Annotated in this window: 46 protein-coding genes and 2 pseudogenes (2 of these 48 cut by a window edge); 21 read left to right on the forward strand and 27 right to left on the reverse strand. The window is 71.5% G+C overall.

Annotated features, from left to right (window positions below):
• Both B7C62_13895 and B7C62_13900 read right to left on the reverse strand, forming a co-directional pair.
• Nucleotides 1–4,119 (reverse strand): annotated as a pseudogene (locus tag B7C62_13895) (non-ribosomal peptide synthetase) (it extends 1,584 nt beyond the left edge of the window).
• Between the two features lie 176 nt (nt 4,120–4,295).
• A complete protein-coding gene (locus B7C62_13900; protein ID ARF73238.1) occupies nt 4,296–7,589 on the reverse strand; it encodes a non-ribosomal peptide synthetase in 3,294 nt (1,097 codons plus the stop codon).
• A 1,150-nt stretch (nt 7,590–8,739) separates the two neighbouring features.
• Here B7C62_13900 and B7C62_13905 point away from each other — a divergent pair.
• Nucleotides 8,740–9,966 carry an alpha/beta hydrolase gene (locus B7C62_13905; protein ARF77155.1) on the forward strand — a complete coding sequence of 409 codons (1,227 nt, stop codon included), beginning with the start codon at nt 8,740–8,742 and terminating at the stop codon, nt 9,964–9,966.
• Between the two features lie 85 nt (nt 9,967–10,051).
• Here B7C62_13905 and B7C62_13910 read toward each other — a convergent pair whose 3' ends face one another.
• The 6 genes from B7C62_13910 to B7C62_13935 form a co-directional block, all read right to left on the reverse strand.
• Nucleotides 10,052–11,443 carry a sodium:proton antiporter gene (locus B7C62_13910; protein ARF73239.1) on the reverse strand — a complete coding sequence of 464 codons (1,392 nt, stop codon included), beginning with the start codon at nt 11,441–11,443 and terminating at the stop codon, nt 10,052–10,054.
• A gap of 414 nt (nt 11,444–11,857) precedes the next feature.
• A complete protein-coding gene (locus tag B7C62_13915; protein ID ARF73240.1) occupies nt 11,858–12,127 on the reverse strand; it encodes a hypothetical protein in 270 nt (89 codons plus the stop codon).
• Between the two features lie 115 nt (nt 12,128–12,242).
• Nucleotides 12,243–12,806, reverse strand: coding sequence for a GNAT family N-acetyltransferase (locus B7C62_13920; protein ID ARF73241.1), 564 nt, complete (start codon nt 12,804–12,806; stop codon nt 12,243–12,245).
• 133 nt (nt 12,807–12,939) lie between these two features.
• Nucleotides 12,940–14,103 (reverse strand): aminofutalosine synthase MqnE, encoded by a 1,164-nt coding sequence (locus tag B7C62_13925; protein ARF77156.1) that lies wholly within the window; start codon nt 14,101–14,103, stop codon nt 12,940–12,942.
• 49 nt (nt 14,104–14,152) lie between these two features.
• Nucleotides 14,153–14,608 carry an AsnC family transcriptional regulator gene (locus B7C62_13930; GenBank protein ID ARF73242.1) on the reverse strand — a complete coding sequence of 152 codons (456 nt, stop codon included), beginning with the start codon at nt 14,606–14,608 and terminating at the stop codon, nt 14,153–14,155.
• Nucleotides 14,609–14,886: 278 nt separating this feature from the next.
• Nucleotides 14,887–15,570 (reverse strand): aromatic acid decarboxylase, encoded by a 684-nt coding sequence (locus tag B7C62_13935; protein ID ARF73243.1) that lies wholly within the window; start codon nt 15,568–15,570, stop codon nt 14,887–14,889.
• Nucleotides 15,571–15,692: 122 nt separating this feature from the next.
• On the opposite strand from B7C62_13935, the gene B7C62_13940 reads away from it, so the two are divergent.
• The gene (locus B7C62_13940; GenBank protein ID ARF73244.1) at nt 15,693–16,328 is read left to right on the forward strand and encodes a rhomboid family intramembrane serine protease; all 636 of its coding nucleotides are present in this window, start codon (nt 15,693–15,695) and stop codon (nt 16,326–16,328) included.
• Between the two features lie 16 nt (nt 16,329–16,344).
• On the opposite strand, the gene ubiA is transcribed toward B7C62_13940, so the two are convergent.
• On the reverse strand, nt 16,345–17,280 hold the full coding sequence (gene ubiA / locus B7C62_13945) for a 4-hydroxybenzoate polyprenyltransferase (protein ARF73245.1): 936 nt from the start codon (nt 17,278–17,280) through the stop codon (nt 16,345–16,347).
• Nucleotides 17,277–18,734 (reverse strand): menaquinone biosynthesis decarboxylase, encoded by a 1,458-nt coding sequence (locus B7C62_13950; protein ID ARF73246.1) that lies wholly within the window; start codon nt 18,732–18,734, stop codon nt 17,277–17,279. Before B7C62_13950 ends, ubiA begins: the two co-directional genes overlap by 4 nt.
• A 201-nt stretch (nt 18,735–18,935) precedes the next feature.
• On the opposite strand from B7C62_13950, the gene B7C62_13955 reads away from it, so the two are divergent.
• Nucleotides 18,936–19,274: a hypothetical protein gene (locus B7C62_13955; protein ARF73247.1), complete on the forward strand. Its 339-nt coding sequence runs from the start codon at nt 18,936–18,938 to the stop codon at nt 19,272–19,274.
• Between the two features lie 105 nt (nt 19,275–19,379).
• Here the strand turns inward: B7C62_13955 and B7C62_13960 are convergent, their stop codons facing one another.
• The 8 genes from B7C62_13960 to B7C62_13995 form a co-directional block, all read right to left on the reverse strand.
• Nucleotides 19,380–20,459, reverse strand: a complete 1,080-nt coding sequence (locus tag B7C62_13960; GenBank protein ARF73248.1) for a c-type cytochrome biogenesis protein CcsB — start codon at nt 20,457–20,459, stop codon at nt 19,380–19,382.
• Entirely contained in the window at nt 20,456–22,255 is a 1,800-nt protein-coding gene (locus tag B7C62_13965; GenBank protein ID ARF73249.1) for a cytochrome C biogenesis protein, read from the reverse strand. Before B7C62_13965 ends, B7C62_13960 begins: the two co-directional genes overlap by 4 nt.
• Nucleotides 22,256–22,259: 4 nt before the next feature.
• Entirely contained in the window at nt 22,260–23,054 is a 795-nt protein-coding gene (locus tag B7C62_13970; GenBank protein ARF73250.1) for a cytochrome C biogenesis protein ResC, read from the reverse strand.
• A 4-nt stretch (nt 23,055–23,058) separates the two neighbouring features.
• Nucleotides 23,059–23,661, reverse strand: coding sequence for a redoxin domain-containing protein (locus tag B7C62_13975; GenBank protein ARF73251.1), 603 nt, complete (start codon nt 23,659–23,661; stop codon nt 23,059–23,061).
• A 67-nt stretch (nt 23,662–23,728) separates the two neighbouring features.
• Entirely contained in the window at nt 23,729–25,012 is a 1,284-nt protein-coding gene (locus tag B7C62_13980; protein ID ARF73252.1) for a hypothetical protein, read from the reverse strand.
• Nucleotides 25,013–25,195: 183 nt separating this feature from the next.
• Nucleotides 25,196–26,689 (reverse strand): enterochelin esterase, encoded by a 1,494-nt coding sequence (locus B7C62_13985; protein ID ARF73253.1) that lies wholly within the window; start codon nt 26,687–26,689, stop codon nt 25,196–25,198.
• Nucleotides 26,690–26,944: 255 nt separating this feature from the next.
• Entirely contained in the window at nt 26,945–27,652 is a 708-nt protein-coding gene (locus B7C62_13990; GenBank protein ID ARF73254.1) for a hypothetical protein, read from the reverse strand.
• On the reverse strand, nt 27,649–28,920 hold the full coding sequence (locus B7C62_13995) for a glutamate-1-semialdehyde-2,1-aminomutase (GenBank protein ARF77157.1): 1,272 nt from the start codon (nt 28,918–28,920) through the stop codon (nt 27,649–27,651). Before B7C62_13995 ends, B7C62_13990 begins: the two co-directional genes overlap by 4 nt.
• A 331-nt stretch (nt 28,921–29,251) precedes the next feature.
• Here B7C62_13995 and B7C62_14000 point away from each other — a divergent pair, with 331 nt between their 5' ends.
• Nucleotides 29,252–29,836: a hypothetical protein gene (locus B7C62_14000; protein ID ARF73255.1), complete on the forward strand. Its 585-nt coding sequence runs from the start codon at nt 29,252–29,254 to the stop codon at nt 29,834–29,836.
• 405 nt (nt 29,837–30,241) lie between these two features.
• Nucleotides 30,242–30,568 carry a hypothetical protein gene (locus B7C62_14005; protein ARF73256.1) on the forward strand — a complete coding sequence of 109 codons (327 nt, stop codon included), beginning with the start codon at nt 30,242–30,244 and terminating at the stop codon, nt 30,566–30,568.
• Here the strand turns inward: B7C62_14005 and B7C62_14010 are convergent.
• Complete coding sequence (locus B7C62_14010; protein ARF73257.1) at nt 30,501–31,079, reverse strand: TIGR03086 family protein; 579 nt, start codon at nt 31,077–31,079, stop codon at nt 30,501–30,503. The genes B7C62_14005 and B7C62_14010 overlap by 68 nt on opposite strands.
• A gap of 85 nt (nt 31,080–31,164) precedes the next feature.
• On the opposite strand from B7C62_14010, the gene B7C62_14015 reads away from it, so the two are divergent.
• Complete coding sequence (locus tag B7C62_14015) at nt 31,165–32,025, forward strand: AraC family transcriptional regulator (GenBank protein ARF73258.1); 861 nt, start codon at nt 31,165–31,167, stop codon at nt 32,023–32,025.
• 50 nt (nt 32,026–32,075) lie between these two features.
• The gene (locus B7C62_14020; GenBank protein ID ARF73259.1) at nt 32,076–32,810 is read left to right on the forward strand and encodes a hypothetical protein; all 735 of its coding nucleotides are present in this window, start codon (nt 32,076–32,078) and stop codon (nt 32,808–32,810) included.
• Between the two features lie 43 nt (nt 32,811–32,853).
• Here B7C62_14020 and B7C62_14025 read toward each other — a convergent pair whose 3' ends face one another.
• Both B7C62_14025 and B7C62_14030 read right to left on the reverse strand, forming a co-directional pair.
• On the reverse strand, nt 32,854–33,561 hold the full coding sequence (locus B7C62_14025) for an ABC transporter (GenBank protein ARF73260.1): 708 nt from the start codon (nt 33,559–33,561) through the stop codon (nt 32,854–32,856).
• Between the two features lie 33 nt (nt 33,562–33,594).
• Complete coding sequence (locus B7C62_14030; protein ID ARF73261.1) at nt 33,595–34,140, reverse strand: hypothetical protein; 546 nt, start codon at nt 34,138–34,140, stop codon at nt 33,595–33,597.
• Between the two features lie 212 nt (nt 34,141–34,352).
• Between B7C62_14030 and B7C62_14035 the strand changes: the two genes are divergently transcribed.
• The gene (locus tag B7C62_14035) at nt 34,353–35,111 is read left to right on the forward strand and encodes an oxidoreductase (protein ID ARF73262.1); all 759 of its coding nucleotides are present in this window, start codon (nt 34,353–34,355) and stop codon (nt 35,109–35,111) included.
• A gap of 81 nt (nt 35,112–35,192) precedes the next feature.
• Nucleotides 35,193–35,807 (forward strand): deaminase, encoded by a 615-nt coding sequence (locus B7C62_14040; protein ARF73263.1) that lies wholly within the window; start codon nt 35,193–35,195, stop codon nt 35,805–35,807.
• Between the two features lie 33 nt (nt 35,808–35,840).
• On the opposite strand, the gene B7C62_14045 is transcribed toward B7C62_14040, so the two are convergent.
• Entirely contained in the window at nt 35,841–37,034 is a 1,194-nt protein-coding gene (locus tag B7C62_14045) for an RNA-splicing ligase RtcB (GenBank protein ID ARF73264.1), read from the reverse strand.
• 182 nt (nt 37,035–37,216) lie between these two features.
• Between B7C62_14045 and B7C62_14050 the strand changes: the two genes are divergently transcribed.
• The 6 genes and pseudogenes from B7C62_14050 to B7C62_14075 all read left to right on the forward strand — a co-directional run bounded on the left by B7C62_14050 (nt 37,217) and on the right by B7C62_14075 (nt 43,693).
• Nucleotides 37,217–38,059 carry a hypothetical protein gene (locus tag B7C62_14050; GenBank protein ARF73265.1) on the forward strand — a complete coding sequence of 281 codons (843 nt, stop codon included), beginning with the start codon at nt 37,217–37,219 and terminating at the stop codon, nt 38,057–38,059.
• A 127-nt stretch (nt 38,060–38,186) separates the two neighbouring features.
• Nucleotides 38,187–39,020 (forward strand): DUF3558 domain-containing protein, encoded by an 834-nt coding sequence (locus tag B7C62_14055; GenBank protein ARF73266.1) that lies wholly within the window; start codon nt 38,187–38,189, stop codon nt 39,018–39,020.
• A gap of 181 nt (nt 39,021–39,201) precedes the next feature.
• Nucleotides 39,202–40,638 (forward strand): hypothetical protein, encoded by a 1,437-nt coding sequence (locus B7C62_14060; protein ARF73267.1) that lies wholly within the window; start codon nt 39,202–39,204, stop codon nt 40,636–40,638.
• 534 nt (nt 40,639–41,172) lie between these two features.
• Nucleotides 41,173–41,460: pseudogene (locus B7C62_14065) on the forward strand (hypothetical protein).
• 323 nt (nt 41,461–41,783) lie between these two features.
• Nucleotides 41,784–42,458, forward strand: a complete 675-nt coding sequence (locus tag B7C62_14070; GenBank protein ARF73268.1) for a hypothetical protein — start codon at nt 41,784–41,786, stop codon at nt 42,456–42,458.
• A gap of 662 nt (nt 42,459–43,120) precedes the next feature.
• Nucleotides 43,121–43,693: a hypothetical protein gene (locus B7C62_14075; protein ID ARF73269.1), complete on the forward strand. Its 573-nt coding sequence runs from the start codon at nt 43,121–43,123 to the stop codon at nt 43,691–43,693.
• 165 nt (nt 43,694–43,858) lie between these two features.
• On the opposite strand, the gene B7C62_14080 is transcribed toward B7C62_14075, so the two are convergent.
• Nucleotides 43,859–45,622, reverse strand: coding sequence for a lysine--tRNA ligase (locus B7C62_14080; GenBank protein ARF73270.1), 1,764 nt, complete (start codon nt 45,620–45,622; stop codon nt 43,859–43,861).
• A 137-nt stretch (nt 45,623–45,759) separates the two neighbouring features.
• On the opposite strand from B7C62_14080, the gene B7C62_14085 reads away from it, so the two are divergent.
• Complete coding sequence (locus B7C62_14085; protein ARF73271.1) at nt 45,760–47,541, forward strand: arginine--tRNA ligase; 1,782 nt, start codon at nt 45,760–45,762, stop codon at nt 47,539–47,541.
• Nucleotides 47,542–47,644: 103 nt separating this feature from the next.
• Here the strand turns inward: B7C62_14085 and B7C62_14090 are convergent, their stop codons facing one another.
• The gene (locus tag B7C62_14090; GenBank protein ARF73272.1) at nt 47,645–48,097 is read right to left on the reverse strand and encodes a hypothetical protein; all 453 of its coding nucleotides are present in this window, start codon (nt 48,095–48,097) and stop codon (nt 47,645–47,647) included.
• Nucleotides 48,098–48,174: 77 nt separating this feature from the next.
• Complete coding sequence (locus B7C62_14095; GenBank protein ID ARF73273.1) at nt 48,175–49,437, reverse strand: cardiolipin synthase B; 1,263 nt, start codon at nt 49,435–49,437, stop codon at nt 48,175–48,177.
• Between the two features lie 329 nt (nt 49,438–49,766).
• Between B7C62_14095 and B7C62_14100 the strand changes: the two genes are divergently transcribed.
• Nucleotides 49,767–51,743, forward strand: coding sequence for a CoA transferase (locus tag B7C62_14100; GenBank protein ID ARF73274.1), 1,977 nt, complete (start codon nt 49,767–49,769; stop codon nt 51,741–51,743).
• A 17-nt stretch (nt 51,744–51,760) separates the two neighbouring features.
• On the forward strand, nt 51,761–52,924 hold the full coding sequence (locus tag B7C62_14105) for an acyl-CoA dehydrogenase (protein ARF77158.1): 1,164 nt from the start codon (nt 51,761–51,763) through the stop codon (nt 52,922–52,924).
• Between the two features lie 62 nt (nt 52,925–52,986).
• Here B7C62_14105 and B7C62_14110 read toward each other — a convergent pair whose 3' ends face one another.
• Nucleotides 52,987–54,402, reverse strand: coding sequence for a transcriptional regulator (locus B7C62_14110; GenBank protein ARF77159.1), 1,416 nt, complete (start codon nt 54,400–54,402; stop codon nt 52,987–52,989).
• Nucleotides 54,403–54,594: 192 nt separating this feature from the next.
• Here B7C62_14110 and B7C62_14115 point away from each other — a divergent pair, with 192 nt between their 5' ends.
• The 3 genes from B7C62_14115 to B7C62_14125 all read left to right on the forward strand — a co-directional run bounded on the left by B7C62_14115 (nt 54,595) and on the right by B7C62_14125 (nt 56,564).
• Nucleotides 54,595–55,317 (forward strand): hypothetical protein, encoded by a 723-nt coding sequence (locus B7C62_14115; GenBank protein ARF73275.1) that lies wholly within the window; start codon nt 54,595–54,597, stop codon nt 55,315–55,317.
• 159 nt (nt 55,318–55,476) lie between these two features.
• Nucleotides 55,477–56,262, forward strand: a complete 786-nt coding sequence (locus tag B7C62_14120; protein ID ARF73276.1) for a transcriptional regulator — start codon at nt 55,477–55,479, stop codon at nt 56,260–56,262.
• A complete protein-coding gene (locus B7C62_14125) occupies nt 56,259–56,564 on the forward strand; it encodes a DUF397 domain-containing protein (protein ARF73277.1) in 306 nt (101 codons plus the stop codon). Before B7C62_14120 ends, B7C62_14125 begins: the two co-directional genes overlap by 4 nt.
• On the opposite strand, the gene B7C62_14130 is transcribed toward B7C62_14125, so the two are convergent.
• Nucleotides 56,561–57,671, reverse strand: partial view of a hypothetical protein gene (locus B7C62_14130; GenBank protein ARF73278.1) — the 3' portion only. It continues 506 nt past the right edge of the window; 1,111 of the gene's 1,617 nt are visible here — the last part of the coding sequence; the start codon falls outside the window, past its right edge; the stop codon is at nt 56,561–56,563. The two genes, B7C62_14125 and B7C62_14130, sit on opposite strands and share 4 nt — an antisense overlap.

Here is a 57,671-nt window from a genome sequence, read left to right on the forward strand (position 1 = left end):
ACGGGTGAGGATCTCGACGAGCTCCCGGGCCCGGTACTTGAGGAAGAAGTGCCCGCCCTCGTCCAGAACGGCCAACGCCGAGCGTTCCGCCAGGAGTTGCCACTCCTGGTACCGCTCCTCGTGGAAGTCGGTGGCCGGGTCGCGGTTGCCGATCACGCTGATCACCGGGGCGCGCAGCAGGGCCCCGCCCTCCTCCACCTCGGCCAGGACCTCGGTGAAGTACTCCTCCGCGCCGCGCGAGTCGGCCCGCATGTTGCCGATCATGAACTTCATCTGGGCCTCGTCGAGATCACCGACCTCGGCGCCCATGGAGCGCAGCCAGTTGAAGTAGACGCGGTCGCTGAGCAGCGGGTCCAGCGCGGAGATGCGGCTGAGCAGTCCGAGTACGCGTCCACGCGGCCGGGCGAAGGGGAACTGCGCCCCGATGTACAGGGCTTCGACCTCCCGGCCGGCCGCTTCGAGCAGGCGGCCGACGGCGACGGTCAGCGCGCTGCCGACCGCGCAGTGGCCGTAGAGGGCGATGGGGCCCTCGACCCGTTCGCGTATCTCCGTCGCGATCTTCTCGGCGAGCTCGTCGAAGGGCAGGTGCTCCTCGGTGACGCCCATGTCGTGGCCGGGGATGGCGACGGACCACAGGTCGTAGCCGGGCGGCAGTTCGTCGGCCACCGGCTGGTAGACGACCGCGCTGCCGCCGCCGTACGGGACACAGACGTAGGACAGCACCCGGGAGTCGGCGGGGGTGGCGCGGGTCAGCCGGTGCAGCAGGTGGCGGGGGCCGCGCTCGGACTCGTCCAGGTCGGCGAGGGCGGCGAGTTCGCGGACCGTACGGGAGGTGAACAGGTCCATCACGCTGACCGGCCGGGCCCCCACCTCGGGCAGCAGCTTGCGGGCGCGGGCGATGACCTGGGTGGCGAGCAGCGAGTGGCCGCCGAGGTCGAAGAAGTCGTCGTCCACGCCGACTTCGGGCAGGGTCAGGATCTCCGCCCAGATCTCGGCCAGCACGCGCTGGGTCCCGGTCTCCGGCGCGGCGAGCGCGCCCCCGGTCCGGCGGGCCTGCGGTGCGGGCAGGGCGCGGCGGTCGAGCTTGCCGTTCGGGGAGAGCGGCAGCGCGTCCAGGGCGACGAAGGCGGCGGGGACCATGTAGTCGGGCAGGGTGCGGCGGAGCGCGGTGCGCAGTTCGGCGGGGTCGGGCTCCCAGGGGGCGGGGGCGCCTTCGGGGGCGGTCGCCCCGGCCTCGGGTGCGGCGGCCTCCCCGGCGTGCGCGGGGGCGTCCGTGGAGTCCGGGGCACCCGTGGGGTCCGGGGCGCCCTCGGCCACCAGGTACGCCACCAGCCGCTTGTCGCCCGGGTTGTCCTCGCGGACGATCACGGCGGCAGCGGCGATCCCGGGCTCGGCGCGCAGCGCGGCCTCGATCTCGCCGGGCTCGATGCGCTGGCCCCGGATCTTGACCTGCTGGTCGATCCGGCCGAGGTGCTCCAGCTGCCCGTCCGCGCGCCAGCGGGCCAGGTCGCCGGTGCGGTAGAGGCGGGAGCCGGGCGGGCCGTACGGGTCGGGGACGTACCGCGCCGCCGTCAGACCGGGTCTGCGGTGGTAGCCGACGGAGACCTGGACCCCGCCGATGTGCAGCTCGCCCGGGGTGCCCGGGGGCAGCGGACGCAGCTCGGGGTCGAGGACGTACAGCCGGGTGTTGTCGACGGGGGCGCCGATGGGTACGGTCGCGAGTTCCCCCGCGCACTCCCAGCTCGTCACGTCGACGGCCGCCTCGGTCGGCCCGTACAGGTTGGCGAGCGCGCACGCGGGCAGCCGGACGGTGAACGCGCGGGCGGTGTGCGGGGCCAGCTCCTCGCCGCTGCACACCACGCGCCGCAGCGAGACGCAGCGCTCGACGCCGTCCTCCGCGAGGAACACGTCGAGCATGGCGGGGACGAAGTGCGCGACGGTGACGCCGTGTTGGACGATGGTGTCGCGCAGGTGGGCCGCGTCCTTGTGGCCGCCGGGCGCCGTCACGACCAGCCGGGCGCCGGTGATCAGCGGCAGGAACAGCTCCCAGACCGAGACGTCGAAGCCGGTCGGGGTCTTGTGGAGTACGCCGTCGGCGGGCCCGACCTCGTACGTACGGGCCATCCAGAGAAGGCGGTTGACGATGGAGCGGTGGGTGTTGGGCACCCCCTTGGGGCGGCCGGTGGAGCCCGAGGTGTAGATCATGTACGCGATGTCGTCGGCGCCCGGGCCCGTCAACTCACCCTCGTACGGCTCCCCTTCATCCTCCTCCAGCAGCAGGACACGGGCCGCGCACCCCTCGGGCACCGGCAGCCCGCGCTGGGTGAGCAGAATCCCGGCACCGCTGTCGGCGAGCATGAAGGCGAGGCGCTCGGCCGGGTACTCCGGGTCCAGCGGGGTGTATCCGGCGCCGGTCCTGAGGACGCCGAGGAGCCCGGCGACCAGGTCGAGCGAGCGCTCGGCGCTGACCGCCACCAGGCTCCCGGGTCCCGCGCCCGCCCCGGCCAGCCGCCGGGCGATCCGGTCGGCGGCCCGGTCCAGCTCCGCGAAGGTCAGCGTGCCGGTGGAGAACTCGACCGCCACCGCGTCCGGCGTACGGGCGATCTGCGCGGCGATGAGCCCGGTCAGGGTCTGGGACCCGGGCGCCTCGGGGGCTTCGACGGCCGTGGCGTTCCACTCGGTGAGCATCCGGCGGAGCTCGGCCGGGTCGAGGCCGTCATGGGCGGAGAGGGGGGCGTCGGGCCGGTCGGCGACGGCGCGCAGCAGCCGGTCCAGGTGGGCGGCGACGCGGGCGACGGAGGACTCGTCGAAGAGGTCGGTGTTGTAGTTGAAGGCACCGCGCAGCCCCCCTTCCCCCTCCATGAGGAAGAGTTCGAGGTCGAACCGGGTCCCGGCGGCGTGCAGCCCGAACGGCTCTACCTCCAGCGGGAGTTCATCCGATCCGGTGGCGTCGGCGGCGGAGGCGTAGTTCTGGATCGCCAGGACCGCCTGGAAGACCGGGGAGCGCGAGACGTCCCGTTCGACGTTCAGCTCGGAGACCAGCTGGGCGAAGGGCAGCTCCTGGTGGGCGTACGCCTCCAGGCAGGTCTCGCGGGTCCGGGCCAGCAGTTCGGTGAAGGACGGGTCGCCGTCCAGCCGGGCGCGCAGGGCCAGGACGTTGACGAACATCCCGACGAGCCCTTCGAGTTCGGGCTCCGGGCGGCCCGCGACGGGCGAGCCGACGGCGAAGTCGCGCTGCCCGGCGAACCGGGACAGCACCACCTGGAACGCGGCGAGCAGCACCATGTGCACGGTCGCCCCGTGCGCCTTGCCGAGGGCGATGAGCCGCTCCAGCAGCTCCCGGTCGATGTCGAAGCCGTAACCGGCGCCCTCGAAGGTCTGCTGTTCGGGGCGGGGGCGGTCGGTGGGCAGCTCCAGGGGGCGTACGTCGGCCAGCTCCCGGGCCCAGTACGCCACTTCCTGCTCCAGCCGGTCCCCGGCCAGCCGCTCCCGCTGCCAGAGGGCGAAGTCGCCGTACTGGACGGGCAGTTCGGGGAGAGGGTCGGCGCCTCCGGTCGCGTACGCGGTGTAGCCGCGCAGCACTTCGGAGACCAGCACCTCGCTGGACCAGCCGTCGCCGACGCTGTGGTGCACCACGAGGAGGAGCACATGGTCGTCGTCGGCGAGGCGGACCAGCAGGCCGTTGATCAGGGGGCCGGTGACCAGGTCGAAGGGGAGGGCGCCGAGCTCGTCCACCAGCCGGGCCGCGTGCGCCTCGTCGTCCGCTTCGGCGGTACGCAGGGCGAAGGGGGCGGGGTCGGCGATCTCCAGGACCGGGCGGCCGTCGTCGGTGGCCGGGTAACGGGTGCGCAGGGTCTCGTGGCGGGCGACGACGGCGTCCAGGGCCCGCTGGAGGGCGGGCCGGTCCAGCGGTCCGCGCAGCCGACGCGCCACGGGGATGTTGTACGCGGCGGTGCCGGGGGCGAACTGCTCCATGAACCACAGGCGTTCCTGCGCGAAGGAGAGCGGCGGGGCGGTGCCCTCGGGACGCCGGGACACCGCCCGCGCCGCCACCCGCGCCCGGCCGCGCAGCCGCTGCGCGAGGAGGGCCCGCTTGGCGTCGGAGAGCGACGCGGAGGCAGCCCGGCCGGTGGCGGGGGGCGGGGAGCTGGCGGGGGCCGGGGTGCTGCCGGAGGCAGGCGTGCCGACGGGCGCCGGGGTGGCGCCGGACTGCGGGGTGCCGCCGGGGGCCGGTCGCTCCTCGGGGCCGTCGTTCGCGGTCGGATCGCCGGGGAAGTGGTCCGTACTGCTGCTGCTCATGCCGTCGTCGTTCCGTTTCTCTGCGGTGCGCGCTCGGTGGCGAGCAGGCGCCCGGCGTCCTCGTCGGTCAGGGCTTCGATCTCGGCCAGCAGCAGGTCCTCGACCGCGAGCGCGAACGCCTCGGCGGTGCGGTGGACGAACAGCGTGCGCAGGGGGACGGTCAGCTCGGCCGCCGCCCTGATCCGGGCGACGACCCGGGTGGCGAGGAGCGAGTGGCCGCCGAGGTCGAAGAAGTCGTCCAGCGCGCCGACCCGGTCCAGCCCCAGCACCTCGGCCCACACCTCCGCCACCAGCTCCTCGGCGTCGGTGCGCGGGGCCACGTACTCCGCGCGGAGGTCGGGCCGCTGGTCGGGGGCGGGCAGGGCGCGGCGGTCGAGCTTGCCGTTCGGGGTGAGGGGGAAGGTGTCCAGGACCACCACGGAGTTGGGGACCAGGTGGGCCGGGAGCCGCGCCGCGAGAGCCGCCCGCAGACCGGCCGGTGACAGCTCGCGCCCCGTCTCCCCGGCGGCGGCCGAAGCCGCCACCACGTACGCGACCAGCGCCTCGTCCCGTACGGTCACCACCGCCCGGCCGACCCCCTCCAGGGCCAGCAGGGCCGCCTCCACCTCACCGGGTTCGACCCGGAAGCCGCGTACCTTCACCTGGTCGTCGATGCGGCCGAGGAACTCCAGCCGCCCGTCCGGCCGCCAGCGCACCAGGTCCCCGGTGCGGTAGCGGCGGGCGCCCGGCGGGCCGAACGGGTCGGGGACGAAGGCCCGCGCGGTGGTGCCGGGGCGGCCCCCGTAGCCGAGGGTCACGCCCGCCCCGCCGACGAGGAGTTCGCCGGGTGCCCCGTACGGCATGAGCCGCCCCGCCGGGTCGCAGACGGTGAGCGTGGTGGAGCCGACCGGGCTGCCGATGGGCGGGCGGCGCACGGCGTCGGCGCGGCCCAGCTCGGCGGTGGTGGCGATGATGGTGGTCTCGGTGGGGCCGTAGGAGTTGACCAGCCGTACGGTGTCCCCGAAGCGGGCCCGCCAGGCGGCGACGGCGGTGGGCTGGACCTGGTCGGCGCCGAGGATCAGCAGCCGCAGACCGGGCGGCCAGGCGACGGCGGAGAGATCGTCGGCGAGCTGGTGCCAGTACGGGGTGGGCAGGTCCAGGACGGTCAGCCCGTCGCCGCGTCCGGCCGCGAGGTGGTCGGGCAGGGTGGCGCCGGGCCCGGCGACGGTGAGCGTGGCCCCCGCCGTGAGCGCGGGGAAGACCTCCTCGGCGTGGGTATCGAAGCTCAGCGAGGCGAACTGGAGCACCTCGTCCGCCGCCGTGATCCCGTAGTCCGCGCGCATCCAGGTGATCCGGGCGGCCAGGGCCCGGTGCGGGACGACGACGCCCTTGGGCGTGCCGGTCGAGCCGGAGGTGTGGATGACGTACGCGGGGTCGCCGGGTTCGGCCTGCCAGGCGGGGTCACAGAGGGAAGCACGGTTCGCGGGGCCGTACGGGGACACCACCGCGACGCTCTCCGCGAGCCACGCGGTCCCCCCGGCGGCGGGATCGGCGACCACCACGCGTACGGCCGTGTCCGCGATCATGAACTCCAGGCGCGGGCGCGGGTGGTCGAGGTCGAGCGGCAGATAGGCGGCCCCGGCCCGCCAGGCGGCCAGCAGGGCCGTGATCGCCGCCGTACCGCGCGGCAGGCAGACCCCGACGGTGTCACCGCCGCGCACCCCGGCCGCCCGCAGCCGTACGGCGAGCGCCCCGGCCGCTTCCCACAGCTCCCGGTAGGTCAGCTCCCCCTCGGGGCCGCGCACCGCCGTACGCTCCGCGTACCGCTCCGCCGCACGGCCCAGGGCGACCGGCAACGTCGCGTCCTGACCCGGCAGTTGCGGGGCGCCGGTGCCCAGGGCCAGCAGCTCGTCGCGCTCGGCCGGGGCCAGCAGCTCCAGCTCGGTGACGGGGGTGTCCGGGGCATCGAGCGCGGCGCGCAGCAGCGTCTCGAAGTGGCGGGCGAGCCGGGCGGCCCAGGCGGCGTCGAAGAGGTCGGTGCGGTAGCCGAACACGGCGACCAGGTCGTCGCCCTCGCGGCGCAGGTCGAGCATCAGCTCGAACTTGCTGGCCGCGTGGCCGCCGTCCGCTTCGGCGCACCGCAGATCGGCGAACTGCTGCTCCCCGCCGCCCGGTTCGTCCTGGGTGTGCACGGTCAGCAGGGTCTGGAACAGCGGGCTGGAACCGAGCCTGCGCTCGATGCCGAGGGCGTCGATGAGCCGCTCGAAGGGCACCCGGTCGTGGGCGAAGCCGGACAGGACCGACCGGCGTACCCGGCGCAGGAGTTCACCGAAGGCGGGTTCTCCGGCCAGTTCGGCGCGGAGCACGAGCGTGGTGGAGAAGTAGCCGATCACCTCCTCCAGTTCGGGTTCGCCCCGGCCCGCCGCCGGTACGCCGACACAGAAGTCCTCCTGGCGGGTCCAGCGGTGCAGCAGCACCTGGTAGGCGGCGAGCAGCACCATGAAGGGCGTGCACCGCCGCTCCTTGGCCAGCACGTCCACGGCGGCCCCGGCGCCCGCGATCCGCCGGGTGTGGAACGCCCCGCTGCCGGCCGTCTCCGTCGCACCGCCCTCCCCCGGCTCCGTCACGATGGGCCGGAGATCGAGCACGGGTACGTCCGCGAGCCGCTCCCGCCAGTGGGCGAGGGCCGCTTCGGCCTCCGGGCCCCGCTCGGCCGCCCGCTCCCGTTCCGCGTACGCCGTGTACGGCAGGACCTCGGGCAGCTCGACGGGGCGGCCGGCCTGGTGGGCGGCGTACCGGGTGGCGAGTTCGGTGCGGAGCAGGTTCAGCGACCAGCCGTCGGCGACGATGTGGTGGAGGACCAGGCAGAGCAGGTGCTCGTCGGCGGCGGTCCGCAGCAGCGTGATCCGCAGGAGCGGGCCGTCGGCGAGGTCGAAGGCGCCGTTGGTCCGCTCGGCCAGCAACCGTTCGGCGCTCCCCGCCCGGCCCCGGAGGTCGAGGCTCTCCACCGCCACCGGGCCGGGCGGGTCCACGACGGCGACCGGCCGCCCGTCCACGTCCGGGAACCGGGTGCGCAGGGCCTCGTGCCGGGCGACGACCCCGTCGAACGCGGCGTACAGCGCGGCCTCGGAGAGCTCCCCGGTCAGCCGGAGCACCAGCGGAATGTTGTACGAGGCGTCCTCGGGATCGAGCCGGTGCAGGAACCAGAGGCGCTCCTGCCCGTGGCTCAGCCGGAGGCCCCCGAGCCCCGCCCGGCCTTCGGCAGTGGTCCCGCCCGTCCGCGTTCCGGTCCCGCCGGCTGTGTCGAACATGTGCCGCGCTCCCCTGCTGCCGACGCCGGTGACGACACCACCGGGAATGGCGGGCAGCACCGGACGCAATTGCCGACGGGGCGTCAGAAAGCGGCCTGAGGGGTGGCGATGAAGCCTTCCGGCACCCCTTGCGGCCTCGGCCCCGGGCAACGGCAACGGTAGGAGGAAGGAGCAGGTCAAGTCAATGGTCTGGACCACGCGGAGGTGGCCGGTAGTGGCCGGGCGGGCGCCGACATAAAGCAACGGAAACGGATTAAATGCCCCCACCCCCTGGCTGGAATCACCGCACCTGCCCGGCGGGCACCACCCCGGAGCCCACAGCCCGAGACCGGAGAAACCCTGGGCCGACGACCGAGCCCGCAGCCCCACGCCCCACAGCCGAGACACCTTGAGCCCGCCGCCCGACGCACCCCGAGGCCCCGAGCCCCGTAAGCGCCACGAGCCCGCCCCGCAGCCCGAGGCGCCTATCCCGGCCTGCCAGCCCCGCCAGCCTCACCGGCCCGGCCCGCGGGCTCCGGGGTGGTGCCCGCCGGGCCCGCCAGCCCGGTCCGCTCCCCGCCCAACCCACCAGCCCGGCCCGCAGCCCGAAGCACCCCGCCCGACCCGCCAGCCCCGCCACCCCAGCCGGCCCGGCCCGCAGCCCGAGGCACCCGCCCGGCCCGCCAGCCCGGCCCGCACCCCGCCCGGCCCGCACCCCGCCCGGCGGGCACCGCGCCGTCCAGCACCCCGGCACCCCGGCGCCCCGGCACCCCGGCACCCCGGCACCCGCCGGAGGGGCGGGGGCCACGTCGTCCCGTGGTGCGACACGGCCCCGATCGGCTCCATCTGCCGTACGACATCGGCTCCGCCCGCCGCCCGACGCGGCCCGCGAGGGCTCGCGCCTAGCGTTGCGGGCATGACGATCTTCCTTCGCGACAGGCCGACGGCGTCCATCGCTCCCGCCCTTGCGACACTGGCGGCGCTGACGGCACTGACCGCTCTGGTGGGAGCGGCCTCACCCGCATCCGCCTCCGCGCCCGGCCCTCCGCCCGCCCCGGGCCCGATATCCGCACCCCTGACCGGGCCCGCCGCCTCTCCGGCCGCCTCCCTGCCGACCCCCGCCACCTTCCTGGCAGCCCCCGCCGCCTCCCTGCCGACCCCCGCCACCTTCCTGGCAGGGCTCACCACCTCCCCAGCAGAACCCGCGGCCTACCCCTCCCCGGCAGGGCTCGCCGCCCCCTCCCCGGCAGCCCCCACCCACCCCGCATCCGCCCACCCCGCATCCACATCCACCCCCGCCTCGGCCACCCTCGCGCTCCCCCGCCCCACCGGCCCGCACGCCGTCGGGCGCGACACCCTGTTCCTGACCGACCGCGGGCGGCCCGATCCGTGGGTGCCCTCGGCGGGGGCGCGGCAGTTGCTGGTGTCGTTGCACTACCCGGCCCGCCCCGGCAGCGGCGGCGCCCCGGCCCCGTACCTGACGACCGAGGAGGCGCGGCTGATGCTCGCGCAGCGCGGGCTGGAGGGCGTCGTGCCGCCCGCCGCCGTCGCCGCCACCCGGGCCCATGCCCGTACGGACGCCCGGCCGGTCCGGGGGCGGTTCCCGCTGGTGGTGCTCTCCCCCGGGTTCGGCACGCCCCGGGCCACCCTCACCGGGCTCGCGGAGGACCTGGCGAGCCGGGGTTACGTGGTGGCGAGCCTGGACCATCCGTACGAGTCGACCGGTACGCAGCTGCCCGACGGGCGGCTCCTCACCTGCGCCGCCTGCGAACGCGTGGACGCCCAGCCCGACATGGCGGCCCGGAACAGGGTCCTGGCGGCCGTCTCCACCGGGCGGGCCGCCGACGTCTCCTTCCTGCTGGACCGGCTGACCGGGCCGCGCCCCTCCTGGCGGTACGCCGGGACGATCGACCCGCTCCGGGTGGGCATGGCGGGCCACTCCATCGGCGGCAACGCGGCCGCGTCCACGATGGCCGCCGACCGCCGGGTGGACGCCGGGATCAATATGGACGGCACGTTCTTCGCCCCGGTCCCCGCCCGGGGGCTCGGCGGGCGGCCGTTCCTGATGCTGGGGACCGACGCCGGGCACCGCCCCGGCGGTGAGGACGGGTCCTGGGACACGGGCTGGGCCCGGCTGGACGGCTGGAAGCGCTGGCTGACCGTGCGGGACTCCGGGCACTTCACGTTCACCGACACCCCGGTAATCGGCGAGCAGCTGGGCCTGGAGGACCCGGACGTCCCGCTCTCCGGCGAGCGCTCGGCCGCGATCACCCGTGCCTACGCGGCGGCCTTCTTCGACCGGCACCTGCGCGGCCGTACGGCCCCGCCCCGGCTGCTGGACGGCCCCTCCCCGCTCCACCCGGAGGTGGTCTTCCACCAGCCCCGCCCCCGGCCCTGACCACCCCCGCACGCACGGAAGCGCCCCCGGTCCGCCTCGCGACGAGGTGGACCGGGGGCGCTCAGGACCGTACGGACGGAAGCCGCTAGGCGGTGGCGGGGACCGCCGCCTTGGGTTCCGCGTCGTGGACTCCGTCCCGGTCGGCGTCGTCGGACGGGCCGAACGTGTCGATCGAGGAGGACGAGGCCGAGTTGTACTTGTCGTGGTCGAGGATCTTCTCGCGGGCCGCGACGAGGACCGGGACCAGCGCCTGGCCGGTCACGTTGGCGGCGGTGCGGATCATGTCCAGGATCGGGTCGATGGCCATCAGCAGGCCGACGCCCTCCAGCGGGAGGCCCAGCGTGGAGAGGGTCAGGGTCAGCATGACCGTCGCGCCGGTGAGACCGGCGGTGGCCGCCGAGCCGATCACCGAGACGAAGGCGATGAGGATGTAGTCACCGATGCCCAGCTGGACGTCGAAGATCTGCGCGATGAAGATCGCCGCCAGTGCCGGGTAGATCGCGGCGCAGCCGTCCATCTTCGTGGTCGCCCCGAACGGGACGGCGAAGGAGGTGTACTCCTTCGGAACGCCGAGGCGCTCGGTGACCCGCTGGGTGACCGGCATGGTGCCGACCGAGGAGCGGGAGACGAAGGCGAGCTGGATCGCGGGCCAGGCGCCCTTGAAGAACTGGAGCGGGCTGACCTTGGCGACGGTGGCCAGGAGCAGCGGGTAGACGCCGAACATCACCAGGAGGCAGCCGATGTAGACGTCGGCGGTGAACGTCGCGTACTTGCTGATCAGGTCCCAGCCGTAGGTGGCGATGGCGTAGCCGATGAGGCCGACGGTGCCGAGCGGGGCGAGGCGGATGACCCACCACAGGGCCTTCTGGAGCAGCTCCAGGATCGACTGGCTGAGCGTGAGGATCGGCTGGGCCTTGTCGCCGAGCTTGAGGGCCGCGATACCGGCGACGGCCGCCATGAAGACGATCTGGAGCACGTTGAGCTCGGTGAACGGCGTGATCACGTTGCTCGGGATGATGCCGGTGAGGAAGTCGATCCAGCTGCCGGTGCGCTGCGGGAGCTCGCCGTCCTTGGGGGTCAGGCCGGTGCCCGCGCCGGGGTTGGTCACCAGGCCGATGAGGAGGCCGATGGCGACGGCGATCAGCGAGGTGATCATGAACCAGAGCAGGGTGCGGGTCGCCAGCCGGGCGGCGTTGTTGACCTTGCGGAGGTTGGTGATCGACACCAGGATCGCGAAGAAGACCAGCGGGGCGACGGCCAGCTTCAGCAGCTGGACGAAGATCGAGCCGATCTTGTCGAGCGTGGTGATCAGCCAGGAGACGTCGTGGCTGCGGGCGATCCAGCCGAGCAGGGCACCGAGGACCAGACCGGCGACGATCTGGGCCCAGAACGGGACCTTGGGTATACGTGAAGCGGGGCCGGAGCCGGTGGACGGCTGCTCGGCCTCGGGGGCTGCGGACGCGGAGTTCGCGGACACGGACACACTCCAGTGGGGACGCATCGGAACGTACGAGGGCATACGTACGGTCGTGCGGTGGAACGGGGACGGGGTTCGCGGCGCCCGCGCCGGGGCGGCGCCGCTGCATGATGCCGTATCAGACGTTGCGGCAACAGACCGCGGACATACAGCGGCAGAGATCGACGTGCAGGCGCGCCACGAGCGGGATGCCCGGGGCATGGCGGAGGCGCACTGCTGTCTTCATGTCGAACACGTTAACACTTGAACTTTGAGAACCTCAAAGCCTTTCTTTGACCATGAGACATGGGGCAAACCGTCCCCCCGGCCGGAGAAAGACCGGCGAAAGACCCGACAACCGCCGCAGGAACGCCGAAGCCCCGGTACGGGAGCGGTGCGGCTCCGGTCCGGGGCTTTCGGCGGGTGTGAGGAACCTTACTGAACCGCGTCCTCACGGGTGCGGTTGGCGTCGAGACGGGCCTTGGTGCGGTCGACCGTGGAGACGATCTGCGCGGACATCTCGTCGCGCTGCTTGCGCAGCAGTACGTAGCTGAGCGGGGCGGAGAGGACGAGGCCGAGGAGGATCACCCAGGCGACGTTGGAGCCGCCGAGGCCGGAGGGGATCAGCCCGAAGTGGACGGCGACACCGGCGACGAGGAAGCAGCCGACGAAGATCAGCAGACGCAACGCCGTGTACCGGATCATCGCGCTCGGCTTGGCAACGGACACGGCAGTCCCTCTCTTCCCGTGAACTCTCGAACTCTCGGTCTCTGCGCACACTCCTGCCCGTCCAGTGAAGCATGGCCCGAATTCTCTCGGTTCAGGGGGTTGCCGGGCCGGACGACGGGGCGGGGGCCGCCGGGCCGAGCGGGAGCAGCATGACGACCTCGTCGCGGTCGTCGCCCGGGGCGGCCCGGATGGCGTCCGGGACCCGGCCGACCTCCTTGTATCCGCAGGCGGCATAGAAGCGGTCGGCGCCGATGCCGCCCCGGCAGGTGAGCCGGATCGCCTCGATGCCGTCGAGGGAGCGGGCCGCGTCGGCGGCGGCGGCCATGAGGTCGCGGCCGTACCCCCGGCCCTGGAGGCGGGGGTGGACCATGACGGTGTAGAGCCAGAGCCAGTGCTTCATCAGCCGGTGGTCGTTGAGGACGAGAAAGGCGGTGGCGACGACCGCACCCTCCTCGTCGCGGCCGACGAGCAGCCGGGCGCGGCCCTGCTCGATGGCGACGAGGTGCTTGAGCAGCTCGGGCCGGATCTCCTCGGCCGTGACGGGCGGGACGAATCCGACGGCACCGCCCGCGTTGGTGACGTCGGCCCACAGGGCGGTGATGCCGTCGCGCAGGGCGGGCGAGAACGCGGGAGCCAGCTCGAAGGTAAGTGCCATTACGTGAGAGTAACCATTACTCCGCCACCGGCTCAACCCGCCCCGGAACGCACGGAAGCCCCGGCCGGGGACGGCGGCCGGAGCTTCCTCCTGCGTACCGGGGCGGGCGTCGGACCTGCCCGGCGTACGGGGATCAGACCCGCATCGGCTGCGGCGACTCGCGCAGGCCGGCATCCGGGCCCGGGTACTCGCGCAGGATCTCGTACCGCGTGTTCCGCTCCACCGGCCGGAAACCGGCGTCGCGGATCAGGTCGAGCAGGTCCTCCCGGCCGAGCTTGTTCGGTGTACCGAAATCGTCGGCGTCGTGCGTGATCTTGTACTCGACCACCGAGCCGTCCATGTCGTCCGCGCCGTGCTGGAGCGCGAGCTGCGCGGTCTGCACGCCGTGCATCACCCAGAAGACCTTGACGTGCGGCACGTTGTCGAACAGCAGCCGGGAGACGGCGAAGGTCTTCAGCGCCTCGGCGCCGGTCGCCATCGTCGTGCGCGCCTGGAGCTTGTTGCGGACCTTGCCGTCCTTCATGTCCACGAAGTCGTGCTGGTAGCGCAGCGGGATGAAGACCTGGAAGCCGCCGGTCTCGTCCTGCATCTCCCGCAGCCGCAGCACGTGGTCGACGCGGTGGCGGGGCTCCTCGATGTGCCCGTACAGCATCGTCGCCGGGGTCTTGAGCCCCTTCTCGTGCGCGAGGCGGTGGATGCGCGACCAGTCCTCCCAGTGGGTGTTGTGGTCGACGATGTGCTGGCGGACCTCCCAGTCGAAGATCTCCGCGCCGCCGCCGGTCAGCGATTCGAGACCGGCCTCGATCAGCTCGTCGAGGATCTCGGAGGCGCTCAGCCCCGAGATCGTCTCGAAGTGGTGGATCTCCGTCGCCGTGAACGCCTTCAGCGCCACGTCCGGCAGGGCTTCCTTCAGCGCGCTGAGCGAGCGCGGGTAGTAGCGCCAGGGGAGGTTGGGGTGGAGGCCGTTGACGATGTGCAGCTCGGTGAGGTTCTCGCCCTCCATCGCCTTGGCGAGGCCGACCGCCTCCTCGATCCGCATCGTGTACGCGTCCTTCTCGCCCGGCTTGCGCTGGAACGAGCAGTACGCGCACGAGGCGGTGCACACGTTGGTCATGTTGAGGTGGCGGTTGACGTTGAAGTGCACGACGTCACCGTTCTTACGGGTGCGCACCTCGTGGGCCAGGCCGCCGAGCCAAGCCAGGTCGTCGGACGCGTACAGCGCGATCCCGTCCTCGCGGGTCAGCCGCTCGCCGGCCCGGACCTTCTGCTCCAGCTCGCGCTTGAGTCCCGCGTCCACCTGGCCGCCTCCCATTCCTCCGTACCAACAGACCCGATCCACCGTACGCCTACGACTCCTCGGGCAACTCCCCGACCCGGTTCTCCCACTTCGTGGAGAGCACGATCGTCGTACGGGTCCGGGAGACGCCCTTCGTGCCGCTCAGGCGCCGGATCGTCTTCTCCAGGCCGTCCACGTCACCGACGCGGACCTTGAGCATGTACGAGTCGTCGCCCGCGATGAACCAGCAGTCCTCGATCTCCGCGAGGTCCTTCAGGCGGCGCGCCACGTCCTCGTGGTCGGCGGCGTCCGAGAGCGAGATCCCGATCAGCGCGGTGACGCCGAGGCCGAGCGAGGCCGAGTCGACGGTGGCGCGGTAGCCGGTGATGACACCGGCGGTTTCCAGCCGGTTGATGCGGTCGGTGACGCTGGGCCCGGAGAGCCCCACGAGCCGTCCCAGCTCGGCGTACGAGGCCCTGCCGTTCTCTCTGAGGGCCTGGATGAGCTGCCTGTCCACCGCGTCCATATGACTGAAACCTTCCATTGTTCAGCAGTACCGCGAGTTTACGTGTAGAATCTAAGGCACGCAGGGTCCACACCCTGCAAATCTTCTAGAACATCCAAGAAACGCTTTCGAATCTTCAGGAGTGAACTTCACCGTGTACACGATCGAGATGGCCTACGCCCGGATGCGCGAGCTGCAGGACCTGGCCAACCGCTCGCGTGCCCACCAGCCCGCCGCCGCCCACCGCGTCGACCGGACCCGCGCCCCGCGCCCCGCCAAGAAGCGCTGACCAGAACCTTTCAGTCCCCCGGGCTGCGGGAGCCGCCACCGAGCTCTCCCTCCCAGCGGCGGTACAGCCGGTGTTCCACCCCGGCCGCGTCCAGCACCCGCCCCGCGACGAAGTCCACCAGGTCCTGGATGTGCGTCGCGCCCGCGTAGAACGCCGGAGAGGCGGGCAGCACGATCGCGCCCGCCTCGTCCAGGGCCACCATCTGCTTCAGCGTCTGGCCGCTCAGCGGGGTCTCGCGCACCGCGACGACGAGCGGCCGGCGCTCCTTGAGCGTCACGCTCGCGGCCCGCTGGAGCAGATCCTTCGACAGGCCGAGCGCCACTCCGGCCACGCAGGCCGTCGAGGCGGGCACGATGAGCATCCCCTTCGCCGGGTACGACCCGGAGGACGGCCCGGCCGCCAGATCACCGGCCGGCCAGTGGCGTACGCGCTCCAGCTCCGCGTCGCCCACCGCGAAGGTGCCGGACTTCCCGTCGGCGCCGCGTTCCAGCCAACAGCGCAGGTCCTCGCGCCAGTGGCCGTCCCGGAAGGCGATGCCCGTCTCGTCCAGCAGGGTGAGGCGCGAGGCCCGGCTCACCACCAGATCCACGCTCTCGCCGCCCGCCAGCAGCCCCCGCAGGACGGCTGCCGCGAACGGGGTCCCCGAAGCACCGGACACCCCGACAATCCAAGGCCGCCGCTGCTGATGAGTCACTGAAGTCCCGGATTCCACATCCTCGAGCCTATCCGGCACACCTCCGGGGCCCGCACCCGGAACCGGGCGGCGCTCCGGGACGTTCCACAGATGACGGGCCAACCCGGGGGCAGGGGCAGACCATGGGCGATTACTGGACCACCGACGGCAACAACACCGGCTCCACCACGAGCGGCAGCGCGCGGGCACTGACGGCCGGAATCCTGATGGTGAGCTGGGTCGCCCTGCTGTGGCTCCTCGAAGGCATCGACGTGATGACCGGGCACGCCCTGGACACCTACGGCATCAGCCCGCGCGAGCTGTCCGAGCTGCGCGATGTGGTCCCGGCCGCGTTCCTGCACAGCGGCTGGGAGCACGTCGCCTCCAACAGCGTCCCGCTGCTGGTCCTGGGCTTCATAGCCGCCCTCGGCGGGCTGCGCCGGTTCGCCGCCGTCGTCGCCACCATCATCGTGATCAGCGGGGTGGGCGTCTGGCTGACCGCCCCGGCGTTCACGGTGACGCTCGGCGCCTCCGGCGTGGTCTTCGGGCTGCTGGGCTATCTGCTGGTCCGCGGCTTCGTGGACCGCCGCCCCTGGGACGTCCTCATAGGCATCGGCGTCGCCGTGGTCTACGGCTCGCTGCTCTGGGGCGTCCTGCCCACCGACTCGGGCATCAGCTGGCAGGGCCACCTCTTCGGCCTCATCGGCGGTGTGGCGGCGGCCTTCTTCTTCCGCCGCCCGCCCGCGCGCCGCGGCCCGGACAACCTGGTCACGGTCTGAGCCGCGCCCGGCAGCGCTACGGGGTGAGGCCGCGCGCCACCAGGTCGAGCAGCGCGCAGACGAAGAGCGCCATCCCGATGAAGCCGTTGACGGTGAAGAAGGCCCGGTTCAGCCGGGACAGGTCGTGCGGCCGCACCACGCGGTGCTCGTAGACGAACGCCACGGCGACGACCGCCATACCGATCCAGTAGAAGACCTCGGCGTCCGTGGCCAGCCCGAACCAGACCAGCAGCCCCGTCGTGACCACGTGGCAGACCCGCGCGCCCCACAGCGCCGCCGGGATGCCGAAGCGGGCCGGGAAGGACAGCACCCCGTGGGCCCGGTCCGCCTGGACGTCCTGGCAGGCGAAGATCAGGTCGAAGCCGCCGATCCAGATCCCGACGGCGAGCCCCAGGATCACCGCGTCCCACGACCAGGAGCCGGTCACCGCGAGCCACGCGCCGATCGGCCCCATGGCCTGGGCCAGGCCCAGGATGGCGTGCGGGTAGTTCGTGAACCGCTTGCCGTACGGGTAGACCACCATCGGCACGACGGCCAGCGGCGCGAGCGCCAGGCAGAGCGGGTTGAGCAGGGCGGCGGCCCCCAGGAAGACGGCCAGCGCGACGAGCGCTCCCGTCCAGGCCGACCGTACGGACACCGCGCCGGTCACCAGCTCACGCCCGGCCGTACGCGGGTTCCGGGCGTCGATCTCCCGGTCGATGATCCGGTTCGCGGCCATCGCGAAGGTCCGCAGCCCCACCATCGCGAGCGTCACGAGCAGCAGGACGCCCCAGTGGATCGTGCCGTCCAGCTGGAACATCGCGGTCAGCGCGGCGATATAGGCGAAGGGCAGCGCGAAGACCGAGTGCTCGATCATCACCAGCCGCAGGAAGGACTTCACCCTGCCGCCCGACGACGCGGAACCGGGCGCGGAGCCGGGGACGGACGCCGCCGCCTCTGCCGCGCTGCTCACAGCCCGTACTCCTTCCAGCGGCGGTCGACCTTCGCCGCCGTCTCCGGGTCGGACTCGACCATCTCGGGCCAGCCGCCGTCCCGGGTGTACCCCTCGGTGGGCAGCTTCCGGGTGGCGTCGATGCCCGCCTTGCCGCCCCAGAACTGCTGGTAGGAGGCGTGGTCCAGATGGTCGACCGGGCCCTCGGTGACCGTGAGGTCGCGGGCGTAGTCGGTGTTGCCGAGCGCCCGCCAGGCGACCTCGTGCAGATCGTGGACGTCGCAGTCGGCGTCGACGACCACGATGAGCTTGGTCAGCGACATCATGTGCGCGCCCCAGATCGCGCTCATCACCTTCTGCGCGTGCTTCGGGTACTTCTTGTCGATCGAGACGATCGCGCAGTTGTGGAAGCCGCCCGCCTCGGGGAGGTGGTAGTCCACGATGTCCGGCACGATGATCTTCAGCAGCGGCAGGAAGAACCGCTCGGTGGCCCGGCCCAGCGGCCCGTCCTCGGTCGGCGGGCGGCCGACCACGATGGACTGGAGCAGCGGGCGCTTGCGCATGGTGACGCAGTCGATGGTCAGTGCGGGGAACGGTTCCTGCGGGGTGTAGAAGCCGGTGTGGTCCCCGAACGGGCCCTCCGGCAGCATCTCCCCCGGCTCCAGCCACCCTTCGATGACGACCTCGGCCTGGGCGGGGACCTGGAGCGGCACGGTCTTGCAGTCGACCATCTCGATCCGCTTGCCCTGGACGAACCCGGCGAACAGGTACTCGTCGATGTCCCCGGGCAGCGGGGCGGTGGAGGCGTACGTCACGGCGGGCGGCGCGCCGAAGGCGATGGCGACGGGCAGCCGCTCACCGCGCCGGGCGGCGACCTGGTAGTGGTTGGCGGAGTCCTTGTGGATCTGCCAGTGCATCCCGATGGTGCGCTTGTCGTGGCGCTGGAGCCGGTAGAGCCCCAGGTTCCGTACGCCGGTCTCGGGGTGCTTGGTGTGGGTGAGGCCCAGGTTGAAGAAGGAGCCGCCGTCCCCGGGCCAGGTGAAGAGCGCGGGCAGCGCGTCCAGGTCGACCTCGTCGCCCTTCAGCACGACTTCCTGGACCGGCGCGTCGTCCGACTTCACCTTCTTCGGCGGTACGTGGACCATCGAGCCGAGCTTGCCGAAGGCTTCCCGTACGCCGACGAAGCCCTGCGGCAGCTCCGGCTTGAGCAGCCCGGCGATCTTGTCGCTGATGTCGCTGTAGGACTTCAGCCCGAGCGCCTTGAGCAGGCGCCGGTCGGTGCCGAACACGTTCATGGCCAGGGGCATCGAGGAGCCCTTGACGTTCTCGAAGAGCAGGGCGGGGCCGCCCGCCTTGTTCACCCGGTCGACGATCTCGCCGACCTCCAGGTGGGGGTCGACCTCGGCCTTGACGCGCTTGAGATCACCATCGCGTTCAAGAGCCCGGAGCAGGGAGCGGAGATCGTCGTAAGCCATGCGGTCCAGTTTGTCATCCCCGCCCGCGCGGCCCCGCCGGGGCTCCCCCGCCGCCGCACCCCGAAAGTCCGGGCGGTTGCCCGGAAAGTGCTGCTCCGGGCCGGGGATCGAAGGTGACGAGCCGGTACCCTGGCCGCGACACCGGGGAAACACCGAGCCCCACCACCACTCACTGGGGGACGCACCATGTTGAGAGCCCTGATGTTCATCGTTCCGCTGGCTCTGACGATCTACGCGTTCATCGACTGCCTGAACACCTCGGAGGAGGACACCAAGCATCTGCCGAAGATCGCCTGGGTCTTCATCATCCTGCTGTTCTGGATCGTCGGCCCGGTCGTCTGGCTCGTCGCGGGCAAGACCCGCCAGAACGCGGCCGGTGGCACGGGCCCGGCCGGATGGCAGCGGAACCGGCGGCAGCAGTGGGTGGCCCCGGACGACAACCCGGACTTCCTGAACTCGCTGAAGGAGCAGGAGCGCGAGGAGCAGGAGCGCCGCGAGGGCGGCAAGGGGCCGGACGACAAGACCCCGCCCGCGTCCTGAGGCGCGAGGCCACCGCCGTACGCGAGACGTACAGCGCCCCCGGACGGAGACCCGTCCGGGGGCGCTGTACGTGTGCGGCCGATGTTCCGAAGGCCCCTGAAGGGCTCAGACCCCGGCGTAGGAGTGCAGGCCGGAGACGAAGATGTTCACGCCGTAGTAGTTGAACAGCCAGCAGCCGAAGGCGACGAGCGCCAGATAGGCGGCCTTGCGGCCCTTCCACCCGGCGGTGGCGCGGGCGTGCAGATAGGCGGCGTAGGCGACCCAGGTGATGAAGGACCAGACCTCCTTGGGGTCCCAGCCCCAGTACCGGCCCCAGGCGTCGCCCGCCCAGATCGCGCCCGCGATGATCGTGAACGTCCAGAGCGGGAAGACCGCCGCGTTGACGCGGTACGAGAACTTGTCCAGCGACGACGCCGAGGGCAGCCGCTCCATGACCGAGGTGGCGAACTTCCCGGGCGCGCCGCCGGAGGCGAGCTTGTTCTCGTAGCTGTCGCGGAAGAGGTAGAGGACCGTGCCGACCGCGCCGAGGTAGAAGACCGCGCCGCAGAGGATCGCGGTCGAGACGTGGATCCACAGCCAGTACGAGTGCAGCGCGGGCACCAGCTGGTCGCTCTCGGTGTAGAGGACCGTCGTCGCGAGACCGAGGTCCAGCAGGACCGTGGTGACCAGGGGGAGGCCGATCCAGCGGACGTTCTTCTTCAGCGCGAGCAGCACCAGGTAGGAGCCGACCGCCACGGTGGAGAAGGTGATCGAGAACTCGTACATGTTGGCCCAGGGGGCCCGCTGCACGGAGAGGGCGCGGGTGATGACCCCGCCCGCCTCCACGGCGAAGGCCACCACGGTCAGCGAGACCGCGATCCGGCCCCACAGGTCGCCCTTGAACGTGCCGCCCGCCGCGCCCGGCCCGTCGGGCACGTCACGGGTTCCGGCGGCGGCGCGGGTGACGACCTTCGGCCGCTCCAGTACGGCGGTGCCACCGGCCTGGGTGACCACCTGGGGGGCGGCGGCGCCACCGGCCCGGGAGCCGGACAGCCCGGCGGCCGTACGGCCCACCTTGCTGCGGCTGCCGAGGACCCACTCCGCGATGTGCGCGAAGAAGGCCAGGGTGTAGACGGCCATCGACGAATAGATCAGTACGTTGCTGATCTCCGCCAGGTTCTCGTTGGTTGCGGCGGCGAGATTCACTTCTCAGCCCCTTCGGCAGGTGCTTCGGCAGGGTGTACGGGCCGGCTCCCGGCCTCGTTGGTGGCGTCCGCGTCGGTGGACCCGGGCGTGTCCGGTTTCTCCTCGGCGGCCGGCGCGACCGGCGCCGTCGTGATCAGGGCGGCCGCGAGGTCGCCCAGCTCCTCGGGGAGCTTCGCGGACTCGCTGCGGCCCAGGCCCGCCATCTCCACGACGGTCACCCCGTCCGCGCCCCGGACCGCCCGCACCCAGACCCGGCGGCGCTGGATGAACAGCGAGGCGGCGAGTCCGGCGATGGCGGCGATGGCGCCGCCGAGCGCCCAGCCGTTGCCCGGCTGCTGCGAGATCTGGAAGCTGGCCCACTCCTCGATGCCGTCGAATGTGATCGAGCCCTCCCCGTCGGACAGGTCCAGCTTCTCGCCGGGGCGCAGCATCTTCTTCAGCAGCTCGCCGTCCTCGTTCTTGAACTCCTTCATCTTGGACGTGTCGAGCTGGTAGACGTTCTGCGGCAGCCCGGAGTCGACCCCGAGGGAGCCCCGGTAGGCGCTCAGGGCGAGCACCGGGAACTCCGCGCCGGGGAACTGCGAGAACATCTGGCCCTTGCCGTGGCCCGCGAAGGTCGGCACGAAGAACGCCTTGAAGCCGAGCTGGGTCTTGACGCCGTTCTTGTCGCGGTAGCCGTCCATCACCTTGATCGCGCCGGTGGAGGTGATGTTGTTGTCGATCGGCAGCAGCGGTACGGAGCTCCGCGAGACAACCTTGCCCTTGCTGTCCCGGACGGTGACGACGGGGGCGTACCCGTGGGCGATCAGATAGACCTTGGTGCCGTTCACGACGAGCGGTTCGTTGACGCGGATGACGGCCTTGCGGTCGGGGCCGTCGGCGCCCTCGTTGTAGGTCACCCGGGCCTCGAAGGTGCGGGGCGTGCCGCGCTGCGGGCCCTTCTCCTCGTACGTACCGACGAACTTGTCCAGGGTGAAGCTGAAGGGGGCCAGCGTGTCGGAGTCGTAGAGCGAGCCGGACTTGAAGTCGTCGTACTGGGTGAGCGTGTTGGCGAAGCCGCCGCCCTCGACGATCAGCTTGCCGCCCTCGGACTTGAAGAGCTGCCCGGCGGCGAAGGCCACCAGCATCACGATCAGCGCGATGTGGAAGACCAGGTTCCCGGCCTCGCGCAGATACCCCTTCTCGGCGGCGACCGCGTCGCCCACCGGGTGGGCCCGGAAGCGCCGCTTGCCCAGCACGCCGAGGGCCGCCTCGCGGACCGCCTCCGGTTCCGCCTCCGTACGCCAGGTGGTGTACGCGGGCAGCCGGGTCAGCCGCTTGGGGGCGCCCGGCGGGCGGGAGCGGAGCTGGCCGACGAACTGGCCGGTGCGCGGCACGATGCAGCCGATGAGCGAGACGAACAGCAGGATGTAGATCGCGGAGAACCACACCGAGCTGTAGACGTCGAAGAGCTGGAGCTTCTCGTAGATCGGCGTGAGGGTGGTGTGCTGCTCCTTGAACTCCTGGACCTTGAAGTCGTCGACGCTGGTCTGCGGGATCAGCGAGCCGGGGACCGCGCCGAGGGAGAGCAGGAAGAGCAGGATCAGCGCGACCCGCATCGAGGTGAGCTGGCGCCAGAACCAGCGGACCCAGCCGATCACCCCCATCGCGGGGACGCCGCTCCCGGCCCCGGATTCCGGCTCCGGGCGCTCCTCGCGGGGCGCGGTGGAGAGCCGCTCCCCGGCCGCGCGGTCGGCGGGCTCGTCCGCCGGGACGTCCGTACGGGCGTCGGTGTCCGTGCTGTTCGTCTTGCTCATGAACTCAGATCCCCACAACGAAGCCGCTGGACCAGCTCTGCATCTGCTGCATGAGCGTCGCCCACACACCCGTCAGCAACAGGATTCCGGTCACGATCATCATGCCGCCGCCGATCCGCATGACCCAGGCGTAATGGCGCTTGACCCAGCCGAACGCGCCGAGCGCCTTGCGGAAGGCGACGGCGGCCAGGATGAACGGGACGCCGAGTCCGAGACAGTACGCGACGGTCAGTATCGCGCCACGTCCGGCGGTGGCGCTCTGGGTCGAGAGCGCCAGCACGGAGGAGAGCGTCGGGCCGATGCACGGGGTCCAGCCGATCCCGAACAGGGCGCCGAGCAGCGGTGCTCCGGCCAGACCGGTCACCGGCCGCTTGTGGAGGCGGAACTCGCGCTGCGTCACCCCCGGCAGGAGCCCCATGAAGAAGATCCCCATGAGGATCATCAGCCCGCCGAGCACCTTGTTGAGCACCTCGGCGTGCGTCTGGAGCTCGTTGCCGAAATAGCCGAAGAGGGCCCCGGTGGAGGCGAACACGGCGGTGAAGCCGAGGACGAAGAGCGAGGCGCCCGCCACGACCCGGCCACGCCGGGCGTCGGCCAGGTCGGTGCCGCTGACCCCGGTGACGTAACTCAGGTAGCCGGGGACGAGCGGCAGGACGCAGGGCGAGAAGAACGAGATGAGCCCGGCCAGCAGGGCGATGGGCAGGGCCAGCAGCAGGGCACCGGACATGACGGTCTCGTTGGTGGCGGCCAGCGTGACGGTGCTCACGACGGTGTCGTTGTACGGGGCGAGCGGGATCACCGGATCACTTCTCCGCGATGATCGGGTCGATCATCTCGCGCAGCTGCTCGGCGTCCAGCGGCTGGAGCGTGCGGGCCGCGATCTTCCCCTCCCGGTCGACCACCACGGTGGACGGGATGGCCTGCGGGTTCAGGGTGCCCTTGGGGAAGCGGAGGATGAGCTTGCCGATCGGGTCGAAGTAGCTCGGGTAGGTGATCCCGTAGTCCTTCTCGAAGTTCACCGCGGGGTCCCGCTCCGCGTCCCGGGTGTTGATCCCGAGGAACTGGACGCCCTGGTCGGCGGTCTCCTCGGAGACCTGCGCGAAGTACTTCGCCTCCAGGCGGCAGGGGCCGCACCAGGAGCCCCAGACGTTGAGCACGACGACCTTGCCCTTGTAGTCGGCGAGGTCGAGCGGCTTGCCCTCCAGGCTCTCGCCCTGGAGCTTCGGAGCCTCGGGCCGCTCGCCCTTCGCGACGGTGGAGATGCCCCCGCTGCCGGTGATGAAGTTGGTGTTGCCACCGCCCTGGGCCTTGTTGCCGTCCCCGCACGCGGACAGCGTCAGGGCACCGGCCACGGCGGTGGCGGCGAGCAGGGTGAAGCGGCGTCGGGACGCACGGCCAAAGCTCATGTGAAAAGTTTCGCATGGCAGTTCCGGCGATCTCCCGCACCCCCCTCGGTGCCCGTAAAGCCCCTTGTCAAGCCTGTTTAAAGAAGGAGTTCCAACCGCCCGCGGGCGACTGTCCGACCTCCAGGGTGCGGAGCTTGGCGAGGACGGCGGGGTCCTGTACGTCGAGCCAGTCGACGAACTGCCGGAAGGAGACGAGCCGTACGTCCTTCTTACCGGCGGTCTTCTTGATCACTTCTTCCACGGCGTCCATATAGATGCCGCCGTTCCACTGCTCGAAGTGGTTGCCTATGAAGAAGGGCGCGCGATTCGTCGTATAGGCGCGCTCGAAACCGGCGAGATAGGCACCGGTGGCCTGCTTGCGCCAGCCCGGATAACGCGAGGGCATGCCCTTGGTCGAATTCTTCGACTGGTTGGCGAGGATGTTGTAGTCCATCGAGAGCACCTCGAAGGAGTGCCCGGGGAACGGCATCGCCTGGAGCGGGAGGTCCCAGACGCCGCCGCGCTTCACGGGCCAGGTCTGACGGCCGCCGGGCGAGCTGGCGTCGTAACGCCAGCCCAGCTTGCTCGCGGTCGGCAGGAGATTGTCCTGGCCGAGCAGACAGGGGGTACGGCCGCCGATCAATTCCTTGCGGTAGTCGAACGGCAGCGGGTCCTCGTCCTCCCAGCCGGTATTGGTCCGCCATTCCGTGACGAAGGACACAGCCTGATCGATCTCGCTCTGCCATTGCGCGGGGGTCCAGCGCTCGACGGAACCGGAACCGCCGCAGAAATGCCCGTTGAAGTGGGTGCCTATCTCATGGCCGTCCAGCCATGCCTGGCGTACGTACGTCAGCGTGTCCTTGACGTGATCGTCCGTGAGATAGCCGATGTCGGAGGCGCCGCGCGGGTTGTTCGGGGGACGGTAGAGGGATTTCTTCGACTCGGGCAGCAGATAGAGCCCGGAGAGGAAGAAGGTCATCGCGGCGTCGTGGTCCTTGGCCAGCTTCAGAAAGCGCGGGAAGAGCCCGTTGCCGACCTCGCCCGCCCCGTCCCAGGAAAAGATCACGAACTGCGGCGGCGTCTGGCCGGGTTCGAGCGGGACGGGGGCGGCGGGCTGGTGGGGCTGCTTGCCGGTGTCGGCGGTGGAGCCGTCGCCGATCAGCCGGGCCTTCTTCTTCGGCGAACCGTTTCCGCCGCCCGTGCCGTCCTTGCCGGTGTCCCCCTTGCCACCACTGCCACTTTCGCCGCCGTCCCCGGACCGGCCGCCCTCCGCCGAGCCGGAGGAACTGGAGAAGCCGCAGCCCGCGAGTCCGATCGCGGCGGCGGTGCCGAGCCCAGCGCCGAGCAGTCCCCTTCGATTGATGTCGCGCATGCCGTCCCCATCTGCGGTCGTTTTATCTCAAGGCCATACAAACTGCTGAAGAGTGAGAGGCCCGAGACAACGCGGCGGTTCCGTGCAATTGGGGACTTTTTCTACGCTTTACCTTGCGGCGGGGCGGCCGCCCCGTCCGCAGGCGCGGCGCGGCGGCCGGTCACTTGGGGGCGGACCCGCCGGTCAGCTTCCGGCAAGGTGGCCGGCCGGACCCGCGGGCAGACCCCGGGGACGTACGACCGGGCCGTGCGCGACCGGGCCCCGGGCCACCGCACCGTCGGCGGCCGGACCCGTCCCACCCTGGAACCCCGCCGCGTCCACGTCAAGACCGGCGCCCAGCAGATCCACCAGGGCGTCGGCCAGGAACCCGCGCCAGCAGGCGTAGTCGTGGCCGCCGTTGTGGACGGTACGGGTGACCCGGTGGCCCCGGGCGCGGAGCACCGCCCGGAGGGCCTCGCTGTGTTCCGCCAGGGCCCCCTCGTGCAGGCCGACATCGAAGTGGACGACGGCCCCGGGCGCCCCCTGCCCCCCGTCTTCGGGGAGGCCGTCGCGGAGCCCGGCGGCGAGGGTGGCCAGCCAGGGCGTCCCGACCGCGTCCGGCGCCCGGACCCCGGGGTCGAGCGCGGGCCGCCACCACAGGGACGGGGACTGCGCGACGACCCTGCCGAACCGTTCGGGCCGGGTGAGACCGGCGTACAGGGCGGTCATCCCGCCGAGCCCCTGACCGGCCACCGCGGTCAGCTCCGCCCGCGCGGTCAGCGGCCACCGGGCGCCCGCCCAGGGCACCACCTCGTCGGCGAGGAAGGAGGCGTAGCTCTCCCGGCCGCCCAGCTCCAGCCTGCGGGTGACGGGGTCGGCCGCGTCCGGGGCGAGGACCACGAGCGGCGGGAGGGCCCCGTCGGCGATCAGCGCGTCCAGGGTGTCCTGGAACCCGAGCCGCCCGAACCACATGTCGCCGTCGCAGAGCACCAGCAGCGGCAGACGGTCCCGCTCCCCGGCCCCGGACGCGGACCGGAACGGAACGGCGTCCGGCGGCAGGTACACCCACACATCCCGCTCCACGCCCAGGACTCCGGCCGGAACGGTGTGCCGCTCGACGGTGCCGCGCGGGATGTCGGCACGCCGGGCGGTCCAGGGCTGGGGCGGGGCGTCGGGCAGGGCGAGGACCGAGCCCTGTGCCGTACGCCAACGGGCCGGTATCCGGTCCTGGTTCAGCGGATCGGGCCCCGCGTGCGCCCGCAGCGCCAGCAGCCGCCGCTGGAGCAGGGCCGGGTCGGTGGGGGCGGGCCCGGCGGAGATGTCGGCCACCATCCGGTAGGAGGCGCGGTGGTCGGCGCGCAGCCGGTAGCCGAGGTACCAGACGTCGGTGCCCGGCAGCTGGTGGAGGAGCGAACCGGCGAGCCGGTCGGGGTCGCCGATGCCGGGGGCCAGCAGCAGGACCCGGCGGGTGGCGCGGTGGCCGCGCCACAGGAAGGTGACGGCCCGGTGGCCGGGGGCGTCGTCGAGTTCCTCGACGAGGGGGGCGCCGGTACGGGCGGCCTCGGCCCAGAACGCCTCGGTCAGCGCGGACCGGGCGGCGGCGTCCCGGGCGCCTTCGACCTGCCGGGCGAGCCGGGCGATACGGGGGCCGGTGACGGGCCAGGGGGCGGTGTCCGCCGCGTCCGTACAGTCACTCATCGGCGGGCCGCCTCACCGGGCCGGACCGCGGCACCGGTCTGGGGTCGGGGGCGTTCATCGGGGCAGTACGCGTCATCGCTCCACCGCTCTCGTCACAGCGAACTTAGCTTAGCCTAACCTAATTTAACGCACCGCCATGTCCTGTCCGTACGGCGTCGGCAACGAGAACGGGACCGACCGCGACGGCGGTCGGTCCCGTATGTTCACGTGCTCACGTGTACGGAGCTGTTCACGTACGCACGGCGTACGGAGCGATTACGCGCCGAACGCCTTCGACTTCCCCTTCACCGGCTTCGCCCCGGCCAGCAGATGTACGGGCACCAGGTCGCGGGCCGGCTCCGAGTAGCCGACCGAGACGATCGTGTCGCCCTGATAGGTGAAGCTGGTCAGCGAGGCCAGCGTGCACTGGCGCCTGCGCGGGTCGTGCCAGAGCCTGCGGCGCTCCACGAAGGAGCGGACGATCCAGATCGGCAGCTGGTGGCTGACGCAGACCGCCTCGTGCCCGCGCGCCGCGTCCTTGGCGGCGTCCAGCGCCCCCATCATGCGGACGACCTGCTCGATGTACGGCTCGCCCCAGGACGGCCGGAACGGGTTGGTGAGGTGCTTCCAGTTGTCCGGCTTGCGCAGCGCCCCGTCACCGACGCCGAAGGTCTTGCCCTCGAAGACATTGGCGGCCTCGATGAGGCGGGGGTCGGTGGCCAGGTCCAGGCCGTGCGCCTTGGCGACGGGCGCGGCCGTCTCCTGGGCGCGCTCCAGCGGGGAGGCGACGACATGGGTGATGTCGCGCTTCTCCAGGTGGTCGGCGACCCGGTCGGCCATCTGCCGCCCCAGCTCGGAGAGGTGGTAGCCGGGGCGGCGCCCGTACAGGACACCGTCCGGGTTGTGCACCTCGCCGTGGCGCATCAGGTGCACCACGGTCAGCTGCTCGTCGCGGTTCACGTTCCCGTTGCTTCCGCTGCTCATGCGGTGGCCTCCGATGCGGCACGGGCGGCGGCGGGCAGGGCGGCGGCGACACGCTCGATCGCCCGCTCGTCGTGGGCGGTGGAGACGAACCAGGACTCGAAGGCCGAGGGCGGCAGGTAGACGCCCTGCTCCAGCATCGAGTGGAAGAAGGCGGTGAAGCGGAAGGCTTCCTGCTTCTTGGCGTCGTCGTAGTTCCGGACCGGCTGGTCCGTGAAGAAGACCGAGAACATGTTGCTCGCGGACGACACGGTGTGCGCGACGCCTTCCTTGGTGAACGCGTCGCCCACCAGGGTGCGCAGTTCGGCGGAGACCGCGTCGATCCTCGCGTACGCCGCGTCGTCGAGCAGCCGCAGCTGGGCGAGCCCGGCGGCGGTGGCGACCGGGTTCCCGGAGAGGGTGCCCGCCTGGTAGACCGGGCCGGCCGGGGCGAGGTGCGCCATCACGTCGGCGCGACCGCCGAAGGCCGCGGCGGGGAAGCCGCCGCCCATGACCTTGCCGAAGGTCATCAGGTCGGGGCGGACGCCGTCGACGCCGTACCAGCCGGCCTTCGACGTACGGAACCCCGTCATGACCTCGTCGGAGATGTACAGGGCGCCGTTGGCCGCGCAGAGCTCCTTGAGCCCGGCGTTGAAGCCGTCGGCGGGCGGGACGACGCCCATGTTGCCGGGCGACGCCTCGGTGATCACGCAGGCGATCTCGCCGGGGTGCGCGGCGAAGGCGGCCCGTACCGCGTCCAGGTCGTTGTACGGCAGCACGACGGTGTCCCCCGCCGTGGCGCCGGTGACGCCCGGGGTGTCGGGCAGGCCGAAGGTGGCGAGCCCGGACCCGGCGGCGGCGAGGAGGGCGTCCACGTGGCCGTGGTAGCAGCCGGCGAACTTCACGACCTTGGCCCGGCCGGTGAAACCGCGCGCCAGCCGGATCGCGGACATGGTCGCCTCGGTGCCGGAGGAGACCAGACGGACCTGCTCGACCGGTTCGATCCGCGCCACGATCTCCTCGGCCAGCGCGACCTCGCCCTCACCCGGCGTACCGAAGGACGTGCCCCGGGAGACCGCTTCCTGGACGGCGGCGATGACCTCCGGGTGGGAGTGGCCGAGAATCATCGGCCCCCACGAACAGACGAGGTCGACGTACTCGCGGCCGTCGGCGTCGGTGAGGTACGGACCGGTGCCGGACACCATGAACCGGGGCGTACCGCCCACGGCCCGGAAGGCACGCACGGGTGAGTTCACGCCGCCGGGCGTCACGACGGACGCCCGGTCGAACAGCGACTGCGAAACTGGGGCTTCGTATGAATACGCCACTTTGGTCCTGATCTGCGGTTCGGGTATCGGGAGGCCGGGCCGGAAAATCCAAGGTAATCCCGGCCACCGGTGAGCAGGGAGCGCGCTCCCCTCGTATCACGAAAGAGCGTCGGCACCCTCACGTCTGCGAAACTGGGGCGACATAGGGAAAGCTCACCCATGCCATGGTGTCAGAGCCACGGACGGTCTTGCGGACAGGTGTTTCACCGCACGCCCGCGGGGGAGGTCACTGACACGATGATCGGGTTGCGCGGCGGGGGCTGTGTCTCCTAAGAAGTAGTCGGGTGGATGAGATATGCATCGCGGTGGCGGAGTGGGCGAAGGGACCGACGACCTGGGGCCCGAGCCTGCCCGGCGAGGGCGGCACCGGCGCAGGGCCGAGCGCGCACAGGGCAGGGGCGCGGAGAGCACTCCGCCCCCCGGGAGCAGGAGCGGTGGCGGAATGGGGGTGACCTACAAGTACTTCGGTGCCCCGGACGGGGCGACCGCGGCACGCGTGCCCATTTCGATGCGCCCGGAGGAGCTGGGCGGTGACGAGCTGGGCATGGGCGGCATGTTCACCAAGATCAAGCCGGAGACGGTGGCCGCCATGGTCCTGACCGGCATCCAGGGCATACCCCTGCACAAGGTCCCTCCGCTGGAGCTGGTCGTCCTCCACCCCGACTACGCGGTGGTCAAGCTCCCCATGACCGTCGTCGACCCGCTGCGCGGCGTCGGCGAGGAATCGGTCGGCGCGGCGGCCTTCATCTGGTCCACGGTCCCCGACCGCGGCGGCCCGCGCGACGCCTTCAACGTCTACCAGCTGCTCCACGAGTGGCAGGACTTCTCGCACCGGCTGCATGACGCGGGGCACCAGGCGTACTGCCTGGTCTGGCCCTGACGGCGCCTGGTCCAGCTCTGACGGCAGGGGCGGATTCCGCTTCCGCTTCCCCTCTGATTCCCCGCCGGTCCCTCGCCGATCCCCCGCCGATCCCCCGCTGACGGGAGCCGCGCCGACGCATCGGGGCACCGCCCTGCCCGAGCTCGGCGAGCTCTCACGGGGCCGAGCGTGCCGCCCCCACCCGCCCTCCCCCGCTCCCCCGGCCCCCGCTCCCCCGGCCCCCGGCCTGACATCACCGCCCGGAACCCGGGCATCAGTGACGTACACCCGCTCGAACCGCTCACACACCCGCACCCACGCGCACCCATTCGGTCGAAACGGGCCAATAAATGGCTGAAGTCTGATCTTCAGCCCACCCGCCCGATCCGCCGATGCAGAGGACAACGACCCTCAAGGAGGTCCGCCGTGGGCGACGTACTGCTGGCTCTGTCCATCCCCGTCCTCGTCTTCGGCGGCGGGATCTACGCGGCCTGCGACTGCTGGTGGCGCCGCAGGCACCCGGCGCCACCGTCCCCGTACACCCACCGGGCGGCCCGCCTCGCCGAACAGGACATGCTGCTCCTGGCCGAGGAGATCGTCGACGACGCGTACGCCGCGCTCGCCCCGCTCTACGACCCCCCGGCCGCCCCGCCTTCCACGCGCGCCGCCGCCCGGCCCACCGTCCTCAGCCCCCGGCCGGACGCCACCCCGGATCGCGCCCCGTCACCCCCAGCAGCCGCTCGAAAGCCGTAGCACCGGGCCCCACCGGGACCGGCTCGCCGAACACCTTCATTTCCCGGCCCTGCGGTGCCATGGCCGTCAGCACCGGCTCCACCTCCTCGACCGCCACCGGGTCCGGGACGAACTCCGCGCCCGTCGCCCGCGCCAGGTCCCACGCGTGCAGGGTCAGATCGCCCAGCACCATCAGCCCCACGGTCCGGGCGGGCAGCCCCATCTGACCGGCCGTCCCCTCCTCGGCCCCCGGCGCGTCCCACGCGGCCACCAGGCGGGCGGTCTCCTCCCCGAACCGGTCCCGCCAGTCGCCGTCCGCCACGAAATCCGGCTCCTGGGTGAAGTCCGCCTCCTCCCGGGCCGCGAGGGCCTGGAAGTTCACGACCACCAGGAACAGGTGGTTCAGCAGGGCCCGTACGTCGTACTCGGCGCAGGGCGTACGGTCGCCCAGCCGCTCGTCGTCGATCCCCCGCACGACGGGCAGGGCCCGGCCGGCGGCGGCTTCCAGCAGTTCACTGATCTTCTGCGTCATGGGTCCCACGCTCCCCCTCCGGACCGCCCGCGTCTTGAAGAAACGCGACAGGCCGGCCGTGGCACCGCACTTTAGGATCAGCGCCATGGCCACCGGACCGGGCCCCGGCCCCGAGCACGGCCCCGGACCGCGCCGGGACACCCGGGGCATCGTGGACGCCCCGGACCTGTTCGCGCACGTACGCTTCCGCCGCCGCGAACCCGCGCCCGCGCTGCGCCCGTACCTGGAGCACTACTGGCTCATCGACTGGCAGCTCGACCGGCCGTACACCGCCCATGTCGTCCCGCACCCGTCGGTCAACCTCGTCGCGCAGCGGTACGGGGCCGGGGAGACCGGCCGGGAACGGGCCGGGTACGCCGAGGTGGCGGGCATCGCCCGCGGGCTGTTCACCCGGAAGCTGACCGGGCGCGGCCGGGTCTGCGGGGTGCAGTTCCGGCCCGGCGGCTTCCGCCCGTTCGCGCCGGAGCACGCCCTGAGCGACCTGACGGGGCGCCGGGTCGACGCCGCCGAGGTGCTCCGTACCCCGCCGGACCTCCACGCGGTCCTGGACCCGGACGACGAGGACGCCCGGGTCGCCGCGCTGGACGCCTGCCTGCTCGCCCTGGAGCCGCGCCCGGACCCGCAGGCCACACTGGCGATGGAGCTGGTCGACCGGGTGCGTACGGACCGCTCGGTGCGCCGGACCGGGCAGCTCGCCCGGGACGCGGGCCTCTCCCCCCGTACGCTGCAACGGCTCTTCGCCGCGTACGTCGGGGTGGGCCCGAAGTGGGTCATCCTCCGCTACCGCATCCACGAGGCGCTGGAGCGAGCGGAGTCCGACCCGGGGGTGGAGTGGGCGCGGCTGGCGGCCGACCTCGGCTACAGCGACCAGGCCCATCTGGTACGGGACTTCACCGCCACGGTGGGCGTCCCCCCGACGGCGTTCGCCCCGCCACCGCCTCCGTAGGCGCCCCAATTCCCTGGCAGCCCGCCCCGCCCCGGTGGCATCCTGGCCGGGTGAACGGACCCGAGATCACCCTCGAAGTAGCCCCTGAGCTGCGGCTCTTCGTCCCGCACGACCGACGCCGGGGCGCCACGCCGCTCACCACCGACGGCGCCTCCACCCTCGGCCATGTCATCGAGTCCCTCGGCATCCCGCTCACCGAGGCCGGCCCGCTCCTGGTGAACGGCGCCCCGGCGCCCCGCTCCCACATCCCCGGACCGGGCGAACACATCGCCGTACGGGCGGTCGAGCGCCCCCAGCAGGTCCCCGGCGCCCCCCTGCGCTTCCTCCTCGACGTCCATCTCGGCACGCTGGCACGGCGGTTGCGGCTCCTGGGCGTGGACGCGGCGTACGAGAGCGAGGACATCGGCGACCCGGCGCTCGCCGCCCTCTCCGCGCGGGAGCGGCGCGTCCTGCTCTCCCGGGACCGGGGGCTGCTGCGCCGCCGGGAGATCTGGGCGGGGGCGTACGTCTACAGCGACCGCCCCCAGGAGCAGCTCCGCGACATCCTCGGCCGCTTCGCCCCGGCCCTCGCCCCGTGGACCCGCTGCACGGCCTGCAACGGCACGCTCGCGCAGGCCGACAAGGACGCGGTGAGCGACCAGCTGGAGCACGGCACGCAGCAGGCGTACGACGTGTTCGCGCAGTGCACGGAGTGCGCCCGGGTGTACTGGAGGGGCGCGCACCACGGCCATCTGGAGACGATCGTCTCCGACGCGGTACGGGAGTTCGGCGACGCGGCGGCGTGAGCGGACGGCACGGGCCTCACTCCGGGGCATGACGGCATGGACCTCACTCCAGGACATGGCGGAGGTACGCCTGCGGATCGGCCAGATAGCGCCGCCAGTGGTCGACCAGCTCCAGGTCCGCCCACCGCACCCGCTCCATGCCGCCCGCCCCCACCTGCACGATGTCGGCGCCCGGCAGCGCGGTGAGCAGCGGTGAGTGCGTGGCGCACACCACCTGCCCGCCCGACGCCACCAACCGGTCGATGTGCCCGAGGAGTTCGAGGCAGGAGCCGAAGGAGAGCGCGGCCTCCGGCTCGTCCATGACGTACAGCCCCGGCACCACAAACTTCTCCCGGAAGGCCGCGAGGAACCCCTCCCCGTGGCTGCGGGCGTCCGGATCGAGGCTCTCCCGCTCCAGGGCGTCGAGGGCGGTCTCCGCGCGCAGGAAGAACCCCTTGCGCGCGGACCGGCTGTAGGCCATGCGCCGCCCCCGGGGCGCGGTGTCGAAGCGGACGCGCTCACCGAGGACGGACTTGCCCCGCGAGGTGGCGTACTTCCAGTCGAGCGAGCCACCGTACGAGTCCAGCCCGAACCCCTCCGCGAGGGCCTCCACCAGCGTGGACTTCCCCGAGCCGTTCTCGCCCACGAGGAAGGTCACCGGCGCCCGGAACGGCAGCCCCTCGGCGAGGAACTGCCGTACGCACGGCACCGACCAGGGCCACTCGTCCTGATCGGGGGAGTCCACATGGGCATAGGCGCGTTCGACGATCACGTCACCATCATCGCCTGCCCACCGGCCACCGGTTCAGAAGGCGTAGGCGTCCCCCGTGGAGGGCGCGAGCACCTCGTGCGCGTCGTTCTTGGGGTTCGTGTCCCGCACCCCGCCGTTCCATACGGTGTCGAGCCGTACGACGACCTCGTCGGGGCTGCTCGCCAGCTTCAGGTCCAGCGCGGTCTGCCGGGCCCCGCCACCGGAGCGCAGCCCGCCCGTCTCGCAGAGCACGGCGGCCCCGCCGCTCCGGAGGCACCCGTACGGCAGCTCCTGCCGCGGGGCGAGCGGCTCGGAGAAGCGCAGCCGTACGGTCGAGGCGGGCACATCGGAGGGGCCGCGGTTCTCGCTCCGGATGCGGATGGCGATGCGGTCGCCCCAGAGGGAGACATGCCCATGATGGGAGAGGTCGGCTTCAGGCAGAGGAACGGCCTCAAGCAGAGGAACGGCTTCCGGCACGGGAGCGGCGGCAGCGGCCCCACCCCCCTCCCCGGCCGTCACAGGCACTCCGACGGCCGGCATCACGGCCCCCGCCAGTACGGTCATCGCCGCCGCCATCGCCGCGACGGCGGACAGCGGCATCAGCAGTCCTTTACGCGTCAGTCCCATGACCGGAAGATACCGATATCACCGGATAACCCTATGAAAGGACAGACTCGACGCGCTCTTACCCACCCGCACAGCCCACGAGGACTACAAGGACGACGGGTACGGGGACACGGGGACCGCGGACCGTCCGGTCACCAGCTGCCTATCCTTTCCCCGTCACCGGTCAACTGCCCGAGGAGATCGCCATGCCCGCCACCCCCATCGCCGTCGTCACCGGCGCGAGCAGCGGCATCGGCGCCGCGACCGCCCGTACGCTGGCCGCCGAAGGCTTCCGGGTCGTGCTCACCGCGCGCCGCAAGGACCGGATCGAGGCGCTCGCCGCCGAGATCACCGAGGCGGGCCACCAGGCGACGGCCTACGCCCTGGACGTCACCGACCGCGCCGCCGTCGACGAGTTCGCCACCGCGTTCCGCTCCCTGGCCCTCCTCGTCAACAACGCGGGCGGCGCACTGGGCGCCGACCCGGTGGCGACCGGCGACCCCGCCGACTGGCGCCAGATGTACGAGACGAACGTCATCGGCACCCTCAACGTCACCCAGGCCCTGCTGCCCGCCCTCACCGCGAGTGGCGACGGCACGATCGTGATCCTCTCCTCCACGGCCGCGCTCTCCTCCTACGAGGGCGGCGGCGGCTACGTGGCAGCCAAGCACGGCGAGCACGTCCTGGCCGAGACCCTGCGCCTGGAGATCGTCGGCACCCCGGTCCGCGTCATCGAGGTGGCCCCCGGCATGGTCAGGACCGACGAGTTCGCCACCACCCGCTTCCGCGGCGACACCGAGAAGGCCGCGAAGGTCTACGCGGGCGTGGACGCCCCCCTCACCGCCGAGGACGTGGCCGACACGATCGGCTGGGCCGTCACCCGCCCCAGCCACGTCAACATCGACCTCCTGGTGGTCCGCCCCCGCGCCCAGGCATCCAACACGAAGGTCCACCGGGTGCTCTGAGCGGGGCAAAGCCTGCGCCGTCTGCTAGGAAGAGTCCGGCCGGACGCCCGGTCGGCCACCCCACCCGAGGAGCGGCACACGATGAAGCTGGTGGTACAGGAGTTCCTGACCCTCGACGGCGTATCCCAGGGCCCCGGGGCCCCGGACGAGGACACCAGCGACGGGTTCACCCGAGGCGGCTGGTTCGTGCCTCACCTGGACGAGGAGTTCGAACGGCTGGCCGGTGAGTGGCTCGGCGAGGCGGACGCCTTCCTCTTCGGGCGGCGCACCTACGAGAACTTCGCGCGGGACTGGCCCGGAATGACCGACCACCCCAACGCCCGCATCCTCAACGGCCTGCCCAAGTACGTGGCCTCCGACAGCTTGACCGAGGCCGCCTGGAATCCGACCACGGTCCTCTCCGGCGACGTACCCGCCCAGGTCGCCGAGTTGAAGCGGCGCCCCGGACGGGAGCTCCAGATCCACGGCAGCGCCCGGCTGGCCCAGTCGCTGCTCGCCGCGGGTCTGGTCGACGAACTGCGCCTGGCCATCGCCCCGGTCGTCATCGGCCAGGGCCGCCGCCTCTTCCCCGACAGCGGGGCCCCCACCGGCCTGCGCCTCATCAGCCACAGGACGACTCCGGGAGGGCTCTCCGTACACGTCTTCGGCACCACGGGGGCCCCGGAGTACGCGACCTACGGAGCCGGCACCCCTTAGCCCCCGCCCTGCTCGGCCAACGCCCCTCGCCCATCAGCCCTTCACGCACACCACCTGCTTGAGCTTCGCGACGACCTCGACCAGGTCCCGCTGCTGGTCGATGACCTGCTCGATCGGCTTGTACGCGCCGGGAATCTCGTCCACCACCCCGGAGTCCTTGCGGCACTCCACACCCCGCGTCTGCTCCTCCAGATCCTTGGTCGAAAAGCGCCTCTTCGCGGCGTTCCGGCTCATCCGCCGCCCCGCTCCGTGCGACGCCGAGTTGAACGACTTCTCGTTGCCGAGCCCCTTCACGATGTACGAGCCGGTGCCCATGGAGCCCGGGATGATCCCGTAGTCCCCGGAGCCGGCCCGGATCGCGCCCTTACGGGTGACCAGCAGGTCCATGCCCTCGTACCGCTCCTCCGCCACGTAGTTGTGGTGGCAGGAGATGACCGGCTCGAAGGTGACCCGCGCCTTCTTGAACTCCTTGCGGACCACGTCCTGGAAGAGCCCCATCATGATCGCGCGGTTGAACTGCGCGTACTCCTGCGCCCAGAAGAGGTCGTTGCGGTACGCCGCCATCTGCGGGGTGTCCGCGATGAACACCGCCAGGTCCCGGTCGATCAGGCCCTGGTTGTGCGGCAGCTTCTGCGCCTGGCCGATGTGGAAGTCGGCCAGTTCCTTGCCGATGTTCCGCGAACCGGAATGGAGCATCAACCAGACAAAACCGGTCTCATCAAGACAGAACTCGATAAAATGATTCCCCGATCCGAGCGTTCCCATCTGCTTCGTGGCACGTTCCTGACGGAACTTGACCGCTTCCGCGATCCCGTCGAACCGCCCCCAGAAGTCGTCCCACCCCGCCGTCGGGAACCCGTGCAGCCGCCCCGGGTCCACGATGTCGTCGTGCATCCCCCGGCCCACCGGAATGGCCTGCTCGATCTTGGAGCGGAGCCGTGACAGGTCGCCGGGAAGATCGTTCGCCGTCAGGGACGTCTTCACCGCGGACATCCCGCAGCCGATGTCGACCCCGACCGCGGCCGGGCAGACCGCACCCTCCATCGCGATCACCGAACCGACCGTGGCCCCCTTGCCGAAGTGGACGTCCGGCATGACGGCGAGACCCTTGATCCAGGGCAGCGTGGACACGTTCCGCAGCTGCTGCATCGCCACGTCCTCGACCGACTCCGGGTCGGTCCACATCCGGATGGGGACCTTCGCCCCCGGCACCTCTACGTACGACATAACTCCTCGATTCCCCCGTGATTCCCCCGAAAAGACCGAAAGCGCAAAACCGGTGCCAAGGTCGGCAAACAAGTCGGCCGACCGGCATTCACAGCGGCGCGTGCGATACACATTGTGTCCATCGGCCGCCTCCGGGCGGCAACCCGTTTTCGTACCGAAGGGAGCCTGGGACGGTGCGACACATGGCGTACGTACCCGGCGTCGCGCTCCTCGCGGCGCTCGCTGGCGGCTGCAGTGCCGGCTCCGAGGGCAGCCCGAGCGGCGCCGACAGCAAGCCGGGCAGCCCGACGGTGACCACCGCGCCCCCGGGCAAGTACCGGACCCTGCCCGCGCCCTGCCGTGCCGTACCGGGCTCCACGCTGAAGGACCTCCTGCCGGGGGTCTCGGAGCTGGCCCAGCCGCAGCAGCGGAAGGCGCTGCGGGGGACGGCGAGCGTCACGTACGACACCGACCGCAAGGTGGGCTGCACCTGGAAGGCCGACGCGCCGGACTCCACGCGGAACCTCTCGATCGACTTCGAGCGCGTCGTGTCGTACGACCCCGCCGTGAGCGACGACGACCGCGCCCGTGCCGTGTACGTGAAGAAGGAGAACGCGGCCGACCTCTCGGCCCCCACCCCCGGCACGGGCGCCGGGAAGGGCTCGACGGGGAGCGCGGAGGACGGGGAGCGGGCGGGAGCCTCCGGGAAGCCCGGTGACGCCCAGGGGGCGGCAGGCCCCTCCGCCGAAGCCGACACCGGCGGAGGCACCGGCGCCTCCGCCAGCCCCGGAAGCAGCGACGAGGACCTCCGGCCGCGCGTCCTCGACCGGCTCGGAGATGCCGCATTTCTGGATGATCTCCTCACCCGGGCAGGTTCCACCGCACAGCACCGCACGGTGAGCGTGGTATTCCGCACATCGAACGTGATCGTGACCGTCCGGTACGGCGAGCAGCCGGCCCTCGTCACCAAGGTGCCCGACAGCAAGGAACTGCAGGAAAAGGCCCAGGCACTGGCCCGGAAGCTGGCCGAGGTGATCAGCGAGTAGGGGCGGGTGCGGCGGGCTTCCGGGCGGTCCGGGGGAGCCCGACGGGGGCACCACCGGGCCGCCGCCCGTCGTAACGTGGCTTCCCGGAAGACGACCGAGACCTCCGTGCCATCCGAGTGAAGGAACCATGCACCGATCAGCTCCGCGACTGTCCCGCATCCTCGCCTGTGCCGCCGTTCCGGTGATGCTCGTAGCCGTCGGCTGCTCGTCGGACTCCGGCTCCGGCGCCGAGAAGAACGCGGGCTCCTCGTCGTCCGCCACCGCCAGCGCCGAGCCGACGAAGCCCGCGGTCGAACCGGCGAAGTACACCGACCTGCCGGACGCGTGCACCTCGATCTCGAAGAAGACGGTCAAGGACCTGGTGCCCGAGGCCAAGAAGAAGGGCGGCACCGCGGGCAGCTCCAGCGACCTCTCCGTACGCGCCAGCTGCTCGTGGAACGGCCTGGACGACAAGGGCGTCAAGGGCTCGCTCTACCACTGGCTCTCCGTCGGCTTCACCCGCTTCGACTCGGACGAGACCCTGGGCAGCGGCGCCACCCGCGCCACCGAGGGGTACACGAAGCAGATCGCCAAGGAGAAGGCGACCGAGGGCGCCCAGAAGACCGCCGCCGCGCCCGCCCCCGGCATCGGCGACGAGGCCACCGTGATCACGTACAGCCTCAACCAGACCGGCGAGGACTTCGCGTACGCCACGGTCGTGGCCCGTACGGGCAATGTCGTCGTCTCCCTGACGTACAACGGCACCGGTTACGCGGGCGCGAAGGCGCCCTCCGCCGCCGACATCCTCAAGGGCGCCCAGAAGGCGGCGAAGGAGGCGGTCGGCGAGGTCGACGCCACCGCCGCTTCCGCCGCCGCGGAGGCCACCCCGTCGGCCGGGGACGCCAAGAAGGGCGACAAGGCCGACGAGGGCGCGGACAAGGACGCGGAGAAGTCCGGCTCCGAGGCCACGCCCAAGTCGTGACCTGATCGGGTCCGGAAACCCGAACTCCCAGGCCCGCACCGGTTTTCCGGAGCCCGGCCCTCCGCCCGGGGCCGGGCTTCGCCCCTCCCCACGTCACAGGACTCGCACACATGTGCCAGGCTGTGCCAGCGCCGGACGTCGGATGCCGGACGGAGAGAAGAAGTCGGGGAGGGGAGCGCCGGTGGCCGCCATACCGCTGACACGCACGCACCGGATACTCATCGGGATCGTCGTCGCCGGTGCGGTGATCATCGCCGCGATCGGGTTCGCGGGCTCCTACGCGGCCGTGCGCGAGCTGGCCGAGGCCAAGGGGTTCGGCCAGTTCTCCCTGGTCTTCCCGATCGGCATCGACGCGGGCATCTGTGTCCTGCTCGCCCTGGACCTGCTGCTGACGTGGATGCGCATCCCGTTCCCGCTGCTGCGTCAGACGGCGTGGCTGCTGACCGCCGCGACCATCGCCTTCAACGGCGCCGCCTCCTGGCCCGATCCGCTCGGCACCGCGATGCACGCGGTGATCCCGGTCCTGTTCGTCGTCTCCGTGGAGGCCGCCCGCCACGCGGTGGGCCGGATCGCGGACATCACGGCCGACAAGCACATGGAGGGCGTACGCCTCACCCGCTGGCTGCTCTCCCCCATCCCGACGTTCAAGCTGTGGCGGCGCATGAAGCTGTGGGAGCTGCGCAGTTACGAGCAGGTCATCAAGCTCGAACAGGAGCGGCTGATCTACCAGGCCCGCCTCCAGGCCCGGTTCGGCCGCAACTGGCGCCGCAAGGCCCCGATCGAGGCGATGATGCCGCTGCGGCTGGCGAAGTACGGCGTCCCGCTCGCCGAGACCGCCCCGGCCGGACTCGCCGCCGCGGGCATCGAGCCCGCCCTCCTGCCGCCCGCCCCGAAGGCCGAACTGCCGGAGCTGCCGTACGAGCCCCAGAGGGAGCGGGAGCAGGAGCACGGGCACCAGCAGGGGCGCGAGGAGCAGGCGCCCTCGCAGGAGCAGGCCCAGCAGCACCCACAGCAACAGCAACACCAGCCGCAGCCGCAGCCGATGTCACTCCAGAAGCAGACCCCCCAGCAGCAGCCTCAGCCACAAGAGCCCCAGGAACCCCAACTCCCCCAGCAGCAGGCACCGGAGGAAGCCCCCCAGGTCCCGCCCACCCACGACAGCCCCTGGTTCGCCGCCCAGAAGCTTCCGGAGGGCCCGCACACGAGCGCGTACGACCCCGAGTACGACGAGGGCCTGGAGCCCACCCCCGCCGCCGTCCCCCTGGGCCCGGGCCGCACCCGCCCCCTCGGCGACGTCGGCACGATCGGCGCGGTCCCGCACCCCCACACGGCAGCGGAGCCGCCCGCCGCGGTGGAGCCCGTACCGGAAGTCTCGGAGGAGGCGCCCCAACTGGAGCCGTGGACCCAGGAGGACGAGGACTTCGCCAACCGGGCCTACGAGGAGTTCAGCGCGCTGACGGAGCAGGAGGGGCAGCACCCGAGCATCGAAGCCCTCGACATCACCCTGGCCGACCGGCACGACGTGCGGCACCCGCGCTCGACCGAGCTGCTCCAGAACCTGATGCCGCAGTTCAAGAACCTCTACATGCAGCGGACGACGGCCGACCAGAGCGCCTGACGCACGGCCGCACAGCATGGCGAAGAGCCGAGGCAGCCTCAATCCCAGCTGCACAGACCGGAATCGCCCGCACTGCTTTCGTCTTGCTCCGGGGCCCTCAGCCGGCGACTGACCGCAGCCGCCGGGGCGGCCCCCGGGCGGCGCCGAAGGGCATCGGACGGGGTACTGCCGGTAGGCCGTCTGAGGCAAGAACAACAAGCAGCGTACCGACTGCCTCGGCTACGGGACCGCACGATCCCGTAGCGCGTTGACGGGTCCCTGAGATCCGAGCCGGTTGACAAGTGCCCACTTCCGCACGCACCGGAGCGTCCGCCTCGGAGCGAAGGAACCCATTATTGGCCAGTGGGCAGAATCACGCGGGATCAAAATCAATAACGCCGAAAACAAAAGGCAGATCCGAACTGGGACACCCGGCAGGAAATGGGGCGCAAACCCTGGCAGCCCTATACCTCTTCCCGCTCCGACGCAGCGGCCTATCTCGAGTGGGGCTGAGGGCTGTCCCGTAAATGATCACGGTCGTGCTTGCTGACCTGCCTGCTCGGTTCAGCAGGTGATGGTGACGTTGTGGAGGCGGGCGATGCCGAGCATGGCGTGGTGAACGCCGTTGCGCTTCAAGCGGCGTCGCGGAGGATCTTCCAGCTCTTCGTCCGGGCGAAGGCGTACACCAACGACCTCTACTGCCGGAACTGGCTACACGAGGCATGGATCCTGCTGGACGAACACATCGTCCAGCTCTGGACACCGCGGATCAAAGCTCTGGACGACCGGTACAGGGCCGCGACCGTCGACGGCGACGGCCAAGCACTCGACCAGTTCCGGAGGGAGCAGACCTGCACCTCAAGGAGCCCGGCGACCCACGCGGGGTGACGCAGGACTCGCCTGGATTCCCGAAGAATCAGCATCTCGCCTGTTTGGGCAAGATCCTGAAAGCCATAGAATACCCTGCTGAACCACTCATCTGGTCGGGCAGCACGGCCGGCATACCACCCGATCACTTGAACGAACCAGTCGAGGCCCGATTTCGGATATCCCCCAGAAGTACGAGGAATGGGCCGCAGGGCGACTGGCCGAGGAACAGAGCAAAAAATGCCAAGTAGCACTGAAGGACTTCGGCAAGTGAAATAAGCGATAGAGAGGCTAACCCAGTGGATGTCGCCATAGAGCAGGCCGTCAGCCGAGAGACCGGACAGCAGCCCCCATTCCCGGATGAGTCTCTGCGGTCCGTCACCTATCTCCACGTGTACTACGCCCGCACCCTGGAAGACCTGTCACGTTGCCGAGACCTTGAGATTGTCCAACTCGTCGGCTGCGACCCCGTTGACCTGGGCCGACTGACTCATCTGGCCGAACTCTCAACGGTTGTCGTCGAATTCGGAAGTCTCAAGGATCTCGCCGGAGTGCAAAATCTTCCGTCACTACGGCGATTCTCGGCAGGGATGAACATGATCGAAGATCTCACCCCGCTCCTGGAGTGCCCGAAACTAAGGCGGCTGGATGTACGTGGGAACCCTCTGTCCGAGCACTCCTATCGGACGCTGGCTCCTCAACTGGAGAAGAAAGGTATCCACGTCTCTCTGTCCGACGAATCCGAATGGAAGATGACGCTCGATCTACGGCGCCACGGATTCCCTTACTCATTTTACAAGGCGCACGATGGGACCAGGATTTGCCGTCCCGGCCTGGCGCTCACCGACATGCCCGACAAGAGCCACCCCATCGTGGATCGAGAGGAACTGGAGGAGTTGCTCGACCACCAGCCGGAAACCATCCCGAAACTCTTCGAACGGGACGACAGAATGCCTACTACTTTTGCCCCGTAGTCCCGAAACGAGTCGAGTGACAACGTTCCTGGGACGGTCGGCACGCAGGCTTCTGCGGCGCGTTGATTCAAAACTTCTCCGCCGCAAGGGCCTGCCCGGTGCGGTTCCGTGCCGCGCGCGTCACCCTTAACCTTGATCTTTCTTGACGGACCGGAAATCAGAAACCCGCACTTACTACAGTGTGTTCGCGTGACGGCCCGATACCGATGCCCCGTCGCACGAACCTGTTGACCCCAGATGAACAACAGGCTACCGTCCTCTCCGTCCCAAGAATCAGACGGGCCGAATCCTCATTCTCGGAGCACCACGAAAGCCCTGCGGGAAAGGCCACGATCCCAGCGCGGGCAGGATTGCAGAACGCCACCTGATGAACCCCTCGGGCCTGGGTCTGCGCAGCTCCGGCGCTCCGATCGCCCTGCGTCTCACCCGCCCCGGCCAGCCCGGCGTGCCTCATCACCCAGGCCGGTTGCCACCTGTCGGCCCTCTGGTCCTGGGCTGCTGCCCGACCTCACTCACCTGGGATGGACCCCGTGGACGAACTCTCAGATCCAGCAGTACAGACAGCACTGAAGCGTCACCTCGGGCATGCTGCTCCCTTCAGCGAGAAGGAACTGAGTAGCGTAGAGGACCTGCATGTCCGGCATGCCCGGAGCCTCTTCGGATTGAACCGGTGCAGCAACCTGGAGGTGCTCACCGTTGTGGGGTGCGACGCCGCCATCGACCTGGCCGATGTGATCATGATCGAACGCTTGAGAAGCCTGAACGTGAGGGACAGCGGCCTCAACAGCCTCGACGCCCTGGCCGAGAGGCCCTGGACCACGACTCTCAGCTGCTACATCCCCAGAAACTGCATCACCGACGTTACGCCTCTGACCCGGATCCCCAGGCTGCAGAACGCGGACCTGACAGGCAACCCCCTGTCCGAGCACTCCTACAGGAAGGTCGTTCCGGCTCTCCGGGAGCAGGGCACACGCGTCCTGATCTCCGACGAACTCGAATGGAAGCTCACGCGTCACCTTCACGAGCAAGGCGTTCCGGTCTCCTGCTACAAGAAGAAGGACGCATTCGCCCTGTGCCGCCCGGGGATGAAACTCACCGAGTTCCCCGATTTCGGGCACGTGGAGATCCAGGAGAAGGAAGTGGAATCACTTCTCCACGGAAACCCTGAAAGCGCACTTCGCTTCTTTCCCGATGTACTGGAATCGGCTCCAGGAAGTGCGCACCGAAGCCCGTGATCTCCCGCATCAGGCCATGCGGGGCCAGGGCATGACTCCGGCCGTCGACGCCACCGGTTCGATTTCACCCCCGCAGCACTGAGCTCTCGACGGAAAGGGCCGCCGCCCGGGAGGGGTTCCCGGGGCGGCGGCCCTTCGCCGTAGTCACGTACGTACGGACGGACGCTACGCGCCCAGCAGCCTCCGCACCCGGTCCGCACCCACCGCGAGGAGCAGCGTGGGCAGGCGCGGGCCCGTGTCGCGGCTGACGAGAAGCCGGTACAGCAGCACGAAGAACGACCGCTGGGCGGCCTTCAGTTCGGGCGTCGGCTTGGCGTCCGGCTCCAGGCCCGCCAGGACCTTCGGCACGCCGTAGACGAGCGTGGTGAGCCCGTCCAGCGACCAGTGCGTGTCCAGCCCCTCCAGGAGGAGGCGCAGCGACTCGCGGCCCTGGTCGTCGAGCGAGCCGAGGAGCTCCTTGTCGGGCTCGTCGCGGACGATGGTGCGGGCCTCGGCCGGGACCTGGGTGGTGATCCAGTTCTCGGCGCGGTCCAGGCGCGGGCGCGCCTCGTCCAGCGAGGTCAGCGGGTTCTCCGAGTCGAGCTCGGTGAGGATGCGCAGGGTCTGGTCCTCGGCTCCGGCGGTGATGTCGGCGACCGAGGCGAGCGTCCGGTACGGCAGCGGGCGCGGGGTGCTCGGGAGCTCCCCGGCCGCCGTGCGGACGGCCCGCGCGTACGCGGCGGCGTCGGCGGGCAGCACCGTGCCGTCCTCGACCTTGCGGACCAGCGAGTCCCACTCGTCGTACAGCCGCTGGATCTCCTGGTCGAAGGCGATCTTGAACGACTGGTTGGGCTTGCGGCGCGCGTAGAGCCAGCGCAGCAGCGGCGCCTCCATGATCTTCAGCGCGTCGGCCGGGGTGGGCACCCCGCCCTTGCTGCTGGACATCTTGGCCATGCCGGAGATGCCGACGAAGGCGTACATGGGCCCGATGGGCTGCACACCGCCGAAGACCTCGCGGACGATCTGGCCGCCGACGACGAAGGACGAGCCGGGCGAGGAGTGGTCGACGCCGCTGGGCTCGAAGATCACGCCCTCGTACGCCCAGCGCATCGGCCAGTCGACCTTCCAGACCAGCTTGCCCCGGTTGAACTCGTTGAGCCGGACCGTCTCGGCGAAGCCGCACGCCGAGCAGGTGTAGTTCAGCTCGGTGGTGTCGTCGTCGTACGAGGTGACGACGGTGAGGTCCTTCTCGCAGTTGCCGCAGTACGGCTTGTACGGGAAGTAGCCCGCGCTGTTGCCGCTGCCGTCGTCCTCGGCGGCGGCGCCGGAGCCCTCGGCGGCCTCCAGCTCGGCTTCGTCGACCTTCTTCTGCTGCGGCTTCTTACCGCCCTTGCCCTGAGCCGCCGACGGGTCCTTCTTCGTCCGGTAGCGGTCGAGTACGGCGTCGATGTCGGCCCGGTGCTTCATCGCGTGCAGGACCTGCTCGCGGTAGGTCCCGGCGGTGTACTGCTCCGTCTGGCTGATTCCGTCGTACTCGACGCCCAGCTCGTCCAGGGCTGCCGTCATGGCGGCCTTGAAGTGCTCGGCCCAGTTCGGGTACGCCGAGCCGGCCGGGGCGGGCACCGAGGTCAGCGGCTTGCCGATGTGCTCGGCCCAGGACGCGTCCACGCCCGGGACCCCGTTCGGGACCTTCCGGTAGCGGTCGTAGTCGTCCCAGGAGATCAGGTGGCGCACGGTGTACCCGCGGCGGCGGATCTCGTCGGCGACCAGGTGCGGGGTCATGACCTCGCGGAGGTTGCCGAGGTGGATCGGGCCGGACGGTGACAGGCCGGAGGCGACGACGACCGGTTTGCCAGGCGCACGACGCTCCGATTCGGCGATGACATCGTCCGCGAAGCGGGAGACCCAGTCGGTCTCGGTGCTGGTCTGACTCTCGGCCACGGTCGGCACGTCCTTCTCTCGTTCTGTCGGTCCCAGTGGGTTACCGACCATTCTCCCAGCTACCCCCCGCAGCGCGAAAACGGCTTTACGCCCCGTGGGATACTGGACCGATCCCTTGTACCCCTACGGAAACGGCAGCCCGTCCCATGCCTGAGCACGGCTCGGTCCCTTCCCTCGCTTCCACGCTCCAGCAGCAGCTGGCGGACGCTCTGACGGCGGCCCTGCCGGAGGCCGGTACCGCGGACCCGCTGCTGCGCCGAAGCGACCGGGCCGACTTCCAGGCGAACGGCATCCTCGCCCTCGCCAAGAAGCTCAAGGGCAACCCGCGCGAGCTCGCGGGCCAGGTCACCGCCGCCCTCCCGGCGGGCGGGCTGATCAAGGACATCGAGGTCTCCGGCCCCGGCTTCCTCAACATCACGCTCACCGACCGGGCGATCCTCGAGAAGCTGGCCGCCCGGGCGGCGGACGGCGAGGGCAGGCTCGGCGTGCCGCTGAGGCCGGACGCCGGGAAGACGGTCATCGACTACGCCCAGCCCAACGTGGCCAAGGAGATGCACGTCGGCCACCTGCGCTCGGCGGTCATCGGTGACGCGATGGTCCGGATTCTGGAGTTCACCGGTGAGGACGTCGTCCGGCGCCACCACATCGGCGACTGGGGCACCCAGTTCGGCATGCTCATCCAGTATCTGATCGAGCACCCGGGCGCTCTGAAGCACGAGGGCGGCGCCACGGACGGCGAGGCGGCCATGTCGACGCTGAACCGCGTCTACAAGGCGTCGCGTGCGCTGTTCGACGCGGACGAGGACTTCAAGGCGCGTTCGCGGGACCGGGTGGTCGCCCTCCAGGCCGGGGACCCGGAGACGCTGGAGCTGTGGCAGGGCTTCGTCGACGAGTCGAAGATCTACTTCCACTCCGTCTTCGACAAGCTCGACATGGAGGTCCGCGACCCCGACATCGTCGGTGAGTCCGGCTACAACGACATGCTGGAGGAGACCTGCCGCATCCTGGAGGAGACGGGGGTCGCCGTCCGCTCCGAGGGTGCGCTGTGCGTGTTCTTCGACGATGTGAAGGGCCCGGACGGCAACAAGGTCCCGCTCATCGTGAAGAAGACGAACGGCGGCTACGGCTACGCGGCCACCGACCTCTCCGCGATCCGGAACCGGGTGCAGGACCTCAAGGCCGACACCCTGCTGTACGTGGTCGACGCCCGGCAGTCGCTGCACTTCAAGATGGTGTTCGAGACGGCCCGCCGGGCGGGCTGGCTGAACGAGGACGTCAAGGCCGTGCAGCTCGCCTTCGGTACGGTCCTCGGCAAGGACGGCAAGCCGTTCAAGACCCGTGAGGGCGAGACCGTGCGGCTGGAGGACCTCCTGGACGAGGCGGTCGCCCGGGCCACGGCGGTCGTCCGGGAGAAGGCCGGGAAGGTGGGCCTGTCCGAGGAGGAGATCGTCGAGAACGGCCGGTACGTGGGCGTCGGCGCCGTGAAGTACGCGGACCTGTCGACCTCCGCCGTGCGGGACTACAAGTTCGACCTGGACCAGATGGTGTCGCTGAACGGCGACACGTCGGTGTACCTCCAGTACGCGTACGCGCGCATCCAGTCGATCCTGCGCAAGGCGGGCGACGCGGTCCCGGCCGCCCACCCGGAGCTGGAGCTCGCCCCGGCGGAGCGCGCGCTCGGTCTGCACCTGGACCAGTTCGGCGAGGTGCTCTCCGAGGTCGCGTCCGGCTACGAGCCGCACAAGCTGGCCGCGTATCTGTACCAGCTGGCGTCCCACCTGACCACGTTCTACGACCAGTGCCAGGTGCTCAGCCCGGACAACGCGCCCGAGACCGTCGAGAACCGCCTCTTCCTGGTGGACCTCACCGCCCGGACCCTGCACCGGGGCATGGAGCTGCTCGGCATCCGGACGCCCGAGCGCCTCTGACGCCCGAGCGCCTCTGACGGCACACGTTTGTACGCAGCCGCCTCTACGTACGTCGGCCCCGGCGCCTTCCACAGGTGCCGGGGCCGGTCGCGTACGTACGACGTCACTGCGGGCGCCCCAGCGTCCACCCCGACACGTCCGAGAGCCGTCCGCGCCAGAGCGGCAGCGAGACCGCGCTCATGGCCCCGCCGAGGAACGTCACGTCCCGCAGATGAATCCAGCGCGGCAGCCGGGCCGCCTCCGCGTCCTGCTCCCGCCCGTGCAGCTCCCGTACGCCCTGGTCGACCGTCTCGGGGAACTCGGCGAGCAGGTTGGCCCCCTCGCCCTCGACCTGGCGCAGGCTCCTGGCCCACTCGGCCTTCCACTGCTCGTGCCCGATCACATCGCCGTGCAGCAGGCCGCCGGGGTGCGTGAGGGTGAGGGGCAGGCTCGAGCGCGGGTCCTCGTCGAGGAGCTGGATGAGCAGCTGGAGCTGGAGATCGGGCAAGGGCTCGGTGATCACCGCGGCTGACGGTGCCGGTGCCGCTGCCGGTGAGGTGTCGGCGGAGACGCTCATGGGCCCTTCCCTTCAACGACGTGGCTGCTCTCCCCGCCTGCCCGGTCAGGCCCGGAGCACACCCGAACAGACCGGCCTCAGAGATAGCGCCGGATCGGCAGGACGGCCGCTTCCCGCACCCGCTGGAGGACATCGCGCCGCTTCCACCGCCCGCGCTCGATCAGCACGCTCTTCTCCCGGTCCTCGTCGAAGTGGCCGTCGAGCGCGGCCGTGAACTCCCCGTCCAGGACGGCGAGCATGACCTCCTCGTCGTGGTCCAGGGAGCGCCGGTTGAAGTTGGTGGAGCCGATGAGGGAGGCGATCCGGTCGATGGTGACGGCCTTGGTGTGCATCATCGTCGGCTGGTACTGGTAGATCTTCACCCCGCACGCGGTCAGCTCCTCGTAGTGGCGCTGACCGGCGAGCTGGCAGACCCGCTTGTCGGTGTGCGGGCCCGGCAGCAGGATCTCGACCTCCACCCCGCGCCGGGCGGCGGCGCAGAGCAGACCGGTGAAGTAGTCGTCGGGCGCGAAGTAGGCCGTGGTGAGGCGGATGCGCTCCTCGGCGGATTCGAGGACGACCCGCATCAGGGTCTGCATGTCCTGCCAGCCGAAGGACGACGATCCGCGCACGACCTGCACAACCGCGCCCCCGTGCCGGCCGCTCTCCACGAACCGGTCGCGCTCGTCGAACAGCTCCTCCTGGCACTCCGCCCAGTTCTGCGCGAAGGCGGCGGCCAGCCCGTCGACGGCGGGCCCGCGCAGCCGGACATGGGTGTCCCGCCACTCGTTCTCGTTGCGCGCGTCGCCGCACCACTCCTCGGCTATCCCGACGCCCCCGGTGAACGCGGTGGACTCGTCGATGACGAGCACCTTGCGGTGGCAGCGGTGGTTCTGCTTGAGCGGGGAGAGGTGGAGCGGCTTCCGGAACCAGGCGATGGTCACCCCCGCCTCGTCCATCAGCGCGAGCTGGTCCTTCTCGATCAGGCGGCAGCCGAAGCCGTCGAGCATCAGCCGGACCCGGACGCCCGCGCGGGCCCGGTCGGCGAGCGCCTCGGCGAACTCGTGCGCGATGTCGCCCCGCCAGTAGACGAAGGTCATCATGTCGACGGTGTGCTCGGCGGACCGGATCGCCGCCAGCATCGCGCCGAAGATCTCGTCGCCGTTGCGGAGCGGGACGAGCGCGTTGCCCTCGGTGGCGGCGATCCCGATCAGCCGCTCCAGCCTGCGTCTCAGCCGCTGGGAGCGCTCCTCGCAGACGCGCGGGTCGAGCTGTTCGGCCGGGGCGGAGCCCCCTGCACGGCCCCGGTCGCGCGGATCGGGTTCGGCTGCTCGTTCGGAGGCTTCGGCTATGCCGGACATCGGTCACCTGGGGGTACGGGAACGGGGCGGCCCGTCGACCGGCGCGCGCACGCGGCACCGGCGCGGGCTGCCAGGGCCTCGCCGACTGTACTCCCGGCCGCGCTCCCGGTCTCCGGTGCGTCCGGGCACGCCTCGGCCCGCCGTCTCCCCCGCTCCGTCCCGCACCGCTCGCCCGCCCCGGACTCCGCGTCCCGGCGGTCCGATCCGGCCGAAATCCTCCACCCCCAGGCCCGATGTGACTATGGTTAGCCTAACCTAACTAACGGCTCGTCTCCGGTCGTCCGAAACGCGCCGCCCGCCCCCGGACACCCACGCCCCCGGAGGACCCGTTGACGTCCGCGCCACCGCTCTCCCCGCTCACCACCAGCGAGGCCCTCCCGCTCGACGGCCACCTGGTGCATCTGCCGCCCGCCCCGCCCGCCGGCCTCGCCACCGCGACCGAGGTCGTCCGCGACCACCTCACACGGCTCGGCGCCCGGTTCGGCCCCAGCTCGCGGTCCTGGCACGGGAGCACGGCCGCGGCGCGGGACCCGTACACCCCCACCGGACCCGGCACCGGCCACCCGTACACCCCCACCGGCCCCGAAACCGTCATCGGCCTCAGCGGCCCGCACCACCCCCCGGGCACGGAGCTGACCCTGCGCGGCTGGCCCGCCGGGGACCCTGCCCCCTTCGACGAGACCACCGCCCAGGCCGCGACCGGCCTCATGGCCCTCCACGGCCGCGCCAACGGCGGCCCCCGCCCGCTCGGCACCGACTTCCTCTCCACCCTCGCCGGGGTCGCCGCCACCCAGGCCCTCCTGGCCGCCGCCCTCTCCGGGCTGCGCGGCACCCCGGTCCGCACCGCGCGGGTCAGCGTGACGGAGGCGGCCCTCTTCTCGCTGAGCCCGTACGTGGCCGCCGCGACCGCCGGGGACGAGCCGGAGGAGGTCCCCAGCCCGCCCTACCGCCGCGCCGCCCGGCCCCCGTTCCGCTCGGCGGACGGGGTGCGGTTCGAGGTGGAGGCGCTGGAGGTCCAGCCCTGGCGCGACTTCTGGAAGGCGACCGGCGCCCCCGCCAAGGACATCGCGAACAGCTGGCGCGCCTTCGCCGCCCGGCACGCCCGCGCGGCCTCCCCACTGATCACGACGCTCGCCCAGTGCGCGGCCCGCCACTCCTACGCCGAGCTCCGCCTGATCGCCGAGCGCACCGGGATGGGCCTCTGCGCCCTGCGCACGCTCGCGGACCGGCGGGCCGACAGCGACGTACGGTACGACGACGACCCCTGGGAGCTGCGCGAGCTCCCCCGGGACGACGGCCTGCCGGACATCCCCCACCGGGGCACCCGCCACCCCTCCCTCCTCCCGCTCCCCCTCACCGGCCTCACCGTCGTCGAGTCCACCCGGCAGCTCCAGGGCCCCCTGGCCACCGCCGTGCTGCGGGCGCTCGGGGCACGCGTCATCCGGATCGAGCAGCCGGGCGGCGACCCCTCGCGCGGGGCGGCGCCCCTGGTGGACGGGGTCTCGGCCCGGTTCACGGCGCTCAACGCGGGCAAGGAGGTCCGGCACATCGACGTCCGTACGGCGGCGGGGCGCCGCGCGGTCGCCGAGACCGTGGCGGAGGCGGACGTCTTCCTGCACACCTGGGCCCCGGGCGAGGCGGCCCGGCTCCGCCTGGACGAGGAGGACCTCGCCCGCGCCCGCCCCGGGCTGATCTACGCCTGGGCCTCCGCCTGGGACCGCGCCCCCGGCGCACCCCGCCCGCCGGGGACCGACCCGATGGTCCAGGCGTGGTCGGGCGTGGCCGACACCGTACGGACCCCGGACGGCAGCCCGGCCCCCTCCCTGGTGGCCCTGCTCGACGTGCTGGGCGGCCAGATCGCGGCCGAGGGCATCCTGGCGGCGCTGCTGGCCCGTGAGTCAGGAGCGGCCACCGGGCGGCTCCGCGTCGACACCTCTCTGCTCGGGGCCTCCCGGGTCCTGCTGCGGCCCCAGCTGCGCGGCCTGGACGAGCTCCCGGCGACCACCCCGCCGCCGACGGCCGGTTTCGTCGCCCCGACCGCCGACGGCCTGATCGCGGTCGGCGCGGCGCCGGAGACGGCCCTCGCCGCGACCGGCGACCCGCTGCCGCACCGGACCACGAAGAACGCGCCCGCGCAGTTCACCACCGCCCCCTCCGCCACCTGGCTGAAGCGGCTGACCGCGGCGGGAATCCCCGCCCGCGAGGTGGTCACCGACCTCGCCGATCTCCCCCAAGCCCCTTCCCTCGCCCCGTACTTCACCCATGACGGCTGCGCCCGGCCCACACCTCCCTGGAGTTTCTCGTGAGCGTCGCCACCACCGCCGTGAACGCCACCGCCTGGGTACCGGCCACCCCCGGGAGCCCCGCACCCGGCCCGCTCCGGGCCCACTTCCCCGCCCACTCCCACGACGAGGCGGTGGCCGCCGCGCGGGCGCTGGTGCCCCGGCTCCGGGCGTACGCGGCCGAGGCCGACCGGCAGCGCGTCCTGTCGGCCGAGGCCGTGCAACTCCTCGACACGGCCCGCCTCTTCGATGTCCTGACCCCGCGCGTCTGGGGCGGCAGCGGCCTCGGCTTCGCCACCGCCCTCCTGACCGCGGAGGAGCTCTCCCGGGGCTGCGCGTCGGCGGGCTGGCTGTGCGCGGTCATGGGCGGCACCACCTGGACGGTCGCCCAACTCCCCCCGGAAGCACGCCGGGAGGTCTTCGCCGCGCCCTCCACCCGGGTCGCCCTGCAACTCCGCCTCAGCGGCCCGCCCGCCCAACGGGTGCCCGGCGGCTTTCTGTTGCGCGGGATGTGGGGCCGCTTCTGCTCCGGCATCGACCACGCCCAGTGGATCGTCGCCGGGGTGAACGCCCCGCCCGCCCCCGGCGCCGAACCGGAACCGCACGTCATGCTCCTCCCACAGGAGCGGACCGTGGGCATCGACGACTGGCACACGAGCGGTCTGCGCGGTACGGGCAGCCGCTCGTTCACCGTCCCCGAACTCCGCGTCCCCGCACACCGCGTGCTCCCGCTGAGCGCCCTGAACCCGCTGGTCCCCGCGCCGTACGGCCGCCCGAGGACGGCCGCGTACCGGATGGCACCCGACGCCGTCGGCACGGTGGCGTTCGCGGGCGTCCTCCTCGGCACGGCACGGGCGGCCCTGGACGCCTACGCGGGCCCGGCCCGGGACGGGCGCGGCTCCGGGCTCGACGCCACCGCGCTCACCGCCACCGTCGACACCGCACGCGCGCTGCTCCTCGCCGATCTGGAGATGCTCGCCGCCTCCGGCACCCCCGGCGGCACCCCGGAGGAGCGGGCCCGGATGCGCCGGACCATCGCGTACGCGGGGACGCGGTGCCGCGAGGTCGTCAACACGGTGTACGAGGCGTCCGGTTCGGCCGTGATCTACGACGACTCCCCGGTCCAGCGCATCTGGCGCGACGCCAACACCGCCGCCCAGCACCCCGCGTTCGACCTCCGCCGCTGGGGGCAGTCCCCCTCCTGAGACGGGGTCCGGCCGCTGCCACGGACAGCGGCCGGACCCTCCTCAGCCTCTGCGGGAACGGCTCAACCCGCTTGGTACGGCTCCCACTTCACCTCGTCGTTGCCGTACGCGTACGCGGGCCGCCCCCGCATCCCGCTCGTCCGGAACGGCTTCCCGTGGTCGTCGATCCGCAGCATCCCCTCACGCCCGCCGCTGCTCCACTTCAGCTCCAGGTACCAGGTCACGTCGTACCCGGCGGCCTTCATGTCGAGGTTGAGGACCTCCACGTCCTCGGAGGACACCTTGAACGGGAAGGGCCGAGCGGGAAGCGTACGGTCGCCCTGCGTCCCCGGTACGGGAGTGATGACCGGGTGCCCCGTGTCGAGGTCGGAGGCGAAGGTCTGCGGCACGATGCTGCTGCCGCAGCCGTTGCCCATCAGGTACGCCGACCAGGGCGGCGGCGACTTCCGGGACACCACCCGCACGTACAGGCCCTTCAGGACGACCGCCTCACGCACGGTGCCCTGCACGGTCAGCTGGAGCAGCGTGTTCCCGCCCTCCACCCCGCCGTACTTCCGCGCCCAGCCACGCCGGTCCTGCGGCGGGGGCGGCGGATCGACGCCCTCCGGCCCCCGGTTCAGCAGGTAGAACTGCCCGCAAGGCTCCTCCCAGTTGTACGAGGAGAGGGTGACGGCCGGGGGTGCGCCGAGGCCCGTACCGGGGGCGGCGGACCCGTCGTCCTCCGGCGGTTCGTCGGCCGAGGGCTCGGCCGACGGTTCGCCGGAGGGTTCGTCTGCGGACTCGTCGGCGGACCCGGACGGGGAGGGGTCCCCGGAGGGAGCGGCGGAGTCCGGGGAGCCGGAGGGGCCGGGCGAGGTGGTGGCGGGCGGGAAGAAGGTGTCGTCGCCCGCCCGCTCGCCCCGCCCCGGAGCCGCCGCCCCGCCCTCCGCCCGCGCCCCGACGAGATCAGCGGCGACGACGGAGGTGGGGACGAGGAGGGCGGCAACCCCGGCGGCGGCGATGAGCACCCGCGTACGCCGGGAGAGCCGGGCCCACGGGGAGCGACCGCCGCCCACCGCGTCAGCGACCGGTACCTCGGCCGGTGCGACACCAGCGGCCGAGGACTCCGGAACAACAGGTTCCGGATCAGGGACAACAGGAGCAGAAGCAACAGCAGCAGGAGCCGGAACAGGAGCAGACGCGGGCGCAGGAGCCGGAGCGGGCGCCACCACCCCCGCCCCCGCCGGTCGCCGCCGGGCCGCGTCCGCCACGATCCACCGCCGGTGCAGCTCCACCAGCTCGTCGCCCGTCGCCCCGCACAGCCGGGCGAACCGCTCGACCGGGGCGTACTCGTTGGGCACCGCGTCACCGTTGCAGTACCGGTGAAGGGTCGATGTGCTGACGTGCAGTCTCCCCGCGAGCACCCCGTAGCTGCGCCCCGAACGGCCCTTCAGTTCCTTGAGCAGGGCCGCGAAATGCTCGGCCTCCGGCGTAGCCACGAAGGCGCTCCCTCCCTCTTCCGTCCCGGAACGGCGTTCCAGGGACATCACGTTCCCGCAGGTCACCGTATGCGTAGACGTTCCGGCGTCCCCAATGGTTGGCCGGGCGTTGCGGCCGGAATCCGTCACCCCGCAAGCTCGGACCAGACCACGGAAACGACCGATCCACCGAACACGGGGAGTACCACCCTCATGCGCACCAACCGCATCCGCACCACCGCGCTCGCCGCCACCGCACTCGTGGCCGCCCTCTCGCTGACCGCCTGCAACGGGAACGAGGGCACGAAGAGCGCCGGTTCGGCCCCGGCGGCCTCCACCGCCCCGGAGACGCCGGAGACGCCGGAGGCATCGGAGAGCCCGGAGGCGTCGGAGGCCCCGGAGACCTCCGCGTCCCCGACCGAGGCCCCCTCCGGGAGCGCCGCCACGCCCGCCCCCGGCAACACCAACGGCACCGCCCAGAGCGCGAAGGGGACGGCGGCCAAGGACCCCGGCCCGGTCCGCACCGCCTGCACGACGGCGAACACCAAGGTGACGGTCACGAAGGTGACCCGCCCGATCAACCACCTGCTGCTCACGCTCAAGAACACCGGCTCCGGCCACTGCAACGCCTACTACGCGCCGCACCTCGGCTTCGACGGAGCGCAGTCCGTCTTCCCGATCCTGGAGGACAGCAAGCCGCAGGCCGTGACCACGCTCGCGCCCGGCGAGGAGGCGTACGCGGGCATCGGCCTCAGCGGCGAGCCGGGCCAGGGCAAGCCCCACCGGAGCAAGAACCTCACGGTGCACTTCGCCAAGAGCAACGGCTCGACCTACGACAAGCCCGCCACCCTGAAGCTCCCGTCCGAGACCTTCTGGGACGGCAACGGCTTCGTCACCTACTGGCTGTCGGACCGCGCGGACGCCCTGATGTACTGACCACTGAAACCCCAAGCAAAAGCCAGAGCTTGATGGCCTGTCACCCCGTGCCCGCCCGTACATATTTCTTGTACGGGCGTGGCGTGCGTGAAGTGCCTTCCGGGGTGGGAGTGGGACCGTATGCACCCCAGAAAGCGACCGCGCAAGAACGCGACGGCGATGAAGCTCGTGGGCCAGTTGGTTGCCCTCTTCCGTGTCGAGGCGGGCCTCACGCAGGCCCAACTGGCCGAGATCGCAGGCGTACAGGAGGACACGATCGCCTCCATCGAGCAGGGCAGACGCTCGCTGCTCCCGGATCTCGCGGCGATCCTGGACAAGCACTTCAAGACGAAGGGCGTCCTGGCGACGGCGGTCGACAACCTGCCGGATCTCGACCTGATCCCGCTCTGGGCCGAGCAGTACATCACGATGGAGAACGAGGCGCTGACGCTGTCCTGGTACGACAACCAGGTCATCCCGGGGCTGCTCCAGACGAAGGCGTACGCGGAAGCGGTGTTCAGCAACAAGATCCCGGTCTACAGCCCGGAGGAGATCGAGACGCAGACGGCGACGCGTCTGCAACGCCAGGAGATCCTGCACCGGAGCAAACCGCCCACGCTCAGCATGGTGATCTGGGAACCGGTCCTGATGATGAAACTGACCTCGGACGAGGACCACCGGGAACAGCTCCGCCACCTGTACGAAATGGCCCAACTCCCGGGCGTCTGCCTTCAGGTGCTCCCGCTCGACAGCAGGGTGCACGCGAGTCTCGCCGGCCCCTTCACCCTCCTGGAAACACCCGACCACCAGTACGCCGCCTACACCGAAACCCAACGCGGCAGCCAGCTGATCTCCGACCCGAATGAGATCAGCATCCTGGCCCAGAAATATGCGATGCTGCGAGCCCAGGCGCTCACCCCTCTTGAGACCCTGCGCCTGCTGGCCCGTTTACTGGGAGAGACATGAGCACCGCACTGAACTGGTTCAAGTCGAGCTACAGCAGCGACGAAGGGGGTCAATGCCTGGAAGTCGCCTACGACTGGCGGAAGTCGAGTTACAGCGGTAGCGAGGGCGGGCAGTGCCTCGAAGTCGCCTACAACTGGCAGAAGTCGAGCCACAGCTCCGACGAGGGCGGGGCCTGCGTAGAGATCGCCGCGCACCCCGCCGCCGTCCACATCCGCGACTCCAAGGACATCGAGGGTCCGACGTTCAGCGTCACGCCCGCCGCTTGGACCACGTTCGCCGCGTACGCCGGTACGGCCAACTAGTCGTTCTCGTACGGCCGTACGGAGCACTCCAGAACGCGACCGTCAACGGTCCCGATCAGCACGTGCCCCTGGGGCGCCACCGCGAGGGACAGTGCGGCGGTCGGTGCCCCGTCGACCTCCAGCTCGGTGTGCCAGCGCACCGAGCCGGTGTCGGCGTCCAGGCCCGTCAGGGTGCCGGAGTTGCAGGCCACGAAGACCGTGTCACCGTCGGCGTCCAGGGCGGTGGCGGGGTGATCGGTGCGGTGCTGCCACCGCACCGCACCGTCCGGTGACCGCCGTACGACGTAGGCGCCACCGGGCTGGAGCCCCTGCCCGTGGTGGACGGTCCCGGCGTGGACCAGGGACCGTCCGATGTCGACCGCGGGCCCCCCGAAATGGTGCTCCCCGGGCACCCAGGCATGAGGGAAGAGCCGCCGCAGCGTCCCGTCGGTGCCCACGGCGGTCACCCACTTGTCCCGGTGCGACGCCTCCGGGTCCATGCCCACCAGAACGTAGGGACCGTCGGCGCGACGGACCGCGAACGGGTGATTGAACGCGTCGAAGGCCCCGACCTCCGCACCGGTCTCCCCGCTGCCGAGGTCGAACATCATCAGCCGTTCGGGGCGACCGCGGCGGCCGGCCAGCGGCCTCAGGACCACCCTCCGGCCCCCGGCGACGAGAACCGCGAACACCCCCGGGCTCAGCGTCTCCAGCACCTCCCCCGTATCGACGGAGATCCGGGCCGTCCGGGGCCCGGACGTCTCCCGGCCGCCTCCGGTCCCCCTGCGGAGATCGCGGCGTTCGGCGTTGGCCCAGACCGATGTTCCGTCGGCCCCCGGAACCAGCTGGCGACCGCCCTCCTCGTCCTCGACGGCCCACGCCCGTTCCCCCGACGGCAGCCAGCACTCCGCCAGAACCCCGTCCAGAGCGGCCAGCACCCGGCCGTCGTCCGTCCCTTCGACCGCCCACACCCTCCGGCGTACGGCCCACCGCTGCCCGTCCGAGGCCGCGAGCCGCGTGAGGAGCCGCCGGGCCTCCGCCCCGCGCTCCGGCGGGAGGAAGGGCTCCGCCGGGGCGGCCAGTTCCTCGGGACCGACCGTTTCCGGCCCGACCGCGCCCCAGTCCGCA

This window comes from Kitasatospora albolonga, from assembly GCA_002082585.1.
Lineage (GTDB): Bacteria > Actinomycetota > Actinomycetes > Streptomycetales > Streptomycetaceae > Streptomyces > Streptomyces stephensoniae.

Coding starts and splice junctions, on each gene's coding strand:
- B7C62_13900 (ARF73238.1), bottom strand. CDS start 7,589: ATGTTCGACACAGCCGGCGGGACCGGAACGCGGACGGGCGGGACCACT.
- B7C62_13915 (ARF73240.1), bottom strand. CDS start 12,127: ATGATCCGGTACACGGCGTTGCGTCTGCTGATCTTCGTCGGCTGCTTC.
- B7C62_13920 (ARF73241.1), bottom strand. CDS start 12,806: ATGGCACTTACCTTCGAGCTGGCTCCCGCGTTCTCGCCCGCCCTGCGC.
- B7C62_13930 (ARF73242.1), bottom strand. CDS start 14,608: ATGGACGCGGTGGACAGGCAGCTCATCCAGGCCCTCAGAGAGAACGGC.
- B7C62_13940 (ARF73244.1), top strand. CDS start 15,693: ATGGGCGATTACTGGACCACCGACGGCAACAACACCGGCTCCACCACG.
- B7C62_13950 (ARF73246.1), bottom strand. CDS start 18,734: ATGGCTTACGACGATCTCCGCTCCCTGCTCCGGGCTCTTGAACGCGAT.
- B7C62_13955 (ARF73247.1), top strand. CDS start 18,936: ATGTTCATCGTTCCGCTGGCTCTGACGATCTACGCGTTCATCGACTGC.
- B7C62_13965 (ARF73249.1), bottom strand. CDS start 22,255: ATGAGCAAGACGAACAGCACGGACACCGACGCCCGTACGGACGTCCCG.
- B7C62_13975 (ARF73251.1), bottom strand. CDS start 23,661: ATGAGCTTTGGCCGTGCGTCCCGACGCCGCTTCACCCTGCTCGCCGCC.
- B7C62_13980 (ARF73252.1), bottom strand. CDS start 25,012: ATGCGCGACATCAATCGAAGGGGACTGCTCGGCGCTGGGCTCGGCACC.
- B7C62_13985 (ARF73253.1), bottom strand. CDS start 26,689: ATGAGTGACTGTACGGACGCGGCGGACACCGCCCCCTGGCCCGTCACC.
- B7C62_13990 (ARF73254.1), bottom strand. CDS start 27,652: ATGAGCAGCGGAAGCAACGGGAACGTGAACCGCGACGAGCAGCTGACC.
- B7C62_14000 (ARF73255.1), top strand. CDS start 29,252: ATGCATCGCGGTGGCGGAGTGGGCGAAGGGACCGACGACCTGGGGCCC.
- B7C62_14010 (ARF73257.1), bottom strand. CDS start 31,079: ATGACGCAGAAGATCAGTGAACTGCTGGAAGCCGCCGCCGGCCGGGCC.
- B7C62_14015 (ARF73258.1), top strand. CDS start 31,165: ATGGCCACCGGACCGGGCCCCGGCCCCGAGCACGGCCCCGGACCGCGC.
- B7C62_14030 (ARF73261.1), bottom strand. CDS start 34,140: ATGCCGCTGTCCGCCGTCGCGGCGATGGCGGCGGCGATGACCGTACTG.
- B7C62_14035 (ARF73262.1), top strand. CDS start 34,353: ATGCCCGCCACCCCCATCGCCGTCGTCACCGGCGCGAGCAGCGGCATC.
- B7C62_14040 (ARF73263.1), top strand. CDS start 35,193: ATGAAGCTGGTGGTACAGGAGTTCCTGACCCTCGACGGCGTATCCCAG.
- B7C62_14045 (ARF73264.1), bottom strand. CDS start 37,034: ATGTCGTACGTAGAGGTGCCGGGGGCGAAGGTCCCCATCCGGATGTGG.
- B7C62_14050 (ARF73265.1), top strand. CDS start 37,217: ATGGCGTACGTACCCGGCGTCGCGCTCCTCGCGGCGCTCGCTGGCGGC.
- B7C62_14055 (ARF73266.1), top strand. CDS start 38,187: ATGCACCGATCAGCTCCGCGACTGTCCCGCATCCTCGCCTGTGCCGCC.
- B7C62_14085 (ARF73271.1), top strand. CDS start 45,760: ATGCCTGAGCACGGCTCGGTCCCTTCCCTCGCTTCCACGCTCCAGCAG.
- B7C62_14090 (ARF73272.1), bottom strand. CDS start 48,097: ATGAGCGTCTCCGCCGACACCTCACCGGCAGCGGCACCGGCACCGTCA.
- B7C62_14095 (ARF73273.1), bottom strand. CDS start 49,437: ATGTCCGGCATAGCCGAAGCCTCCGAACGAGCAGCCGAACCCGATCCG.
- B7C62_14115 (ARF73275.1), top strand. CDS start 54,595: ATGCGCACCAACCGCATCCGCACCACCGCGCTCGCCGCCACCGCACTC.
- B7C62_14120 (ARF73276.1), top strand. CDS start 55,477: ATGAAGCTCGTGGGCCAGTTGGTTGCCCTCTTCCGTGTCGAGGCGGGC.
- B7C62_14125 (ARF73277.1), top strand. CDS start 56,259: ATGAGCACCGCACTGAACTGGTTCAAGTCGAGCTACAGCAGCGACGAA.